At 61.5% G+C, this 46,804-nt stretch carries 44 protein-coding genes and 2 tRNA genes (1 of these 46 cut by a window edge); 39 read left to right on the top strand and 7 right to left on the bottom strand.

Annotation, left to right across the window (positions count from 1 at the left end; genetic code table 11):
• Positions 1 to 240: 240 nt before the first annotated feature.
• A complete protein-coding gene (locus FB597_RS15030; RefSeq protein WP_144769949.1) occupies positions 241 to 432 on the bottom strand; it encodes an AlpA family transcriptional regulator in 192 nt (63 codons plus the stop codon).
• Positions 433 to 667: 235 nt separating this feature from the next.
• On the opposite strand from FB597_RS15030, the gene FB597_RS15025 reads away from it, so the two are divergent.
• The 7 genes from FB597_RS15025 to FB597_RS14995 all read left to right on the top strand — a co-directional run bounded on the left by FB597_RS15025 (position 668) and on the right by FB597_RS14995 (position 6,408).
• A complete protein-coding gene (locus tag FB597_RS15025) occupies positions 668 to 1,513 on the top strand; it encodes a hypothetical protein (RefSeq protein ID WP_144769948.1) in 846 nt (281 codons plus the stop codon).
• A 340-nt stretch (positions 1,514 to 1,853) separates the two neighbouring features.
• Positions 1,854 to 2,720 carry an alpha/beta fold hydrolase gene (locus tag FB597_RS15020; protein ID WP_141915858.1) on the top strand — a complete coding sequence of 289 codons (867 nt, stop codon included), beginning with the start codon at positions 1,854 to 1,856 and terminating at the stop codon, positions 2,718 to 2,720.
• A 66-nt stretch (positions 2,721 to 2,786) separates the two neighbouring features.
• Positions 2,787 to 3,137 (top strand): RidA family protein, encoded by a 351-nt coding sequence (locus FB597_RS15015; RefSeq protein WP_141915855.1) that lies wholly within the window; start codon positions 2,787 to 2,789, stop codon positions 3,135 to 3,137.
• A gap of 6 nt (positions 3,138 to 3,143) precedes the next feature.
• The gene (locus FB597_RS15010; RefSeq protein WP_141915853.1) at positions 3,144 to 5,396 is read left to right on the top strand and encodes a bifunctional (p)ppGpp synthetase/guanosine-3',5'-bis(diphosphate) 3'-pyrophosphohydrolase; all 2,253 of its coding nucleotides are present in this window, start codon (positions 3,144 to 3,146) and stop codon (positions 5,394 to 5,396) included.
• A gap of 165 nt (positions 5,397 to 5,561) precedes the next feature.
• A tRNA-Val gene (locus FB597_RS15005) sits at positions 5,562 to 5,638 on the top strand.
• Entirely contained in the window at positions 5,629 to 5,877 is a 249-nt protein-coding gene (locus FB597_RS15000; RefSeq protein ID WP_144769947.1) for a hypothetical protein, read from the top strand. Before FB597_RS15005 ends, FB597_RS15000 begins: the two co-directional genes overlap by 10 nt.
• 123 nt (positions 5,878 to 6,000) lie before the next feature.
• Positions 6,001 to 6,408: a response regulator gene (locus FB597_RS14995; protein WP_141915847.1), complete on the top strand. Its 408-nt coding sequence runs from the start codon at positions 6,001 to 6,003 to the stop codon at positions 6,406 to 6,408.
• A gap of 93 nt (positions 6,409 to 6,501) precedes the next feature.
• Here FB597_RS14995 and FB597_RS14990 read toward each other — a convergent pair whose 3' ends face one another.
• The gene (locus tag FB597_RS14990) at positions 6,502 to 6,693 is read right to left on the bottom strand and encodes a hypothetical protein (protein WP_141915844.1); all 192 of its coding nucleotides are present in this window, start codon (positions 6,691 to 6,693) and stop codon (positions 6,502 to 6,504) included.
• 528 nt (positions 6,694 to 7,221) lie between these two features.
• Here FB597_RS14990 and thrS point away from each other — a divergent pair.
• The 9 genes from thrS (at position 7,222) to FB597_RS14945 (ending at position 15,751) form a co-directional block, all read left to right on the top strand.
• Complete coding sequence (gene thrS, locus FB597_RS14985) at positions 7,222 to 9,129, top strand: threonine--tRNA ligase (protein WP_144769946.1); 1,908 nt, start codon at positions 7,222 to 7,224, stop codon at positions 9,127 to 9,129.
• 72 nt (positions 9,130 to 9,201) lie between these two features.
• Positions 9,202 to 9,723 (top strand): translation initiation factor IF-3, encoded by a 522-nt coding sequence (gene infC, locus FB597_RS14980; RefSeq protein WP_141915840.1) that lies wholly within the window; start codon positions 9,202 to 9,204, stop codon positions 9,721 to 9,723.
• 235 nt (positions 9,724 to 9,958) lie between these two features.
• Positions 9,959 to 10,156, top strand: a complete 198-nt coding sequence (gene rpmI, locus FB597_RS14975; RefSeq protein ID WP_006712688.1) for a 50S ribosomal protein L35 — start codon at positions 9,959 to 9,961, stop codon at positions 10,154 to 10,156.
• 25 nt (positions 10,157 to 10,181) lie between these two features.
• Positions 10,182 to 10,544 (top strand): 50S ribosomal protein L20, encoded by a 363-nt coding sequence (gene rplT / locus FB597_RS14970; protein ID WP_141915837.1) that lies wholly within the window; start codon positions 10,182 to 10,184, stop codon positions 10,542 to 10,544.
• A gap of 177 nt (positions 10,545 to 10,721) precedes the next feature.
• Entirely contained in the window at positions 10,722 to 11,738 is a 1,017-nt protein-coding gene (gene pheS, locus FB597_RS14965) for a phenylalanine--tRNA ligase subunit alpha (protein ID WP_141915835.1), read from the top strand.
• A gap of 66 nt (positions 11,739 to 11,804) precedes the next feature.
• Positions 11,805 to 14,231 (top strand): phenylalanine--tRNA ligase subunit beta, encoded by a 2,427-nt coding sequence (gene pheT, locus FB597_RS14960; RefSeq protein ID WP_141915833.1) that lies wholly within the window; start codon positions 11,805 to 11,807, stop codon positions 14,229 to 14,231.
• A 63-nt stretch (positions 14,232 to 14,294) separates the two neighbouring features.
• A complete protein-coding gene (locus FB597_RS14955; protein WP_141915830.1) occupies positions 14,295 to 14,708 on the top strand; it encodes an integration host factor subunit alpha in 414 nt (137 codons plus the stop codon).
• 3 nt (positions 14,709 to 14,711) lie between these two features.
• A complete protein-coding gene (locus tag FB597_RS14950; RefSeq protein WP_141915827.1) occupies positions 14,712 to 15,113 on the top strand; it encodes a MerR family transcriptional regulator in 402 nt (133 codons plus the stop codon).
• A 107-nt stretch (positions 15,114 to 15,220) separates the two neighbouring features.
• Positions 15,221 to 15,751, top strand: a complete 531-nt coding sequence (locus tag FB597_RS14945; protein WP_141915825.1) for a GNAT family N-acetyltransferase — start codon at positions 15,221 to 15,223, stop codon at positions 15,749 to 15,751.
• Positions 15,752 to 15,824: 73 nt separating this feature from the next.
• On the opposite strand, the gene FB597_RS14940 is transcribed toward FB597_RS14945, so the two are convergent.
• Positions 15,825 to 16,508 (bottom strand): phosphatase PAP2 family protein, encoded by a 684-nt coding sequence (locus FB597_RS14940; RefSeq protein ID WP_255464024.1) that lies wholly within the window; start codon positions 16,506 to 16,508, stop codon positions 15,825 to 15,827.
• 404 nt (positions 16,509 to 16,912) lie between these two features.
• Between FB597_RS14940 and epsL the strand changes: the two genes are divergently transcribed.
• From epsL to FB597_RS14880, 13 genes are all read left to right on the top strand, one after another.
• Complete coding sequence (gene epsL, locus FB597_RS14935) at positions 16,913 to 18,103, top strand: XrtB/PEP-CTERM-associated polysaccharide biosynthesis outer membrane protein EpsL (protein ID WP_255464025.1); 1,191 nt, start codon at positions 16,913 to 16,915, stop codon at positions 18,101 to 18,103.
• An 8-nt stretch (positions 18,104 to 18,111) separates the two neighbouring features.
• Positions 18,112 to 19,524, top strand: a complete 1,413-nt coding sequence (locus tag FB597_RS14930; protein WP_141915823.1) for an undecaprenyl-phosphate glucose phosphotransferase — start codon at positions 18,112 to 18,114, stop codon at positions 19,522 to 19,524.
• Positions 19,525 to 19,778: 254 nt separating this feature from the next.
• Positions 19,779 to 20,567: a polysaccharide export protein EpsE gene (gene epsE / locus FB597_RS14925; RefSeq protein WP_141916077.1), complete on the top strand. Its 789-nt coding sequence runs from the start codon at positions 19,779 to 19,781 to the stop codon at positions 20,565 to 20,567.
• A gap of 62 nt (positions 20,568 to 20,629) precedes the next feature.
• Complete coding sequence (gene epsF / locus FB597_RS14920) at positions 20,630 to 22,036, top strand: chain length determinant protein EpsF (RefSeq protein WP_141915821.1); 1,407 nt, start codon at positions 20,630 to 20,632, stop codon at positions 22,034 to 22,036.
• Between the two features lie 89 nt (positions 22,037 to 22,125).
• Positions 22,126 to 23,010, top strand: a complete 885-nt coding sequence (epsG, locus tag FB597_RS14915) for a chain length determinant protein tyrosine kinase EpsG (protein ID WP_141915818.1) — start codon at positions 22,126 to 22,128, stop codon at positions 23,008 to 23,010.
• A gap of 116 nt (positions 23,011 to 23,126) precedes the next feature.
• Entirely contained in the window at positions 23,127 to 23,681 is a 555-nt protein-coding gene (locus tag FB597_RS14910) for an acyltransferase (protein WP_141915815.1), read from the top strand.
• Between the two features lie 76 nt (positions 23,682 to 23,757).
• The gene (locus FB597_RS20310; RefSeq protein WP_183405849.1) at positions 23,758 to 24,780 is read left to right on the top strand and encodes a hypothetical protein; all 1,023 of its coding nucleotides are present in this window, start codon (positions 23,758 to 23,760) and stop codon (positions 24,778 to 24,780) included.
• A 1-nt stretch (position 24,781) separates the two neighbouring features.
• On the top strand, positions 24,782 to 26,218 hold the full coding sequence (locus tag FB597_RS14905; protein WP_183405850.1) for an MOP flippase family protein: 1,437 nt from the start codon (positions 24,782 to 24,784) through the stop codon (positions 26,216 to 26,218).
• 68 nt (positions 26,219 to 26,286) lie between these two features.
• On the top strand, positions 26,287 to 27,186 hold the full coding sequence (locus FB597_RS14900) for a glycosyltransferase family 2 protein (protein ID WP_141915810.1): 900 nt from the start codon (positions 26,287 to 26,289) through the stop codon (positions 27,184 to 27,186).
• A gap of 49 nt (positions 27,187 to 27,235) precedes the next feature.
• Positions 27,236 to 28,675, top strand: coding sequence for an O-antigen ligase (locus FB597_RS14895; RefSeq protein ID WP_144769945.1), 1,440 nt, complete (start codon positions 27,236 to 27,238; stop codon positions 28,673 to 28,675).
• 51 nt (positions 28,676 to 28,726) lie between these two features.
• Complete coding sequence (locus FB597_RS14890) at positions 28,727 to 29,953, top strand: glycosyltransferase family 4 protein (RefSeq protein ID WP_144769944.1); 1,227 nt, start codon at positions 28,727 to 28,729, stop codon at positions 29,951 to 29,953.
• Positions 29,950 to 31,008 carry an acyltransferase gene (locus FB597_RS14885; protein WP_144769943.1) on the top strand — a complete coding sequence of 353 codons (1,059 nt, stop codon included), beginning with the start codon at positions 29,950 to 29,952 and terminating at the stop codon, positions 31,006 to 31,008. The genes FB597_RS14890 and FB597_RS14885 overlap by 4 nt, the downstream gene beginning before the upstream one ends.
• A 52-nt stretch (positions 31,009 to 31,060) precedes the next feature.
• Positions 31,061 to 33,043, top strand: a complete 1,983-nt coding sequence (locus tag FB597_RS14880; RefSeq protein WP_144769942.1) for an acyltransferase family protein — start codon at positions 31,061 to 31,063, stop codon at positions 33,041 to 33,043.
• Positions 33,044 to 33,119: 76 nt separating this feature from the next.
• Here the strand turns inward: FB597_RS14880 and FB597_RS14875 are convergent, their stop codons facing one another.
• A complete protein-coding gene (locus FB597_RS14875; protein WP_255517183.1) occupies positions 33,120 to 34,502 on the bottom strand; it encodes an Atrophin-1 multi-domain protein in 1,383 nt (460 codons plus the stop codon).
• A 364-nt stretch (positions 34,503 to 34,866) separates the two neighbouring features.
• Here FB597_RS14875 and FB597_RS14870 point away from each other — a divergent pair, with 364 nt between their 5' ends.
• From FB597_RS14870 to FB597_RS14850, 5 genes are all read left to right on the top strand, one after another.
• On the top strand, positions 34,867 to 36,060 hold the full coding sequence (locus tag FB597_RS14870) for a glycosyltransferase family 2 protein (protein WP_144769941.1): 1,194 nt from the start codon (positions 34,867 to 34,869) through the stop codon (positions 36,058 to 36,060).
• Positions 36,047 to 37,246: a WecB/TagA/CpsF family glycosyltransferase gene (locus FB597_RS14865; RefSeq protein WP_255517182.1), complete on the top strand. Its 1,200-nt coding sequence runs from the start codon at positions 36,047 to 36,049 to the stop codon at positions 37,244 to 37,246. The genes FB597_RS14870 and FB597_RS14865 overlap by 14 nt, the downstream gene beginning before the upstream one ends.
• 67 nt (positions 37,247 to 37,313) lie before the next feature.
• Positions 37,314 to 38,636, top strand: a complete 1,323-nt coding sequence (locus FB597_RS14860; protein ID WP_144769940.1) for a UDP-glucose/GDP-mannose dehydrogenase family protein — start codon at positions 37,314 to 37,316, stop codon at positions 38,634 to 38,636.
• A 68-nt stretch (positions 38,637 to 38,704) separates the two neighbouring features.
• Positions 38,705 to 39,823, top strand: coding sequence for a sugar phosphate nucleotidyltransferase (locus FB597_RS14855; RefSeq protein ID WP_144769955.1), 1,119 nt, complete (start codon positions 38,705 to 38,707; stop codon positions 39,821 to 39,823).
• 23 nt (positions 39,824 to 39,846) lie between these two features.
• On the top strand, positions 39,847 to 41,265 hold the full coding sequence (locus tag FB597_RS14850; RefSeq protein WP_144769939.1) for a mannose-1-phosphate guanylyltransferase/mannose-6-phosphate isomerase: 1,419 nt from the start codon (positions 39,847 to 39,849) through the stop codon (positions 41,263 to 41,265).
• A gap of 417 nt (positions 41,266 to 41,682) precedes the next feature.
• Here FB597_RS14850 and FB597_RS14845 read toward each other — a convergent pair whose 3' ends face one another.
• Positions 41,683 to 42,849, bottom strand: coding sequence for a glycerate kinase (locus tag FB597_RS14845; RefSeq protein ID WP_144769938.1), 1,167 nt, complete (start codon positions 42,847 to 42,849; stop codon positions 41,683 to 41,685).
• A 321-nt stretch (positions 42,850 to 43,170) separates the two neighbouring features.
• On the opposite strand from FB597_RS14845, the gene FB597_RS14840 reads away from it, so the two are divergent.
• The 5 genes from FB597_RS14840 to FB597_RS20530 all read left to right on the top strand — a co-directional run bounded on the left by FB597_RS14840 (position 43,171) and on the right by FB597_RS20530 (position 45,617).
• On the top strand, positions 43,171 to 43,386 hold the full coding sequence (locus FB597_RS14840; RefSeq protein ID WP_144769937.1) for a hypothetical protein: 216 nt from the start codon (positions 43,171 to 43,173) through the stop codon (positions 43,384 to 43,386).
• 285 nt (positions 43,387 to 43,671) lie between these two features.
• The gene (locus tag FB597_RS14835; protein WP_255517181.1) at positions 43,672 to 44,460 is read left to right on the top strand and encodes a hypothetical protein; all 789 of its coding nucleotides are present in this window, start codon (positions 43,672 to 43,674) and stop codon (positions 44,458 to 44,460) included.
• Positions 44,461 to 44,671: 211 nt separating this feature from the next.
• On the top strand, positions 44,672 to 44,938 hold the full coding sequence (locus FB597_RS14830) for a hypothetical protein (RefSeq protein WP_141915785.1): 267 nt from the start codon (positions 44,672 to 44,674) through the stop codon (positions 44,936 to 44,938).
• Positions 44,939 to 45,037: 99 nt separating this feature from the next.
• Positions 45,038 to 45,114, top strand: a tRNA-Pro gene (locus FB597_RS14825).
• Between the two features lie 278 nt (positions 45,115 to 45,392).
• Entirely contained in the window at positions 45,393 to 45,617 is a 225-nt protein-coding gene (locus tag FB597_RS20530; RefSeq protein WP_141915782.1) for a hypothetical protein, read from the top strand.
• Between the two features lie 88 nt (positions 45,618 to 45,705).
• On the opposite strand, the gene dmeF is transcribed toward FB597_RS20530, so the two are convergent.
• Positions 45,706 to 46,647 (bottom strand): CDF family Co(II)/Ni(II) efflux transporter DmeF, encoded by a 942-nt coding sequence (gene dmeF / locus FB597_RS14815; protein WP_144769936.1) that lies wholly within the window; start codon positions 46,645 to 46,647, stop codon positions 45,706 to 45,708.
• Positions 46,648 to 46,655: 8 nt separating this feature from the next.
• On the bottom strand, positions 46,656 to 46,804 hold the 3' portion of the coding sequence (locus FB597_RS14810; RefSeq protein WP_141915777.1) for a metal/formaldehyde-sensitive transcriptional repressor. It continues 127 nt past the right edge of the window; the window shows 149 of its 276 coding nt (coding positions 128–276); its start codon lies beyond the right edge, outside the window — the gene reads right to left on this strand; its stop codon occupies positions 46,656 to 46,658.

Raw genomic sequence — 46,804 nt, 5'->3', positions numbered from 1 at the left:
CACCGCAGGCTACGCTGCCGGCAACAACCCCAGCACCACTGCGGCTTGCCGCTTAGACTAACTTTAAGTCTGGACCAGTTGTTTCAGGCCGGTCAACCTTAATTCCCAAGGTTCTGGAAATGAAGGTTTACCGAGAATCGCAAACTCAAATCATCCGGCTAGCCGGGGAATTTGAAATAAAGCCAATGTACAAAGTTATGCATCCAAAATGCGACCCATAACTGCCTTTTCTTAAGGCAGTCAGGAGCGCGACTGCGCAACCTTGAGAGCGATCCATTCGGCCACTTCTTCTTCGATGAATGCCACCCGACGAGCACCAATCATCACCGGCTTAGGGAAAGTGCCATCCTTGATGGCGGCATAAATTCCCGAACGGCTCATGGATGTTTTGGCGATCACGGCGGCAATCGAAAGCAGTATTGATGCTTTCATAATCACCTTCCGTTGTTACTGCTACTGTTATTGCCATCACTACTGCTACTGCCGCCGTCATGCGACGACAGAAATGAAGTATCCGCACATGGAAGGCTCTTGCCAACCAAACCCGCTTATAACCGCATAAAACCGCTTGTAGCGACTGGACAAGCGGCCAAAACCGTAAAATCACGTTTCCTGTATGAGATATTTACGGTTTGTACTAATTTCGGCTATATCCGCCCTAGCATCCATGCGCACCATTTATTCAATTGATGAAGCAACGGAGTTGACGCAACTAAGCGAACCCGAATTGATCGCCCTGGGTTGTTCAGGTGTTCTTCGTTTTTTGATTGATGTGCCGGGAGACGTTCAAATCGGCAATGTAGGATGGGGCGATACCGAAGAAGCGGTTGATCCAGTGAGGCGTAAGCTGAATCCTAAGGCGTTTCACCTGACGCCAGCTCCGGTACCGAAGCTTGACCTGCTGGCCCTGAGCAAAGAGGATTGTCAGAAATTGCAGGCAAGAAAAACACTCCGCCAAGCCGTATTCTTCCGGGCAGCAGTTTTTGGCCCCGAATCCGAGTTAGAGATCATCCGTCCATCCAGACTGGAAGATGATTCCTACCGGCTTGGAAAACTTCATTTCCCCCTGCGTGTCTTTGCCGCGTATGATCGGAGCACCCCTTTCCAAGGGCAAGGTAATGCCGTTGTGCCGACGAAGGAATTGAAGATTACTATCTTGGATTTATACATAGCTGCCGTAGAGCTTCAACCATACTTGACTAATCAAAAGCAGGAAACAAGCCCTCAGCCTTTGCCTTCCCCCAAGCCTACGAAGAAGGGAAAAGGAATCACTGAACTTACCAGACTTATTAAGCGAACGGTTTATGATCCAGCTACGGCAGATGAAAAGAAAGATACAGATGTGCTTTGGAGCAAACTAGTTTCTCTTGCGAAGCAAGCATCGCCTGACAGTCTTTTGAGGGGATTTGATGAAGAGACTGAGCATGTCCTTTACAAAACTTCTGGCGGAAAAGGAAGATTAACCCGAACCCAATTTAATGATCGAGTGGATAGAATAAGACTACCTTCCTAATTAGTAAGTCCAAGAACATCCAATCATGTTGCAAACACCTGACAGCATGATCACTTTGAGATTTGTCGGTATTTTTGACGGCATTTTCTAATTTAAATTCAAAAAATCCCCGTTGTTATTGGGTTTTCGTGGTGTTTGCGATTCCGGTCTCAGCACCAATGCGGCACTGTTCCGCAACCCGGTCAGCGGGATTCCAGACTTCCATTTCCTCCTTTGTCAGCCGGCGCCATCGAGCGCGGAGGCGCGAGCCGTTTCCGATCCGCTTCCATCGGGCCTCGCATCCGGCAAGCCGCGGCGAGAGAGTAAAATGGAGCCTTCATTGATCATGAGGGCCGCGACGATGACAGAAGCAGTAGTGAAGACGGTGCAGTGCATTTCTCCCGGCGGGCTGCACACGATGGCCTACAAGGAATGGGGCGATCCCCGCAACCCCAACGTGCTGGTGTGCGTGCATGGCGTCACGCGCGTGTCGGACGACTTCGACCGCATGGCGCGCGAGCTGTGCGACACCTACCGGGTCGTCTGTCCCGACGTGGTGGGACGCGGCCGTTCCGGGCGCTTGCGCGATCCGCAGTATTACACGGTGCCGCAATATATCAGCGACATGGTGACCTTGCTGGCGCGCCTGGATGCGGAGATTGTCGACTGGTTCGGCACTTCCATGGGCGGCCTGATCGGCATGGGCCTGGCGTCGTTGCCGGACAATCCCATCCGCCGCCTGGTGCTCAATGACATCGGCCCCTCCATCAACGGTTCCGCGCTGGCGCGCATCGGCGAGTACATCGGCCAGGATGTGCGTTTCGACAGCTTCGGCGAAGCCGCGCAATACATCCGCACCATCTCGGCCAGCTTCGGCGCGCACAGCGAGGAGGAATGGCACAAGCTGGCCAGCGACGTGCTGCGCCAGAACGACGACGGCAAGTGGATTCGCCACTACGACCTGTCGCTGGCGGTGCCGTTCAAGCTGACCACGCCCGAAGCCGCCACCGTGGCCGAGCAGATGCTGTGGGCCGCATACGATGCCATCCGCTGCCCAACCTTGCTGGTGCGCGGCGCGCATTCCGACCTGTTGCTGCCTGATGTGGCGCAAGCCATGACGCAGCGCGGGCCAAGGGCCCGTCTGGTCGAATTGCCTGATGTGGGCCATGCGCCCACCTTCATGCATGCGGACCAGATCGAGATCGCCAAACAGTTCCTGCTGGGTTGAGTTCTCCGCTTTTCCCGGCACGATTCATCTTTACCTGTAACAGCAATAACGCATAAAGGAAGTCACATGTCTGTACAACGCCTGCATGTCGGAAAGCGCCTTTCCGAAGTCGCCATCCATAACGGCACCGTGTATCTGGCCGGCCAGATCGCCGAAGACACGGCCCAGAATATCGAAGGGCAGACCCGCGAGGTGCTGGGCCACATCGACCGCCTGCTGGCCGAAGCCGGCAGCGACAAGAGCAAGATCCTGTCGTGCCAGATTTACCTGGCCGACGTGAAGGATTTCGCCGGCATGAACGCGGTGTGGGACGAGTGGGTCGCGCAAGGCAATGCGCCCCCGCGCGCCACGGTTGAAGCCAAGCTGGCCCGTCCCGAACTGCTGGTGGAAATCATCATCGTCGCGGCCCAGAAGTAAGCAGCCATGGTTTCAGTGGCAACCATACCGGGCGAAGGCCTGGCAGCGATCACCGCCGGTCTGGGGGCCGACGATGCCGCGCGCGTGGCACAGGCGCTGGCCGAGGTCGAGCCCCTGTATGCGGACAAGCAGATCCTGTCGGGCCAGAACGCGCTGCAGTTCGTGTTCTCGGTGGCGTCGGTGCTGACCGCCTTGAATGCGGACGCGCAGACGCGCATAGCCGGGCTGCTGTTCGAAGCGCAGATGCTGCATCCCGGGCTGGAAGAAAAGTGGGAAGAGCGCTTCGGCAAGGAAACTGCCGACCTGGTCGGCAGCGTGCGCCAGCTGATGCGTTTCCATAGCCTGACCTTCCAGCCGCCGCAGCAGGAAGTCCTGCGCGGGAAGAATGCCGCGCAGCAGGCCGCCGCCCAGGTCGAAACGCTGCGCAAGATGCTGCTGGCGATGGCTTCCGACATGCGTGCCGTACTGGTGCGCCTGGCTTCCCGCGTGGCGACCTTGCGCTATTTTGCCGAGACCAAGCAGGAAAACGAGAGCAGCCGCCAATACGCGCGCCAAACCTTTGATCTCTATGCGCCGCTGGCTAACCGGCTTGGCATCTGGCAGCTCAAGTGGGAGCTGGAAGACTTGTCTTTCCGCTTCCTGGAGCCGGCCACCTACAAGCGCATCGCCAAGATGCTGGAAGAGAAGCGGCTAGAGCGCGAACAGTTCGTGGCCAGCGCGATCGCCCGTTTGCGCTCGGAGCTCGCATCGCAGGATATCAAGGCCGAAGTCAGCGGCCGGCCCAAGCACATTTACAGCATCTGGAACAAGATGCGCGGCAAGGCGATCGACTTTTCGGAGCTCTATGATGTGCGCGCGTTCCGAGTGATCGTCGACGACGTCAAGACTTGCTATACGGTGCTGGGCATCGTGCACGATATCTGGACGCCGATTCCCGAGGAGTTCGACGACTATATTTCCCGTCCCAAGCAAAACGGCTACCAGTCCCTGCACACGGTCGTGGTGGCCGAGGACGGCCGGGCGCTGGAAGTGCAGATCCGTACCCATGAGATGCACCATTTTGCGGAATACGGCGTGGCGGCGCACTGGCGTTACAAGGAAAGCGGCGGTTCAAATTTCTCCGCGCAAAAGTACGACGAGAAAATCGCGTGGCTGCGCCAGCTGCTGGCCTGGAAATCCGAGGTCACCGACGCCGTGGTGGACCAGGATGAGGTACGCCGCGACTGGGTGGAAAAACTCAAGGCGACCACGCTGGACGAACGCATCTATGTGTTGACGCCGCAGGCGCGGGTGATCGAGCTGCCCAACGGCGCCACGCCGATCGATTTCGCCTACCACTTGCACAGCGATGTCGGCCACCGTTGCCGCGGCGCGCGGGTGGATGGCGTGATGGTGCCGCTGAACACGCCGTTGAAGAACGGCCAGACGGTGGAGATCATTACCGTCAAGAGCGGCCCGGGCGTCGGGCCGTCGCGCGACTGGTTGAGTCCGGGTTATGCGGCGAGCTCGCGCACCCGTTCCAAGGTGCGCGCCTGGTTCAATGCGATCGAGCAGCAAGAGACCTTGTCGGTGGGCCGCGGCCTGCTGGAAAAGACCTTGCAGCGCGAGGGCAAGACCGCGGTCAACCTGGAAGAACTGGCCCAGAAACTGGGCTTCGCCAAGGTGGATGACTTGTGCCTGTCGCTGGGCAAGGATGAGTTCAGCCTGCGCCACGTCGAGCAGGCGCTGCACGACGCCGAAGCCAAGAAGCCGGAGATCGACGACGAGGCCGCGATTACCCGCAAGAGCCGCGCATCGAGCATCGTGCAAGGCGCCAAGTCCGGCGTGCTGGTGGTCGGCACGGATGGTTTGCTGACCCAGCTGGCGCGCTGCTGCAAGCCGGCGCCGCCGGATCCGATCGCCGGCTTCGTCACGCGCGGCAAGGGCGTGTCGATCCATCGCGCGAGCTGCAAGAACTTCGCCGAGATGAGTTCCCATGCGCCTGAGCGCGTGATCCAGACGACCTGGGGCGCGCCGGCCAAGGATACGGTCTATCCGGTCGATATCTTTGTGCTGGCCAATGACCGGCAGGGCTTGCTGCGCGATATTTCGGATATCTTCCTGCGCGACAAAATCAATGTGATCGGCGTGAGCACGCAAAGCGCGCGCGGCCATGCGCGCATGGCCTTTACCGCCGAAATCGCTTCGACCGAACAACTGCAGAAGGCCTTGGCGGTGATTCGGGAGGTAAAGGGCGTCATTGAGGTGAAGCGGCAATAGATGTGTGCAGGGAAGTGGGCCGGAACTGCCCGCGCGCATGCATGCGCGTTGGCAGTTCCGTCGCCGTGGTGCGTAAGGCATGGCCGGATGAGAAAAATATTTCAGGTTTTTTCTTTTACCCCTTTGCAAATTTTAAAAAGCCACCTATAATCTCGCTTCTTCGTTAGGCGCGTAGCTCAGCTGGTTAGAGCACTACCTTGACATGGTAGGGGTCGTTGGTTCGAGTCCAATCGTGCCTACCAATTCTTCTGATGGTTCAGTCGAGTTGGGCAGCGAAGTCAAACTGAAATGGAAGCGCGTTCGCGGCTTCCATTTTTGTTTTCCGCCCTCCGTTTTTACTTTTCCCTGGTTTTTGATTCGGCGCGTATGTTTGCTTCGCGTGGGATACGTGCGGCCGGAGGGGCGCAAGGCCGGCTTGGGTATTGGCCCGGCGCATGAGATGTGCTGCCGGATGGCCCGCTTGCAGTTCATGCTGATGTAAATATTGGTGATTATTATTTTGCTGTATTGCGGAAACTTTTTAAAAATGTTTTAAACTTGAGGCTAAGTTTTTTCTTGCTCTTTCTCTTCAGGTTTTATCTTTATTACAGGCGTTCGATTACCTATGGCTGCAGATGATCAGTATTTCCTCGTGGTTGATGACTTTTCAACAATGCGGCGCATCGTTAGCGGATTGCTGAAAGAGTTGGAGTACAGCAAGATTGTCGAGGCCGATGACGGTTCTTCTGCCATGAAGGTGCTGGAGGCGGGCGCCTTGCCGGTGACTTTTGTGCTTACCGACTGGAACATGCCGGTAATGGACGGCTTGACGCTGCTCAAGAAGATCCGTTCGACGCCGTCGCTGAGCCATCTGCCGGTGCTGATGATTACAGCGGAGGCGAAGAAGGAGAATATCGTCGAGGCCGCGCAGTCGGGCGCCGATGGTTATATCGTCAAGCCTTTTAATGCGGCGACCTTGAAGGAAAAGATCGAAAAGATTCTGGCGCGGCGCGCCAATCTGGAAAAGACATAAGCGGAAAAGGTATTTCCCCTTGAATGAAAAACGGCATCCTGATGGATGCCGTTTTTCATGTGTGCGCCGGTTCGGTGTGTCGAAAGGGCGGCGTTAATCCTGTTTGAGCCCGAAATAGGGGAGGATGTCGCCGCGCGTCCACGATTTGATTTCGTCGCCGTTGAGCAGCACCCGGTATTCCTGGTGGCGCATGCCGTCGTCCAGTTCCACGGTGCGGCTTTGCAGCGTGTATTCAACGTTGTTGATGACGGTAGGGTGTTCGATGCAATTGCGTTCGTTTGCCATGATGCGATTCTCCATAATCCATCGAAATCCTAGCATGAGGATGGGGATAAATTGATGACACGTGGCTCGTTGGCGGCATATTTGCATTTGTAAGGCGAGTCAGGCGGCCGGTTTTTTGCGTGATCCTCCTGCCGGGAGGCGGCGTGATCGATAGTTTCGTCTGCATGTGACTGCGCGTACTTGGAAACAGTGTTGTTTTTCTGTTATCCATGTTGACCGCGGCAAAAGGAAGATCCGGTGGGGCGGATAAATTAATTTGCTATAATTTCGGCTTGCGCTGGCTGTCGTCCTGGAAAGTTGAAAAGGCGGCAATGCGGCATGGCGATGGATCCACAACATTCTGTAAGAGCGAGAAAGGCAAACCGGTTATGACACCGCGAACTACCACCGAGTTTTTTGCGCGACGCTAGTCGGGTTCTTTTTCGTTTTCTGAAAAAGCGCGGCTGGTCCGCGTTTTTTTTCGTCCGTCATTTCGACATCAATACCCTAATCAGGCAAGGCAGCGCGGCTGCCGACATGGAGTGCTAAATGGTTTCAGTTCGTCTTCCCGATGGTTCGCAACGCCAATTCGACGGCCCGGTGACAGTGGCGCAGGTCGCCGCCAATATCGGCGCCGGCCTGGCCAAGGCCGCGCTGGCCGGCCGTATCGACGGCAAGCTGGTCGATACCTCGTATCTGATCGACAAGGATTCCGACCTCGCCATCGTGACCGACAAGGATGCGGACGGCCTGGAAGTGATCCGCCACTCGACCGCCCACTTGCTGGCCTACGCGGTCAAGGAGTTGTTCCCCGACGCGCAGGTGACCATCGGCCCGGTGATCGACAACGGGTTCTACTACGACTTCTCGTACAAGCGTCCTTTCACGCCGGACGACCTGGCCGCCATCGAAAAGAAGATGGCCGAGCTGGCCAAGAAGGATGAGCCGGTGACCCGCAAGGTATTGCCGCGCGACGAAGCGGTGGCTTACTTCAAGTCGATCGGCGAGGACTACAAGGCGGAAATCATCGCGTCCATTCCGCAAAACGAGGATGTGTCGCTATACACCGAAGGCAGCTTCACCGACCTGTGCCGGGGCCCGCACGTGCCCTCTACCGGCAAGCTCAAGGTATTCAAGCTGATGAAGCTGGCCGGCGCTTACTGGCGCGGCGACTCCAACAACGAGATGCTGCAGCGTGTCTACGGCACCGCCTGGGCCAAGAAGGAAGACCAGGAAGCCTACCTGCACATGCTGGAAGAGGCCGAGAAGCGCGACCACCGCAAACTCGGTCGCGCCCTGGACCTGTTCCATTTCCAGGACGAGGCGCCGGGCCTGATCTTCTGGCACCCCAAGGGCTGGTCGATCTGGCAACAGGTCGAGCAATACATGCGCCGGGTCTACCAGGATAGCGGCTACCAGGAAGTGAAGGCGCCGCAGATCCTGGATCGCTCGCTGTGGGAAAAGACCGGTCACTGGGATAACTACCGTGAAAACATGTTCACCACCGAGTCCGAGAACCGCGCCTATGCGCTGAAGCCGATGAATTGCCCGGGCCATATCCAGATCTTCAACTCCGGCCTGCACAGCTACCGCGACTTGCCGCTGCGTTACGGCGAATTCGGCCAATGCCACCGCAACGAGCCTTCCGGCGCGCTGCACGGCATGATGCGCGTGCGCGGCTTTACCCAGGATGACGGCCACATCTTCTGTACCGAAGACCAGGTGCAGGAAGAGGTCGCGGCCTTCAACAAGGTGGTGCGCGAGGTGTATGACAACTTCGGCTTCAAGGAGGTGGCGGTCAAGCTGGCCCTGCGCCCGGAAAAGCGCATCGGCGCCGAAGAGGTCTGGGACAAGGCGGAAAACGCGCTGCGTGAAGCCATCCGTGCATCCGGTTCGGAGTGGGAAGAGCTGCCGGGCGAGGGGGCTTTCTATGGCCCCAAGATCGAATACCACCTGAAGGACTCGATCGGCCGTTCCTGGCAGTGCGGCACCATGCAGGTCGATTTCTCGATGCCGGCGCGCCTGGGCGCGGAATATGTCACGGAAGACAACGGCCGCAAGGTGCCGGTCATGCTGCACCGGGCGATCGTCGGTTCGCTGGAGCGTTTCATCGCGATCCTGATCGAAAACCACGCCGGCGCCATGCCGCTGTGGCTCGCTCCGGTGCAGGTTGTTGTCCTGAATATTTCCGACGCGCAAGCCGATTACGTGAAGAACGTTGCACAAACGCTGAAAAAACAAGGGTTTAGGGTAGAGACCGATTTGCGTAACGAAAAGATTACCTATAAAATACGGCAGCATTCTATTCAGAAGCCGCCCTATATTCTGGTTGTCGGCGATAAAGAACGGGATGCAAACACAGTGGCCGTGCGTGCGCGGGGCAATGTCGATCTGGGCGTAATGTCCATCGACACCTTGGTGGAGCGCCTCAAGACTGAGGTCGACACCAAAGCCTGAACGGGGAAGCGGAAGCTTCCCTCCCAGCGCAACCGCACGGCTTAATTTATTGGATTTGAAAAGGATACTGCAATAGCTACTGACAAGTCGCATCGCCTGAATCGCGAAATCACAGCGCCGGAAGTGCGCTTATCGGGCGTCAATAACGAGCCGCTGGGCATCGTCAGTTTGGCCGAAGCCTTGCGTTTGTCGGAAGAGGCTGAAGTGGATCTGGTGGAAATCGCGCCGACTGCGCAACCCCCGGTTTGCCGCCTGATGGATTACGGCAAGTTCAAGTACCAGGAGCAGAAGAAGGCCCACGAAGCCAAGCTCAAGCAGAAGGTCATCCAGGTCAAGGAAGTCAAGTTCCGTCCGGGTACCGATGATGGCGATTACAACATCAAGCTGCGCAACCTGACCAAGTTTCTGGAAGAAGGCGACAAGACCAAGATCACGTTGCGTTTCCGCGGCCGTGAGATGGCGCACCAGGAAATCGGCATGCGCATGCTGGAGCGCTTGAAGGCAGACCTGGAGCCCTACGGCCAGGTCGAGCAGTTCCCCAAGATGGAAGGCCGCCAGATGATCATGGTGCTGGCGCCCAAGAAAAAGAAGTAAGTCGAGGTTTGCCGTATCCGGATGGCGTCTGCCGATGCCATCCGCGCTGTGAAAGCAGCGCAGTGCAGGGCCGACAAAGGATTTGCCTGTTGCAGTCAAATGCGATGGGCAAAAGCAGCGGCGGGTGGAATACCCTCCGCTGTCAAATAAGTGAGAGCAGGCATCAAAGAGCAGCGAGCATTGCTGCCACCTGCAATCATCAAAAAATGGAGCTGTCCGCAAGGACAGAGTTGCTATGCCTAAGATGAAATCGAAGAGCAGCGCGAAGAAGCGTTTTCGCGTGCGCCCGGGCGGTACCGTCAAGCGCGGTCAAGCCTTCAAGCGTCACATCCTGACCAAGAAGACCACCAAGAACAAGCGTCAACTGCGCGGTACCGAGGGCGTCCATGAGACGAACCTGAATTCCGTTCGCGCAATGCTGCCGTTCGCTTAACCTCACACTCAATTAAGGAGCTACTATGCCTAGAGTCAAACGTGGGGTAACAGCGCGTGCCCGTCACAAGAAAGTCCTCGCCCTGGCCAAGGGTTACCGCGGTCGCCGCAAAAACGTCTACCGTATCGCCAAGCAAGCAGTCATGCGCGCTGGCCAATACGCGTACCGTGACCGCCGTAACAAGAAGCGCGTGTTCCGCGCCCTGTGGATCGCCCGTATCAACGCCGCTGCCCGTCAGCATGGCGTGACCTACAGCGTGTTCATGAACGGCCTGAAGAAAGCCTCGATCGAACTGGACCGCAAGGTTCTGGCCGACATGGCTGTCACCGACAAGGCAGCATTCGCCGCCATCGTCAACCAGGTGAAGGCCAACATCGCTGCCGCCTAAATCGTCAGCGTGTTTGCGGCCGCCGGCCGCTTCTACGTCAAGTACAGCAGCCGGCGCTGCAATCCTGCGGGGCAAAGGTGAAATACCGATGCCCCGTATGTTTTTGATCCGCCGCTTGGTGGATCTTCTTCTTTTCGACTTCGTCGTCGGATTTTCGATTGGAGCGAGACTTACCGCATGAATCCCCTAGACCAACTTGTGGCACAGGCGCAGAGCGATTTTGCCGCCGCGACCGACGCTGCCGCACTGGAAAACGCCAAGGCAAAATATCTGGGCAAGACCGGCCAGATCACCGAGCAGATGAAGGGGCTGGGCAAGCTGGCCCCTGAGGAACGCAAGGCGCAGGGGGCGATCATCAATGTCGCCAAGGAACAGATCGAAAACGCGCTGACCGCACGCCGTGACGAACTGTCCAACGCGCAGATGCAGGCGCGCCTGAATGCGGAAGCCATCGACGTCACGCTGCCGGGCCGCGGCCGCGGCGTGGGCGGGATCCACCCGGTGATGCGCTCGTGGCAGCGCGTCGAGGAAATCTTCCGCTCGATCGGCTTCGACGTGGCCGACGGTCCCGAGATCGAAACCGACTGGACCAATTTCACCGCACTGAACAGCCCGGAAAACCATCCCGCGCGTTCGATGCAGGATACCTTCTACATCGAAGGCAACGACACGCAGGGCAAGCCCTTGCTGCTGCGTACCCACACCAGCCCGATGCAAGTGCGCTACGCGCGCATGAACAAGCCGCCGATCAAGGTGATCGCGCCGGGCCGGACCTACCGCGTCGACAGCGATGCCACCCACTCGCCGATGTTCCACCAGGTCGAAGGCCTGTGGATCGCCGAGGACATCAGCTTCGCCGACCTGAAGGGCGTCTACCTCAACTTCGTCAAGGCCTTCTTTGAGACCGACGACCTGCAGGTGCGTTTCCGCCCGTCCTATTTCCCGTTCACCGAACCCTCGGCCGAAATCGACATCGCCTTCGGCAGCGGTCCGTTGAAGGGCCGCTGGCTGGAAGTCTCCGGCGCCGGCCAGGTACACCCGACCGTGGTGCGCAACATGGGCCTGGATCCCGAGCAATACATCGGTTTCGCGTTCGGCTCCGGCCTTGAGCGCCTGACCATGCTGCGCTATGGGATCAACGACCTGCGCCTGTTCTACGAAGGCGACCTGCGTTTCCTCAAGCAATTCAATTAAACCGATAACGAGCGGCGCCGCCTGCGTGGGCGGCGCGCGTCCGGCTGATAGCTGAAAGTCTGAATCATGCAATTCTCCGAAAACTGGTTGCGCACGATGGTCAATCCGAACATGACGTCGGATGAACTCTCGCATTTGCTGACGATGTCCGGCCTGGAAGTGGAAGAGGTGGAGCCGGTCGCGCCGCCGTTCACCAACGTGGTGGTGGGCGAAGTGCTGGAAGTGACCAAGCATCCCGATGCCGACCGCTTGAACGTGTGCCGCGTCAACGTGCATACCGGCACCATCCTCAACATCGTGTGCGGCGCGCCCAACGTGCGCCCCGGATTGAAGGTGCCATGCGCCATGGTCGGCGCCGTGCTGCCGCCGGGCGCCGATGGCAAGCCCTTCGAGATCAAGGTCGGCAAGCTGCGCGGCGTGGAGTCGCAGGGCATGCTGTGCTCGGCGCGCGAACTGAAGCTGTCGGAAGACCATGGCGGCCTGATGGAGCTGCCCGACGACGCGCCGGTCGGCCAGAACTTCCGTGACTACCTGCAACTGAACGACCTCAAGTTCACCATCAAGCTCACCCCCAACAAGGCCGACTGCCTGTCGGTGCTGGGCGTGGCGCGCGAAGTGTCGGCCCTGACCGGCACGCCGCTGAAGGCGCCGGCATTCCAGCCGGTGGCCGCCAACCTGGATGAGAAGCTGCCGGTACGCATTTCCGCGCCCGACCTGTGCGGCCGCTTCGCCGGCCGCGTGATCCGCGGCCTCAACGCCAAGGCGCCGACCCCGCAATGGATGAAGCAGCGCCTGGAGCGCAGCGGCCAGCGCCCGATCTCGGCGCTGGTGGATATCTCCAACTACGTGATGCTGGAACTGGGCCGTCCGTCGCACGTGTTCGACCTGGACAAGATCCACGGCAGCCTGGATGTGCGCTGGGGCAAGCAGGGCGAATCGCTCAAGCTCCTCAACGGCAATACCGTGGAAGTCGACGAATGGGTCGGCGTGATCTCCGACGACCGCGAGCTCGAATCGCTGGCCGGCATCATGGGTGGCGACGCCACCGCCGTGTCGCTGGACACCGCCAATATCTACCTGGAAGCCGCCTTCTGGTTCCCGCAGTCGATCCAGGGTCGCGCCCGTCGCTACAATTTCTCGACCGATGCCGCGCACCGTTTCGAACGGGGCGTCGACTTCGCCACCGTGGTCGAACATATCGAGCGCATCACCGCGCTGCTGGTCGAGATCTGCGGCACGCCCGATACCAAGATCGGTCCGGTCGACGACCAGGTCGTCAACCTGCCCAAGCGCAATCCGGTGCAATTGCGCACCGCGCGCGCGGCCAAGGTGATCGGGGTTGACATCACCGACGCGATGGTGGCCGACATCTTCACGCGCCTGGGCTTGCAATTCACGCAAGAGCCCGGCCTGTTCTCGGTGACGCCGCCGTCCTACCGTTTCGACCTCGAGATCGAGGAAGACCTGATCGAAGAGGTCGCGCGCGTCTACGGCTTCGAGAACATTCCGGCGTTGCCGCCGGTAGCGGCCAACGCCATGCGCATCGCGCCGGAAGCGTCGCGTTCCCTGTTTGCGATCCGCCGCCTGCTGGCCGACCAGGATTATCAGGAAGTGGTCAATTTCAGTTTCGTCGAAACGGCATGGGAAGCGGATTTCGCCGGCAATGCCGATCCGATCAGGCTGCTCAATCCTATCGCCAGCCAGATGGGCGTCATGCGCTCATCGCTCATCGCCGGCCTGGTGGCCAATGCGCGCTACAACATCAATCGCAAGGCCGGGCGCATTCGCGTGTTTGAAGTCGGTGCGGTATTTGCCAGGAACCCGGCCATCGCCGACGGCCCGCTGTCGGTGGCCGGCTTCGAGCAGCCCAAGCGCGTCGGCGCGCTGGCCTATGGGCCGGTGGCTGAAGAGCAGTGGGGCCAGCCCAGCCGCAATGTGGATTTCTTCGACGTCAAGGCCGATCTGGAAGCCTTGTTTGCGCCGCGCACGCTGCGTTTTTCCAAGGTTGAGCATCCGGCCCTGCATCCGGGCCGTTCGGCCAGCGTGATGCTGGGCGAAGAAGTGATCGGCGTGATCGGCGAATTGCACCCCAAGTGGCAGCAGAAGTACGACCTGCCATTGCCGCCGGTGGTGTTCGAAGTGAGTGCTGATGCACTGCAGCAGCGCGACTTGCCGTCCTATGCCGACATCTCCAAATTCCCGGCCGTCAGCCGCGACCTCGCGCTGGTCGTCAAGCAGCCGGTGGCAGCCCAGCAACTGCTGGATATTTTCGCCGCGGAGAAGCAGGCCAATCCGGCATGCGCTATCATCCAAGCCATTGTTTTATTTGATGAATATCAAGGCAAGGGACTGGAAAATGACGAAAAAAGCCTTGCGTTCCGATTCACCATGCAAGATACTCAAAACACCCTTCAGGATGACAAAGTCGACGTTGCGATGAGTGCACTGGTGACAGCTGCAAGCGCAAAGCTTGGCGCCAGATTGCGTGCCTGATGTGAGTCCCCGAAAAATAATTACGGACCGGAACCGGTAACACGGACCAAGCCATTCATCGCCATGAACAACGTGAATTCAAACGAATTTCAATCCGTGCTGGATGCCGACCTGCAACGCGCCGTGCTGGAATCCCAGGCGCGCTCGCAGGCCGAGAAAAACCTGCCGACCCTGACCAAGGCCGAACTGGCCGAACTTTTATTTGAACAGGTCGGTCTGAACAAGCGCGAAGCGAAAGACATGGTGGAAACCTTTTTCGATGAGATTCGCAACGCGCTTGAGCGCGGCGAGGCGGTCAAGCTGTCCGGATTCGGCAACTTCCAGTTGCGCGACAAGCCCCAGCGCCCGGGCCGCAACCCCAAGACCGGCGAAGAAATTCCCATTACGGCAAGGCGCGTGGTCACGTTCCACGCCAGCCAGAAATTGAAGGAAATGGTGGAGCTCTCCAGCGGCAACTCCGTTGAACTGTCCGTCTAATCTATGAACGATCGTGTCAACAAACCTGCGGCAATCGTCTTGCCGCCGATTCCCGCCAAGCGCTATTTCACGATCGGCGAAGTCAGCGAATTGTGCGGCGTCAAGCCGCACGTGCTGCGCTACTGGGAGCAGGAATTCACCCAGTTGAAGCCGGTCAAGCGCCGCGGCAACCGCCGCTATTACCAGCATCATGAAGTGCTGCTGATCCGCCGCATCCGCGAGCTGCTGTACGAGCAGGGCTTTACCATCAGCGGCGCGCGCAACAAACTGGACGGAAGCAATGAAGCTGAGCAGGCCGACCTTTCCGGCAAGCCGACCGTCAGCCTGGATGAGGCGGGCATCGAGAAGATGCGCGAAGAACTGCGCGCGGTGCTGCATATCCTGAAACCCGGGATGCTTGCCTGATTTTCGCCGATCTGGTGGCGAACAAGAAGACGCTGCATGATGCAGCGTTTTTTTATGGAGACGCCGCTTGCGAGGGCGCGATGCCGACGTCGCGAAAGGATAAACATATGAAATATCAATGGCGGCCCATGGCGGCCGCGGACCTGCCGGCGGTCATGGCCATGGCTGCTGTCGTGCATGCAGGCTATTTCGAAGAGCAACGGGTGTTTGCCGAACGCCTGGCATTGTTCGCGCCAGGATGCTGGATCGCCCAATGCGTGGATGGCGTGCTGCCGGCGCAAGCGGTCGGCTATGCGGTGATGCACCCGGCGCGCTTGGGGCAGCCGCCGGCGCTCAATTCCCTCCTGCAAGCGCTGGACGATCGTGCCGATTGCCTCTACCTGCATGATGTGGCCCTGCTTGCCGATGCGCGCGGAGCGGGGCTTGGCCGTGCCTTGTTGCAGATCCTGCGCGAGCAGATGCGGCGCGCCGGCCTCAAGCAGGCGGCGCTGGTCGCCGTGCACAATTCCAGGCCGTATTGGGAAGCGGCGGGCTTCGCCGTCCTGCCGCAGGCGCCGGCAGCATTGCTGGAAAAACTGGCGAGCTACGATGCGCAGGCCGCCTACATGGTCATGGCGCCGGACGACCTCATCGGGTAAGCGCGCAGGGTAACGGTGTACAACGCCAGGCCATCTGCAATGCCGGAGCCGACATTGCCGGTTGCCTGCCGCTTTAAAGCGGCTCGGTGCGGATAAACGCCTGCTCGCGGCCCGACAACTTCATCGCCACCTCCTCAAGCAGGTCATGGGTCGGAGCAGGTTTGCCGAGCACGCCCAGCAACAGTGCAGCAACGAGCACGGCGGGTGTCCATTTCGCCGAGAGCGGGCCTGGCGCAAAATCGTAACCCCGGCAAAAAAACCATGCGGCCGCCGCACCGGTCAGCAGGCCGGCAATGACTTCCGATTCCGAGTGCATGTGCAGCAGCAGGCGCGATACGCCGACGGTCAGCGCCAGCGCGGTGGCAATGCCCAGCAGCGCCAGGTGCAGGTGCGATGCGCGATCCCGGCCGAGCAGGAATGCCGATGCCAGGTAGACTGCCGTCGCCGAGGCGGTATGGCCGCTGATGCCGGTGAAATTGAAGAGGGGCGGGCGGATATTCCAGCCCATGAACAGGAGCTTGCTGACGACCACCAGCAGCATCGCGCAAAAGAAATAAAAAAGCCATCGGGCAGCCTGTTTCCAGGCGCCGTTCAATGCGAGCCAGGCTGAAAGAACCAGGGCGCCGGGGACAGTGACGGCACTGTCGCCAAAGAAAGTGACTGCATTCCAGATCATCATCGATAAGTCAAAAGAGAAGCGAAGTTGTTCAAGCGCGGCCAGCGTTATCGTCGCCGGCGCCGCAGGTTGGCGCGCCATGCATTGGCCCCGTGGCAAGTGTGCCAGTTACGGCAGACCTGGGGGCGTGCGGGATGGAGTGTTTTGGCGCGCAAGAATTCACCGCAATCTCATCGGGCGTGCTCATGCAGGAGTAATTTTCGGCATCTCGTCGCATTGTCCTACAGCGCATGTGGGTATCTGCTGATTGACTTTTTTTCGCCAATTTTCCTACCACATTAATTTTCATATTGCAATAATTTTTCAACATTTTTTTGCTTAAATGTAGAAAATGATGCATGATGACATCTGACTTTTTTCTGTTGCGATGCAGCAATGAGGCTGTTTGAAAAATCTCATTTATTGCGATACTCACAACAAAAAGGAATATTAGCAGAATGATTTTGCGGTTTTCATCCGTTTTTCCCGGCCGTTCAGGCAGCCCCTTGATCGCTCTCGCAGCCTTGGGGATGCTGCATCCGGCCTGCGCGGCCGATGCCGACGGCAAGGTTGTCACGCCTTATGTGCAGTACTCGATTCTCTATGACGATAATTTGCTGCGTCTGCGCAATGAAAGTGCCGCGCTGTCCGCAGTCGGCACTACGCAGATGTCCGATTATGCGCGCACTGCCGTCGGCGGGATCAAGATCGACAAGTCGATCAGCCGCCAGCGCATCATGCTCGATGCGAGCTTGAATCGGACCGATTTCGATTATTTCAGGCAGTTCGATAACAGCGGCAAGGACTTGAAGGCGGATTGGGGTTGGACGGCCGGCAACTATCTGTCCGGCGATGTCGGCTATGTCTATTCCGAGGCGCTGACCCCATTCCAGAATTTCCGGGTGTTCGAGAAGAACATGCGGACCCAGAAAACAAGCTATGCGACGGCTGCATGGCGCATGCATCCGGACTGGACCCTGCGCACGCAATTTACGCGCTTCAGCCTGGATTACGACTTGGCGTCGCAACTGTCCAATACGCTGGAGCAGAACTCGGCCGAGCTGGGCCTGGACTACACCGCGCGCAGCGGCAGTGTGGCGGGCATCCAATTGCGCCATTCGCGCGGTACTTTCCCGTACTCCACCGTCATCAGCGGCACCGAAATCAACAACTCGTTCAAGCAGGATGAGATCAAGGCGAAGGTCCTGTGGCTGTTCAGCGGCAAGACGCGCTTGCAGTTCCTGGGCGGCTGGGTTGACCGCAAGCGCGACATGTCCGGCGCGGCCGATTATTCGGGCTTCAATGCGCGCGCGATTGCAGACTGGGCAGTCACCGGCCAGACCCTGTTGACCGTCAACCTGTGGCGTGAAATCGGCGGCTTGAGCGATGTCGATGCGAACTATGCGCTGACCAACGGCGTCAGCCTCGGCGCGAAACTGCAATCTTCCGACAAGCTGCGTTTCGACGGTTTCCTGGATGTTGAAAAGCGCAATTACAACGGTGCGGCAGTCATTACCGGCGTGACGCCATCGTCCCGCCGCGACAAGTATGAAAGGGCCAGCCTGAGCGTGACTTACTCGCCGACAACATCGTTGTCACTGATCGGCTCGATCTTTCGAGAACATCTGCAGTCGAACATCGATAGTCTGGGTTACGTCTCCAATGGTGTGGCGGTCACAACACGCTATGAGTTCTGAGGTCCGAAATGAATGAGATCCATGACCACTTGCCCTTGCCGAACATCAAGCCGAATTCGGTGGCGTTGCTTTTCAAGCGTTTCCTGGAACCCTCGCTTGTCGTTTCCTGCCTGTGGCTGATCGCCAAGATCGAACGGCAACCTTTCAGCGGCGATTATTGGGTGCTGGCCATCATGGCGTTTTTCGCCAGTTCCTACATCTTCGGGGAAATGCACGGGCGGCGCTTGCGGCACAACCCCAAAAGCGTGCGATGGATTGCGCCGATTTTCATCGACTGGCTGCTGGTCGTGGCGGTGCTCGCGGTGCTGGGTTATGTCTGCGAACTGTACAGCTTGTTCACTCTCAAGATCCTGGCGCCGTGGGTGATCGGCACGCCGTTCGGACTGGTAGTGAGCCAGCATGTGCAGTCGCGCGTCATGAAGGACATGCGCACCAAGGGCGATATCGAAAAGGCCATCATTATCGGCGTCAACCCCGCATCGCTGAAACTGGCCGAGCGCCTGGCCGACTACCCGGCGCTGATGCTCAACCTGATGGGCTACTTCGACGACCGGGCAGTGGGCCGCCAGCCCGAAGGCACCTACACGCCCCTGCTGGGGAAGATGTCCGACGTGGCGGCCTATGTACGCGAGCACGGCATCAACCGGGTCTACATCAGCATGCCGATCTCGGCGCAGCCGCGGGTGCTGCAGGTCATCGACGAATTGCAGGACACGACTGCGTCGGTCTACTTCATCCCCGACATCTACATCTTCAACCTGATCCAGGCCCGCTTCGACTATGTCGGCGGCATGGCGGTGATGGCCATCTGCGAGACGCCCTTTACCGGCATCAACAAATTCGTCAAGCGCGCCAGCGATGTCGTGCTGGCGTCGATCATCCAGCTGATGCTGCTGCCGGTGATGCTGGTGATCGCGGTCTGCGTCAAGGCGACCTCGCCCGGGCCGGTGATCTTCAAGCAACGTCGTTACGGCCTGGACGGCGAGGAAATCGTGGTCTACAAGTTCCGCTCGATGACGGTGATGGAGGATGGCGGCAGCGTGCAGCAGGCCACCAAGGGCGACATGCGCCTGACCAGGATCGGCGGTTTCCTGCGCAAGACGTCGCTGGACGAACTGCCCCAGTTCTTCAACGTCCTCCAGGGGCGCATGAGCATCGTCGGCCCGCGCCCGCATGCGGTGGCCCACAACGAGCTCTACCGCAAGCAGATCAAGGGTTACATGCTGCGCCACAAGGTCAAGCCCGGCATCACCGGCTGGGCGCAGGTCAACGGCCTGCGCGGCGAGACCGAGACGCTGGACAAGATGCGGGCGCGTATCGAATTCGACCTCGAATACCTGCGCCGCTGGTCGCTGGCATTCGACCTGTGGATCATCATGCAGACCGTGCGCATGGTGCTCAAGAAAGAGAACGCGTACTAAGAAGAAAAATAGCGCGCGGCTCACGTTCGTTCGAATGGCCATGAGATCGCCATCTGCCAATTCGAGGCGAGTTGGCCAAGACTGGCGCGCAGAACCCGCTGGAGTCAGCGCCATCGCCGTCATTCCCAGAGGCGGCCGGCAGCGCTGCTGTTGTCCACGATGCCGCAGGGCTGGGGCCGGCGCAACGAATGCCGTGGCAAGCCAGAGCCAGAATGAAAAAGATGCACAAACCGGAAAATTGGAGTCGAAAAATGATGAAAAGAGTTTTGCTGTTGTTGCTCGGATTGATGATTGCAGGCTGGGGCCCGGCCTCGACTGCAGCCGACATCCCGCTGGGACCGGGCGATGTGATCAAGGTCAGTGTCTTCGGCAGCGACGACCTCACGTTGGAAACCCGCGTCAGCGAAGCCGGCAGCATCAGCTATCCGATGATCGGCGACGTCCAGGTGGCCGGCCTGTCGCCCGCGCAGGCATCGCGCAAGATGGCCGACCTGCTGCAGAAGGGCGGTTTTCTGGTCAACCCGCAAGTCAATATCCTGGTGACGGTTCCGCAAAGCCAGATGATTTCAGTACTGGGGCAGGTGATCAAGCCTGGCCGCTATCCGCTGGACGGGCAGCGCAACGTGGCCGATGTGATCGCGCTGGCAGGCGGTGTCTCGCCCGATGGCGGCGACAGCGTGACCATCGTGCATACCGAGAATGGCCAGGTGACCAAGAAGCAGGTCGATATCTACGACCTGACCCACAACGGCGACGGCACGGCCTTGCCTTTCGTCGGGTCTAACGACGTGGTCTATGTCGAGCGTTCGCAGAAGTTCTATATCTACGGCGAAGTGCAGCGCCCCGGCATGTACCGCCTGGAGCGCGGCACTACCTTGCTGCAGGCCTTGTCGATCGGCGGCGGCCTGACCCTGCGCGGCACCGAGCGCGGCCTGCTGGTCAAGCGCAAGACCGAAAGCGGCGAGACGCAAGAGCTCTCGCTGAAGAAGGACGACCTGTTGAAGCCGGACGATGTCGTCTACGTCAAGGAAAGCTGGTTCTGACAGCGCGGTTTCCCACCATTACCAAGTAACCCTGGCCGAACCGGCCGCGAAGAGGTAGCAATATGAATCTGTCACAATTTCTGCTGATACTGCGGGCCCACCTGAAGATCATCCTGGCGATCTTCGGCGTCACCGTGCTCACCACCATCGTCGTCAGCCTGCTGCTGCCCAAGCAATACAAAGCGACTTCATCGGTAGTGCTCAACTACAAGGCCAACGATCCGGTCACCGGCCTGGTGGTGACGGCGCAGGCGCTGCCGGGCTATATGCCGACCCAGGTCGACATCATCAACAGCCGCAGCGTCGCCCTGCGCGTCATCGACGACCTGAAGCTGGCCGAGCAGCCGGCGATCAAGCAGAGCTTCGCCAACGACAACGGCGGCAATAGCGACATCCGCAACTGGCTGACCGATGTCTTGCTGAAGAACCTGGATGCCGTCGCCTCCAAGGACAGCAGCGTGATCGACATCACCTACAAGGGCGCCGATCCGCAATTGGCCGCGACCCTGGCCAACGCCTTCGCCGAAGCCTACCAGCAGGTGAGCGTGCAACTGAAGCTGGAGCCGACCCGCAAGGCGTCCCAATACTTCAACGACCAGATCAAGGTGCTGCGCGACAACTTCGAAAAGGCGCAAGCCAAGCTGTCGGCGTACCAGCAGGAGCATGGCATCACCAACATGGACAACCGCCTGGATGTGGAGAACAACCGCCTCAATGACCTCTCGACCCAACTGGTGCTGACCCAGGCCGCAGTGTCGGAAGCCACTTCGCGCCGCAACCAGGCCAACGGTTCCGCGGCCGACTCGCCGGACGTCAACTCCAATCCGCTGATCCAGACCCTCAAGGCCAACCTGGCCGGCGCCCAAGCGCGCTTTGAACAGGCGGCGCGCCGCCTGGGCGTCAACCACCCCGGCTACCAGACCGCCAAGGCGGAAGTGGATGGCTTGCGGGCCCAGCTCAACTCGGCGATCGCCTCCACCTCGGCCAGCGTGGGCACCAATGCCACCATCCTGCAAAAGCGCGAATCCGAAATCCGCGCCGAATTCAACGCGCAAAAGATCAAGGTGCTGGAACTGAACCGCACCCGCGATGAAATGTCGGTGCTGCAACGCGACCTCGACAGCGCCCAGCGCGCCTTCGAGCTGACCTCCCAGCGCTTTACGCAAACCAACCTGGAAGGGCAGTCCAACCAGTCCGACGTCGCCATCCTGGCCAGCGCCGTGCCGCCGACCAAGCCATCCAGCCCGCGCATCCTGATCAACACGCTGCTGTCGATCTTCGTCGGCGCCATCCTGGGCGTGGCCGCTGCGCTGGGCCTGGAGCTGCTCAACCGCCGCGTGCGCTCCGAGGAAGACCTGATCGAAGGCCTGGGCATCCAGGTGCTCGGCCAGCTGGCGCGGCCGGCGCAAGGCAAGACGCGCGTGCAGCGCCTGGGGTTGAGGAACGGCCCCAGGGCCTTGGGCGCATAGCCGCCTTTTTAGCCGATTTTTTCCGGCGAGTTTCGTCACGCTTGGCTGCGCCACCGTGCACCACCAACCCCCAACAGGACTTGACGAATATGGACACTGTAACTTTGATCAATGACAAGAATGTCGGCGGCGTGCTGCCGAACCAATCGATTGGCGCAATCCTGGTCGACAGCGGCAAGCTCACTGCCGACAAGGCCGAGCGCATCATGCGGCTGCAGCGCGAACGCGGCATGCGGTTTGGCGATGCCGCCATCGAACTGGGGTTCCTGGCGCCGGCCGATATCGAGCAGGCGCTGTCGCGCCAGTTCGACTATCCCTATCTGCTCAAGGGCGAAAGCCATGTCAGCGAAGAAGTCGTCGCCGCCTACAACCCTTTCAGCCCGCAAGTCGAAGAGCTGCGGGCGCTGCGCAGCCAGCTGATGCTGCGCTGGTTCGACGCCAGCGCCGGCCGCAAGGCGTTGACCATCATTAGCGCCGACAAGGGCGAAGGGCGCAGCTTCATCGCCGCCAACCTGGCGGTGGTGTTCTCGCAGTTGGGCGAACGCACCCTGCTGATCGACGCCGACATGCGGCAACCGCGCCAGCACAAGCTGTTTGGCCTGGATAACCGCAACGGCCTGTCGGCCATCCTGGCCGGCCGCGGCGCGCGCGAGGCGGCGATCCATCGCGTGCCTTCGCTGATCGACCTGTCGGTGCTGACCGCCGGCCCCACGCCGCCCAACCCGCAAGAGCTGCTGGGCCGCACCGCGTTCCAGCAATTGCTGCAACAGGTGGCGCCGCTGTTCGACGTGATCCTGATCGACACGCCGGCCCATTCCGAATGCGCCGACAGCCAGATGGTGGCCGGCCGCAGCGGCGCCTCGCTGATCGTGGTGCGCAAGAACGTCAGCCATATTTCCTCGGTGCGCGAGCTGGTCGACAGTTCGGCCAACGCCAGCGTGGCAGTGGTCGGCAGCGTGCTCAACGAGTTCTGAACGGACTGCGGCAGGAGCTGCCCTGGATCGCGATCGCGCCGGGCGTGCAACGGGAAGGCTGTTGAGGAAAACGGATGATGGAAAAAAATAATGGAAGCAAATAATGGAAGCAAATGATGGCTGACGGCTTTTTCAGCGCCAACCAGCGCAGCAAGATCGCCGCGGCATTGTTCAACCTGGCGTTCAACTGCCTGCCGGGTTTCGGCCTCAGGCGCGGGTTCCTCAGGATGCTGGGTTTTCGCATCGGGGAAAAGGTATCGATCCATTCCTGGGTGACGTTTTTCGAGGCCAGGCGGAATGTGCGGATCGGCTCCAACGTCACTATCAACGGCGGCTGCTATCTCGACAACCGCCTGGGCATCGACATCGGCAACAACGTGAACATTTCGCACGACGTGAAGATCTATACGCTGGGTCACGACATCGACGATCCGCAATGCGCGGCTGTCGGCGGCAAGGTCACCATCCATGACGACGCATGGATCTTTCCCAACGTGCTGATCATGCCCAAGGTGGTGATCGGACGCGGCGCCGTGGTGTACCCGGGCAGCGTCGTGACCCGCGACGTCGGCGAGCTGGAAGTGGTCGGCGGCAACCCGGCGCGCAAGATCCGCATGCGCCGCGACGACATCCAATACCGGATCGATTATCCGGTCTGGTTCGCCAAGTGAATTGCAGCCCAAGGGCGGCGCCGGTCCGGGCGCGCCCTGTCAACCGCCAACGCCAAGAACCCCGATGCACAAGACCATGAACCCGCCAGACCCACATGCCGGCCGCGCCAAGATTGCCTATATCCCGATGGAGGATGTGGGCAATGAATACACGACGCGCATGCGCGAGCTGCTGGCCGGCTATGGCGATGTGGTGCGCTACGAAGGCACCAGGGCCTGGGCCCTGCGCTTGCTCAAGGGGCGTTTCTGGCGCTATGACTACGCGGTGCTGAACTGGATGGAGAACGAGTTCGTCGACCTGCGCAGCGGCCGCATCTCATGGAAGGGATTCGCCAAGGTGCTGGCCAAGACCATGGTCATCAAGGCCGGCGTGCGGCGCCTGGTCTACGTGCGCCACAACAATTATCCGCATGCTGCGCAAGGGCCGGCGATGGAGCGTTCGCGCAAGCTGGTGGACTGGTACTGCCGCCTGTTCGCCAATGTGGTGTCGCATTCCGGCGCGCTGACCGCAGCGGGCGCCGTCTATTGCCCGCATCCACTGTACCGCCTCGCCGAACAGCGCGACGCCGACTTGCCGCGCGCCTTGCCGGAGGAGTACTTCGTGGTGTTCGGGCGCATTTCGCGCTACAAGAAGATCGAACAGCTGATCGCCGCTTTTCCCGCCAACCGCAACCTGGTGGTGGCCGGCGCCGTCGCCGACGAAGCCTATGCGCAGAGCCTGCTGGCGCTGCGGCGGGACAATGTCATCGTCATGCCCGGCAAACTGAGCGAGGCGCAGGCGCAAAAGCTGGTGTCCGGGGCGCGCGGCGTGGTGATTTCGCATGCCGATGCCGATGTGGTGGTCAGCGGCACCTTTTTTTACGCAATGTCGGTGCGCCGCCCGGTGTTCGCCATCGAAACGCCGTTCCTGCGCTGGGTGGCGCCGCGCGTGGGCGATGAGCTGGTGCGCCTGGGCCGCGACATGCGCGAGCTGTGCGCGGCCATTGCCGCGGCCGCGCCGGTTGAGCTCGCGCAGGAGCTGTCGGCGCGTATCGAGGAACAGTTCGGCGACGAAGCCGTGCGCCGCGCGCTCGGCCTGGCGCTGGGAAGGGGAGCCTGACATGTCGGCCATTTCCAACGCGCGCTGGGTCTCGCTTTCGCAGGGCACCCGCATCCTGACCCAGGTGATCGGCATGACGGTGCTGGCGCGGCTGCTGCAACCGCATGCCTATGGCCTCATGGCCATGGCCGCCATCGTCACCAACCTGGCCTATCTGTTCAAGGACATGGGCACCTCGGCGGCCGTGATCCAGGCCAAGGAGATTTCACGCGAGACCGCCAGCACCATCCACTGGGCCAACCTCGGCCTGGGCGTGCTGATCTGCATCCTGATCCTGTTGGCGGCGCCGGTGATGGCGACCGTGTTTCGCGAGCCGGGCCTGGCCGATGTGCTGTATATGCTGGCCTGGGTGTTTCCCATCGTCAGTTTCAGCGTGGTGCACCAGGCCTTGCTGGAGCGCGAATCGAAGTTCGCCGTAGTGGCCAAGGCCGAAGCGCTGGCCGCCTTGATCGGCCTGGCCGTCGCGCTGGGGCTGGCGTGGCAGGGCGCCGGCGTGTTCAGCCTGGTGCTGCAGATGATCGTGTCCACCGTGGTTTCCACCGCCATCATCCTGTGGAACTCGGAATTCAAGGCCTTGCGCCACTGGCGCCGCGAGGAATTCAAATCCATCGCCGGTTTCAGCGGCAACCTGTCGTTGTTCAACGTGGTGCTGTACCTCTCGCGCAATGCCGACAGCATGATCGTCGGCCGCCTGCTGGGCGCGCAGGTGCTGGGCGCCTACTCGATCGCCTATCGGGTGATGCTGTTCCCCGTGCAGAACATGAGCTACGTGGTTTCGCGCGCGCTATATCCGGTGATGAGCCGCCAGCAGGACAACCAGGGCGAGCTGGCCAGGCTGTACCTGAAGTCGGTCAGCTTCATCGCCTTCCTCACGGCGCCGCTGATGGGGGGGCTGTTCGCGTTGCGCGAACCGTTCGTGGACGTGGTGCTGGGGCCGAAATGGTCGGCCGCGGCGGTGGTGATCGCCTGGCTGGCGCCGGTCGGGTTCATCCAGTCGGTGATCAGCACTACCGGCGCCATCTTCATGACCAGCAACCGCACCGATCTGTTGCTGCGTATCGGCGTGCTTTCTACCGTGGTACAGATCGCGGCCTTCTTCGTCGGCGCGCACTGGGGCGTGGAAGGCGTCGCCATCGCCTACCTGGCTGCCAGCGTCGTCAATGCCTGGCCTGCGTTGCATTACAGCGGACGTCTCATCGGCGTGGGTTTCGGCGACTTGCTGCGGGTGCTGTACCGCTCGCTGCTGCTGACGCTGGCAATGTGCGCGGCGGTGCGTTACGTGCACATGGGCCTGATGGCGGCCGGCTGGTCCGAACTGGACAGCCTGGCCATCAACGTGATCCTCGGCGCCGGCGTCTACCTGGTCGGCAGCCTGCTGGCCAACCGGCCGCAGGTCGGGCATTTCATCTCGTTCTTCCGCCGGAGGCCGGCGGCATGAGCCATTCCCGGACAACCCGCCGCCGTGCCGCCAGGCAAGGCATGGCCCAGCACAAGACAGGAGCATGAATGGCTATCGTCAGCGTGGTGATTCCATCCTATAACCGCGGACATTGCATCCGCGAGTCGATCGACAGCGTCCTGCAACAAACCGTGCAGGACATTGAAATCATCGTGGTCGATGACGCCTCCAAGGACGACACGCGCGCCCAGGTCGAGTCCATCGCCGATCCGCGCGTGCGCTACCTTGCACACGCCACCAACCGCGGCGGCGGCGCCGCGCGCAATACCGGCATCCAGGCCGCCAGCGCCGACTTCATCGCCTTTCTCGACAGCGACGATACCTGGGCCGTCGACAAGCTCGAACTGCAACTGGCCGAACTGGAACGCAGGGGCCCCGACTATGGCTTCGTCTACACCTGGCTGATCGGCGTCGATCCGCAAGGCAAGGAGCTGTGGCGATTCAACGATGTGCTCGACGGCGCCAGGGTCGCCGCGCTGTTCATGCGCAATGCGGTAGGCACCTTCTCCAGCGTGATGGTCCGCCGCAGCGCCCTGGTCGCCGCCGGCGGTATGGATGAACAGATGCGCAGCTGCCAGGACTGGGACCTGTTCGTGCGCATCAACCAGGTCACCAAGATCTGCTGCGTGCAGCAATACCTGGTGCGCTACCTGCAGAACTCGGGCGACCGGCATCGCATCTCGGCCAATCCGGCCAAGATCATCGCCGGCCACCAGCGCATGCTGTCCAAGCTGCGCCCGCAACTGGAAGAAATGGGCGCGGCGGTCAAGGTCGCGACCTTCAAGGAGTTTGCCAAGGTATTCGTGTCGGCGGCCTCGCTGGGCAACGTCGCCCGCATGATCGCCGAAGTGCTCAGGCTGATGCCCACTCCGTCCAACCTGGTGTGGGCGTTGTTGACGCTGGCGCGCGTGTGCAAGCGCAAGATCACCCGCAATGTCGGATATTGAAAATGAACAACGCAACGGGCCGGCGGCCAGGGCGGGAGGAAAGCCAACCATGAACAGAAAAGATTTCCAGACATCGCAGTGGGCCCTCCTGGGAGGCATGCTGTTGCTGGCGCTGCTGATCGGGATGGTCGTGCCGATCTTCGCCGGCATGGTGGGCGACAGCTACGCCCGCCTGGCGGCGCTGCCGGCGTTGTTCATCCTGGGCGGGCTGATGATCTTCAACCGCACGCTGCTGCTGCTGATCATCGTGCTGCTGCGCTCGGCCGGGGACATTGTCCTGGAAGCCACGCGCGCGACCAATGCTTCCGGCTTCTCGCCCGGCCTGGGCGGCGCCATCAATGCGTTGATCATCCTCATCGCCTTCCTGTTCGTGGTGGAAAAACCGCAGCGCCTGCCGCGCGCGGTCATGGTGCCGTGGATCATCCTGCTGGGCGTGTCGTTCTACGGCCTGGCGGTGTCGCCGGAACTGGGCGCGGCCCTCAAGATCGTGCTGTCGCTGCTGTCGTACTGCGCCATGTTCATCTGCGCGTTCTACATCGTGCGCACGCCCGAGGACTTCCGTTCGCTGGTGAAGCTGGTGATCTGGTCGTCGGTGCTGCCGGCCCTGTATGGCGTGGTTACCGTGGCGCTCAATGCGCGCGGCGGCCTGAGCGGTTTCCGCCTGCAAAGCACTTTCGGCCATGCCAACATCCTGGCCTTCTACCTCACGCTGGTGCTGTCGATGGGCCTGTATGTGCTGAAGAGCCCGGATTTCCGCCTGACGCAATTGAAGCGGATCGGCCTGATGTCGTGGATGTTCTTCCTGATGGGCCTGCTGCTGCTGACGCAGACCCGCAGCGCGTGGATCGCCTGCTTCCTGATGTTCTTCCTGTACGGCACATTGTTCGAACGGCGCTATCTGCTGTACCTGATGGTGCTGCCGCTTATCGCGCTGATGATCCCCAGCGTGCATGAGCGCATCGCGCAGCTCGACAGCGGCAACACGGTCGAGACATATGCCAAGCTCAATTCCTTCGCCTGGCGCGTGCTGCTGTGGAAGTCGGGGCTGAACTGGATGTCGCCGTCGCATTACCTGCAGGGCTACGGCGTCGAATCCTTCCTGCATTATTCGGTGGTGTTCTTCCCGCTGGCCGGCGGCATGCCGTGGGGGGCGCACAGCGTCTACGTCCAGTGGTTCTTCGATACCGGACTGGTCGGCATCGCGGCATATTTTTTCGTGTTCTATGCCGTCATCCGCATGCTGGCCAAACTCTATCCGACCGACAAGCTGGCGGCATGCATGCTGATCTTCATTGCGGTCGAGCATCTGGTGGTGTCGGCTTCCGACAACGTGCTGGCCTACCTCGCCTTCAACTGGTACTTCTGGCTGCTGTGCGGCGCCGGTTGTGCGCTGTACTACAACAGCGACGCCTACCGGGCGGAGCAGGAGCGGCGGCGCCAGAAAAAGCGTCCAGGCCGCCGCCTGTCCACTGCCGCGCGCGTGCGCTGAGCGACAACCTGCGCTACGTCCCACTTTCACATTCAGATAACGACGGTGCCCATGAAAATCGCCTACCTGGTGAACCAGTATCCCAAAGTCAGTCACAGCTTCATCCGGCGCGAGATCGCCGCGATGGAACGGCAAGGTTTCGAGGTGCAGCGCATCGCGCTGCGCGGCTGGGACGCCGAGGTGGTCGACCGGGAAGACAAGGCCGAGCGCGAGCGCACCGAGTATGTGCTGCGCGATGGCATGGGCGCCTTGCTCAAGGATGTCGTGGGCGCGGCGCTCGAGCGGCCGCAGGCTTTTCTCAAGTCGCTGGTGCTGGCCATGCGCATGGCGCGCAATGGCGAACGCGCGTTGCCTTACCACCTGGCCTATCTGGCCGAGGCGGCGAGGGTGGTGCGGATGATGCGGCGCAGCGGCGCCTTGCATCTGCATGCGCACTTCGGCACCAATTCGGCCGAGATCGCGATGCTGGCGCAATGCCTGGGCGGCGCCCAGTACAGTTTCACCGTGCACGGCCCGGAGGAGTTCGACAAGCCGGTGCAGCTTGGCCTGGGCGAGAAGATCCATCGTTCCGCCTTTACCGTGGCCATCAGTTCCTACGGCCGCAGCCAGTTGTTCCGCTGGGCCGGTCACCGCGACTGGCGCAAGGTCGGCATCGTGCATTGCGGGCTGGAGCCGGCTTTCTATGCCGGCGAGCAAAGCGCGCCGTCCATCGCGCCGCGCCTGGTGTGCGTGGGCCGCCTGTGCGAGCAGAAGGGGCAGTTGCTGCTGGTGGAAGCCGCGCATCTGCTGGAGCAGGCCGGTGTCGGTTTCGAGCTGGTCCTGGCCGGCGACGGCGAAATGCGCCGGGAAATCGAGGGCGTCATCGCGCAGTACGGCCTGCAGGAGAAAATCCGCATCACCGGCTGGATCGGCAGCGAGCAGGTGCGCGCCGAGCTGCTGGCTGCGCGCGCGCTGGTACTGCCCAGTTTCGCCGAGGGCTTGCCGGTGGTGCTGATGGAGGCGATGTCCTTGCATCGCCCGGTGCTGACCACCTATGTGGCCGGCATCCCCGAGTTGGTGAAAGACGATGAGAACGGCTGGCTGTTCCCCGCCGGCGATATCGAGGAACTGGCGCGCGCCATGCGCGCTTGCCTGGAAAGTTCGCCCGCCCGGCTGGAACAGATGGGGCGCGCGGCCTATGCGCGCGTGGTGGAACGGCACTCGGTCGATACCGAGGCCGGCAAGCTGGCCGCCATGATTCGCGGTTCTCTGCCTGCGCCAGCGGGGGCGGCGCTTTGAACCTGGCGCATACACATCACAAGGAAATTCCATCCCTGGATGGGTGGCGGGCGGTAGCCATCGCCATCGTCTTCCTGAGCCATGCGGGGCTGGGCGAACTGGTGCCGGGCGGGCTCGGCGTCACCATCTTCTTCTTTCTCAGCGGCTACCTGATTACCACGCTGCTGCTGCGGGAGTACGGCGCGACCCGCACCATTCACATCCGCAATTTCTATATCCGCCGCGCCCTGCGCCTGACGCCGCCCCTGGTGCTGGTGCTGGTGGGCGCCTACCTGCTGACGGCCGCCGGGCTGCTGCAGGGGACTGCCACCTGGCGCGGCTTCTTCGCCCAGTTGTTCTACTTCGCGAATTACTACGTGCTGTTCTTCGATCCCGGGCACACGGTTCCGGCGGGTACCGGCATCTTCTGGTCGCTGGCGGTGGAAGAACATTTCTACTTTGTCTTTCCGGCCTTGTTGCTGCTGCTGTTGGGGCGTATCCGCCACGCGCTCATTCCGCTGTTCCTGGCGCTGCTGTGCGTGCTGGTGCTGGCGTGGCGCCTGCATCTGGTGGCGCTGCCGGATGTCTCGATGTCGCGCACTTACTATGCGACCGATACCCGCATCGACTCGATCCTGTACGGCTGCATCCTGGCCACGGTCAGTTTGCCGCAGCGCTGGCAGGCAGCATTGCGCAGCAAGACCGCCAGCCGCCTGGGCATAGCCGGCGGCGCCCTGGTGATCCTGCTGACCTTGCTGGTGCGCGAGGAATCGTTCCGCGAGGGACTGCGCTATTCGCTGCAGGGGCTGGCGCTCATTCCATTGTTTTATTACTCGATCGGCGACCGCACGAGCTTGCTCCACCGGCTGTTGAACTTGCCGCTGGTGCGCAAGATCGGCGTCTATTCGTATTCGATCTATCTGATCCACCACATCCTGCTGGAGAACCTGGATGCAATGAGTTCATCGCCGCTGCTCAACGGCCTGGCGGCAGCCGCAGTGGCGCTGTTGTTCGCGTTCCTGATCGACCGTTACCTCGACACGTATCTGCGGCAACTGCGCGTGCGCTTCCGCTAGGGCGTCCACCACCCGTTACCGTTACCCGGAAAACATTTTCAACAAGACCGACATGGCAATCGCAAAAGCTCACGAACACGGCACCTCGCTGCATCCGCAATATCGTCCTGATATCGACGGCCTGCGCGCGATCGCCGTTCTGTCGGTGCTGGTATTCCACGCCTTTCCGGAGGTCTTGCCGGGCGGCTTCATCGGCGTCGACATCTTTTTTGTCATCTCGGGTTTCCTGATTTCGCTGATCATCTTCAAGAACCTGGAGCAGGGGCGTTTTGGCATCGTCGAGTTCTACATCCGCCGCATCCGCCGCATCTTCCCGGCGCTGATGACGGTGATGCTGCTATGCATCGCCGGCGGCTGGATGCTGTTGTACGCCGACGAGTACAAGCAACTGGGCAAGCATTTGTTCGGCGGCTCCAGTTTCATCTCCAACTTCCTGTTCTGGAAAGAGAGCAACTACTTCGACAACGCGGCCGAGACCAAGCCGCTGCTGCACCTGTGGAGCCTAGCCATCGAGGAGCAGTTCTACCTGTTCTGGCCGCTGCTGCTGGCGTTCGTGTGGCGGCGCAAGTGGGGTTTCCTGCGCATCATGGGCGCGATCGGGCTGGTGTCGTTCGCGGTCAACCTCTACCTGGTCGGACATGACCAGACCGCGGCCTTCTATTCGCCGCTGTCGCGCTTCTGGGAACTGATGGTCGGCGGCGCGCTGGCCTACATCAACCTGCACCGGCCGCAACTGAACCGCATCCATCGCGACCTGCAGTCGGTGCTGGGCCTGGTGCTGCTGGCGGTCGGTTTCGCGCTGGTCAACAACACCCGGGCATTTCCCGGCGGATGGGCCTTGCTGCCGACCGTGGGCGCCTTCCTGATCCTGTCGGCGGGGCCGGGGGCATGGTGCAACCGCAAGTTGCTGGCCAGCCGCGTGCCGGTATGGTTCGGCCTGATCAGCTATCCCCTGTACCTGTGGCATTGGCCGCTGCTGGCCTTCGCCACCATCATCGAAGGCGCCACGCCGAACCCTGCCATCCGCCTGGGCGCGGCGCTGGCGGCCATCGTGCTGGCCTGGTTCACTTACCGTTTCATCGAACGTCCGCTGCGCAGCGCCAACAGCCTGCGTCCGGTGTGGGCGCTGGCGGCGGCCAATGTGGCGGTCGGCGTGGTCGGGCTGGGGATCTACTTCAACGGCGGCTTCGTGCAGCGGCCGTTGAATGAGCGGCTCGACTTCATCGCCGCCGGCGATGTCTTCCTGGGATCGCGCAATTCCGACGCCAGCTGCCCCAAATTCAACCAGAGCAAGATCCTGCCGGAAGAGGTCTGCCTGTCCAACTCCGCCACGCCCAGGGTCATGTTCGTCGGCGACAGCCACATGATGGCTTTGCATTCGGCGGTCTATTCGCATGCGGTCAAGGCCAGTTCCATCATGGTGGCCGGACATTCCTGTTACCTCTACCCGAACCTGCCCTACAAGGCTGGCGGCGCGCACGACTGGGGCAACAACTGCACCGCGATTGCGCAGGAGGCGCTGGCCGTGGCCGCACGCACGCCCTCCATCGATACGGTGGTGATCAGCAATACCTATCCGCGCGGCGACCTGGCCAAGGCTTCGCGCTATGAACTGGCCGGCAAGCCGCTGTCGCAGCGCGAAGCTTTCCTGGCCGGCAACGCCAGCCTGATCGGACAGTTCCAGAAGATGGGCAAGAAGGTGGTGTACGTGATGGACGTGCCGCACCTCAAGCGCGATCCGCATGCCTGCGTGAGCCGCTTCGATGCCGCGGCCGAGCGTGACTGCGCCTACACGCCGCAAGAGAACGCGGCCTTGCGCGCGCAATACAACGATGCCGTGAAGGCATTGCAGGCCAGCTTGCCGGGGCTGGCGGTGTACGACCCGACGCCGGTGTTCTGCGGCGACGGCAAGTGCCTGGCCAAGGTCCAGGGCAAGTATTTGTACAACGATAACCAGCATATCAGCGTGACCGCGTCGCAGATGGTGCTGGAGCGGATGGCGCAGCAGGGCCTGCTGCAGTTACAGCAGCCATGACCAGGCGGCCGGCGCGAGCCGGCGGAAAAAAGCTCGCGGCCGGGATGGCCGCGGGCAATGCCGGGAAGCGGGTGCTTCAGTTGGCGCGCAGCAGTTGGCCGCCGACCTTGGAGCCGGCGCCGATGCCGCTCTGGGCGTAGACGATCGCCAGCGGGTTGACGCCGCCCCATTGGAAGGTGGCGCTCTGGCCGTTGTCCAGGAAGCCGGTATCGACCAGGGTCTTGTTGCCGTTGCCCTTGTCGACCACGGTCAGGCGCAGCTTGCCGCCGCCGGTGGTCCTGGCAGTGAGCTTGTAGCTCACGCCGGCGGTGGGCAAGGCCCATGACACCGGGTGCAGGTTGTTGCTGTTGTAGTTCACCACCTGCGATGGCGTGGTAGTAGCCGGAAACACCACGGCCTGCTCCCACGACTGGTAGGCGCCGGCCACGGTGCCCGACTGCAGCGTCCAGTTGCCGCGCATGGAGAGCAGGTTGAGGTTCTTCTCCGGCGTGAAGGCGTTGCCGTTGCCGTCGATCCAGCCCTTGGCGCCGGTCACCCGGCGCAGGTTGGCGCGGATCAGCTGCAGCTGGTTGGCGTTATCGGTGTTCCAGCCGTTGCGGTGCAGGTTGATGTCCGAACCGATCTCGGCATAGATGGAAAACGGCGTGCCGACGTTGGTGTCGACCACATAGGCGCCGAAGCGCTTGAGCGTTTCGGCCACCTTGCGCAAGTCGGCATCGGTGATCTGGGCGGTATCGAAGGACGGCGGCAGCATCAGCAGCGAGCCTTCCGGGAAGGCGCCGGTGTTGACGGTGGCGGCGTTCCAGTCGGCGGTAGTGGCCGGGAACACATAGGTCGGATTGGCCGACAGGCCGTTGGTGGTGAGCGACAGGCACAACGCATGCGGATAGTAAGGCGCGCTGCGGTCGGCCACTTCGTGGATGCGCATGAGCCCGCCCGCGGCCGGCACGCCGGTGGCGCGGGCGCCCTGGTAGTAATGGCCGGGCTCGGGCCAGCCGCTGCCGTCGAGCCTGGTCCAGGCGTATTGGGTGGCGACCCATTGCGTGCCTTCCTTCTTCAGTTGCCAGAAGGAATGGATGATCCCGGTGACCGGGTCGACGATGTCGGCGTGGCCATCGCTGCCGGAGGCCGGCGCGGCCGAGGCGGGCCAGCGCGGAATGGTGACGTCGTGGTAGGTCTCGTCGTCGGCGTTGAGCAGGCCTTTCTTGCCGCTGGGGCCCTTGACGGTAACCGGGCCGTCATTGGCCGCGGCGAGGAAGATGCCGGTGGAATAGGCGCCGGTGCTGATGGAAGGGTAGTAGGACGAAGTGGGAATGACGTCGCCGGCGAAGGTCGGTTCGACCGGGCGGCTGTTCCACAAAGAGTTGGCGGCAAAGGGTTGTTGGTAAGTGCCGAATTCGGTCGCCTTTGCCTGCATCGGAAGCGTCATGGAAAAGCTCAGCAGTAGTGAGGTAGCCATGGCGCTTCGTAAGCGGATTCGTTTTTTCATGCGGACTCCTTGTGATGGGATGGGACGAGGGGTTACTGCAGAGCTGGACAGGGAAGGATGGTGCTTGGATTTTTGTTTTTCAGCATAGGGATGAGGGAGTGAATTCATACCGGGACAAGTAAAGAATGGGTGTGGGCGACTGGTATGCGAGTGCACTTGTCGGAGATCGTTCAGTTGCACTGTGCAGTAATGAAGATTCGCATGCTGTGATGCCGCATTTTTTATTCAAATTTTTCTTCCGGGTGAATTTATTTTCCCATCATGCTGGTCAAAGAAGTGGTTTTCCTGAGGGGGATAACGATTTTTGAATGACAACCTCAACAAGGGAAGACATATGGAAATGAATTTTGCGGTGCAGCTAATTTTGCTCCTTGGCCTGAGCTTGCTGGCGATTCCCGTTTGCGTGCTGCTGGTGCAGGCGATGGCGGCGATCATTGCGCAGCATCATGCGACCCGCTTGAGGGTGCAGCGACCGCGCATCGCGGTCTTGATGCCGGCCCACAATGAGGCGGGCGGCATCGTCAAGGTGATCGCCAGCGTGCGCGCACAACTGCAAGCCGGCGACCGCTTGCTGGTGGTGGCCGACAACTGTTCCGACAATACTGCCGAGCTTGCGCGCAGCGCGGGCGCCCAGGTGACCGAGCGCTTTCATGACCAGAAACGCGGCAAGGGTTACGCGCTTGACCATGGCATCGCCCACCTGGCCGCGGATGTGCCGGAGGTGGTGATCATCGTCGACGCCGATTGCATTCCCGAACCCGGTGCGCTGGACATGGTGGCGCGCGCCGCCGCCCACAGCGGCCGTCCGGTGCAGGCGCTTTACCTGATGTATTCGCCGGCCGGCGCCGGGCCGATGCGCAAGATCGCGGAGTTTGCGTGGCTGGTGAAGAACCTGGTGCGCCCGCTCGGCTTCCAGCACCTCGGCTTGCCATGCCAGTTGATGGGTACCGGCATGGCCTTTCCCTGGAAGCTCATCAGCAAGGCCGAGCTGGCGACCGGACATATCGTCGAAGACATGAAGCTGGGCGTGGACCTTGCGCGCGCGGGGCGGGCGCCGCTGTTCTGCCCGGAAGCGCTGGTGTACAGCTATTTTCCCAGCAGCGAGGCCGGTACCCGTACACAGCGCACCCGCTGGGAGCACGGCCATATGAGCGTGATCCTGACGCAGGTGCCGCGTTTGCTGGCCGCCGGCGTCGGCTCCGGCAACGGGGCGTTGCTGGGGCTGGCGCTGGACCTGTGCGTGCCGCCGCTGGCATTGCTGGTGTTGCTATGCGCGGGAGCGCTGACGGTGTCGCTGCTGGCGGGGGCGGTGTTCTCGCTGTGGGCGCCGGCATTCGTGGCGGCCTTGCTGGTGCTGGCCATCGGCGTGTCCATTGTGGCGGCCTGGATGCAGTACGGCAGGAAGGTGATCTCTTTCGGCGAACTGATGATGGCGGCGCTCTACGTGCTGGGCAAGCTGCCGCTCTATCTGAAATTCCTGGTCAAGCGCCAGGTGGAATGGGTGAGGTCGAAACGTGATACAGAATAATCAGGCACAGGCCGCGCCGGAAGAACAGACTCTGGCGGCGGCCCCGGCGGTGTCGGCAGATTTCGACCGTGACGTCCACTGCATCCTCGGGCTGCCGTTTGACCGCGTGAGCGTTGAGCAGGCGGCCGACCGGCTGCGTATTGCCGCCCGTGACGGGCGCCGCTGCTTCTTCTCCACTCCCAACCTGAATTTCGCGATCGCTTGCATGCACGATCCGGCGTTCCGCCATTCGGTCATCCAGAGCGATCTCTCCATTGCCGACGGCATGCCGTTGATATGGATCGCCAAGGCGCTGGGCATTCCATTGCATGAGCGCGTGGCAGGTTCCAGCCTGTTCCAGGCCTTGCGCCTGGCGGATGCGCAGCGGCCTGCGGCGCGCCTGGAGCGCCCGCTCAAGGTGTACTTCTTTGGCGGGCCGCCGGGGGTGGCCGAAGCCGCCAGCATCAGGCTCAACGCAGAGCAGTCGCAGATGCGGTGCGTGGGTTTCAATTCGCCGGGCTTCGGTAGTGTGGCGCAGATGAGCGACGCCAAATCCATCGAACAGATCAACCGCAGCGGCGCCGATTTCCTGGTGGTGGCGCTGGGCGCCAAGAAGGGGCAGGAGTGGATCAGGTACAACCTGCCGGCGCTTCAAGTGCCGCTGGTGAGCCACCTCGGCGCGGTGATCAATTTCGTGGCGGGCACGGTCTCGCGTGCCCCCGGGTGGCTGCAGAAATGCGGCCTCGAATGGGTCTGGCGCATCAAGGAAGAGCCCAAACTGTGGCGCCGTTATTGGGACGATGGCGCGGCGCTGCTGCAGTTGTTGGCCACGCGCGTGGTGCCGGCCATGCTGGCCAGGCGCAAGCGGCCAGCCAAGCCTGAATTCGACCGTGCCGCCCTGACGGTGCGCGATGAGGGGGACCGCATTGTCCTGGTGTTGTCCGGCGCCTGGGGCGAAGAAAACATCGACCGTTTGCGTCCCGCCCTCAAGCAACTGGCCGCGTCGCCGGCCATTCTGGCCTATATCGATCTGGCCGCAACGGATTTCGTCGACAGCGCGGTACTGGCGCTGCTGATGCTGCTGCAAGGAGACTGCATGGACAAGGCCCGCTCGCTGCAACTGGCCAACCTGTCGCCGGCCTTGCGCCGCCTGTTGCGCTGGCATTGCGCCGAGTACCTGGTCGAACCGGCCGGCCGTGCGGATTGAGGTTGCGGCCACACGATCGACCAGTATCAGTTTCTTTTTTTTGCATACTTCCCGAGGAAAGCGCGCTATGAAAATTACAGTTATCGGCACCGGCTACGTCGGCCTGGTCACAGGCACCTGCCTGGCGGAAATGGGCAACGATGTCTTGTGCCTGGACCTGGACGCGAACAAGATCAAGGTGCTCAACGAGGGCGGCATCCCGATCCATGAGCCCGGCCTGCAGGACATGGTGCAGCGAAACAAGGCCGCCAACCGCCTGAACTTCACCACCAGCATCGAGGAGAGCGTGGCGTTCGGCGAGCTGCAGTTCATCGCGGTCGGCACGCCGCCCGACGAGGACGGTTCGGCCGACTTGCAATACGTGCTGGCGGCGGCGCGCAACATCGGCAAGTACATGACCGGCTACAAAGTGGTCATCGACAAGTCGACCGTGCCGGTGGGCACCGCCGATAAGGTGCGCGAGGCGATCGGCGCCGAGCTGGCAGCGCGCGGCGTGCAGCAGGAGTTCGCGGTGGTCTCCAATCCCGAGTTCCTCAAGGAGGGCGCGGCGGTGGAAGATTTCATGCGGCCGGACCGCATCGTCATCGGCGCCGACGACCAGCGCGCCGTCACCGCCATGCGCGACCTGTACGCGCCGTTCATCCGCAACCATGACCGCGTGATCGTCATGGATGTGCGTTCGGCCGAACTGACCAAGTACGCCGCCAACGCCATGCTGGCGACCCGCATCTCGTTCATGAACGAACTGGCCAACCTGGCCGACAAGCTGGGGGCCGACATCGAACAGATCCGGGTGGGCATCGGTTCGGATCCGCGCATCGGCTTCCATTTCCTTTACCCCGGCTGCGGCTATGGCGGCTCCTGCTTTCCCAAGGATGTGCAGGCGCTGATCAGTACCGCCGATGAAAACGGCATCGGTCTGAAGGTGCTGCGCGCGGTGGAAGACGCCAACGACGACCAGAAGCATGTGCTGCTCAACAAGATCCGCAGCCGTTTCGGTTCGGACCTGCGCGGCATGACCTTTGCGCTGTGGGGCCTGGCGTTCAAGCCCAATACCGACGACATGCGCGCGGCATCGAGTCGCGTGGTGATCGAAGGCCTGTGGGAAATGGGCGCCGTCGTGCGCGCCTACGACCCGGTGGCGATGAACGAGGCGCGCCGCATCTACGGCAACGACGACCGCCTGGCCTATGCCGATTCGCCGTCGGGCGCCGTGGCCGGCGCCGATGCCCTGGTCATCGTGACCGAGTGGAAGGAATTCCGTGCGCCCAACTTCGACGCCATCAGGCAGGCGCTGAAGCATCCGGTGATCTTCGACGGCCGCAATCTCTATTCGCCGGAGCAACTGCGCAGGAAGGATTTCGAATACTTCGCCATTGGCCGCCGCTGATCTCCCTTGCCGCTTCCGGCATGGCGTTAAAGACCGAATTCAACCAGCATGAGGACACTATGAAAGCGATGATTCTGGCGGCAGGCAAGGGAACGCGGGTAAGGCCGCTGACCTACGAGTTGCCCAAACCGATGATTCCCATCCTGGGCAAGCCGGTGATGGAATACCTGGTCGAGCACCTGGTGAAGTATGGCATCCATGACATCATGGTCAATGTCAGCTACCTGCACGAAAAGATCGAAGATTACTTCGGCGATGGCCAGCGCTTCGGCGCGCGCATCGGTTATTCCTTTGAGGGCTACGTGGACGATGCCGGCACGGTGCATCCCCATCCCATCGGTTCCGCCGGCGGCATGAAGAAGATCCAGGAATTCGGCGGTTTCTTCGACGAGACCACCCTGGTCATCTGCGGCGATGCGCTGATCGACCTGGATATTCAGTCCGCGCTGTTCGAACACCGCAGCAAGGGCGCAATGGTCAGCGTGATCACCAGGGAGGTGCCGCTGGAACAGGTTTCCAGCTACGGCGTGGTGGTGGCCGACCAGGATGGCCGCGTGCAGTCCTTCCAGGAAAAGCCTAAACGCGAAGAGGCCTTGTCCAACCTGGCCAGCACCGGCATCTACATCATGGAACCGGAAGTGCTGGCGCTGATCCCGCGCGATACCGTGTTCGACATCGGCTCGGACCTGTTCCCGTTGCTGGTGGAGAAGAAACTGCCGTTTTTCGCGCAGAAGCGCTTTTTCAACTGGATCGACATCGGCAACGTCACCGATTTCTGGGCCGTGCTGCAAGGCGTGCTCAGCGGCAAGGTGGCGCAGATGTATGTGCCTGGAACGCAGGTGCGGCAAGGCTTGTGGGTCGGCCTGAATACCCGCATCGATTGGGAGGGCACGACCATCGAAGGGCCGGTGTATATTGGCGCCGGCACCCATGTCGAAGCCGGCTGCAAGATCGTCGGCCCTTCCTGGATCGGCCATGGCAGCCACATTTGCGCGGGATCCGGGATCGTCAGGAGCGTGTTGTTCGAGTACACTCGCACCGCGCCTGGCACCAAGGTGGAAGAATCGGTCGTTTGCGGCCAATACAGCGTGACGCGCGAGGGCGACATGAAGCATATTTCCGAATACGCCGACAACCATTGGAATGACGCCCGGGACCGGCGCGTCAAGCCACGAAAACAAGCCTGAAACACCTGATTTGCGAGGAAACCATGAAAATTTATCCCGTCATCCTTTCCGGCGGTTCCGGCACCCGTTTGTGGCCTCTGTCGCGCGCGGCGTTGCCCAAGCAGCTGATCTCGGTCGTGGGCCAGCGCACCATGTTGCAAGACACGGTGGCCCGCGTGAACAGCTGGCCGCAGATCATGCCGCCCTTGTTCGTGTGCGGCAACGACCATCGCTTCATGGTGGCCGAGCAGATGCGCGAGATCGGCGTCAAGCCGCTGGCGATCATGCTCGAGCCGGTGGGGCGAAACACCGCTCCGGCGGTGGCGGCCGCGGCCCATCTGCTGGCCAGGCGCGACCCGGAGGCGGTCATGCTGGTGCTGCCGGCCGATCATGTGATCGATGATGTGGACGCCTTCAGGGATGCCGTGTCGCGCGCGTCCGAAGCGGTCGCCGGCGGCGCGCTGGCGACGTTCGGCATCTTGCCCTCGGCGCCCGAGACCGGTTACGGCTATATCCGCCGCGGCAAGCCGGTTGCCGGCGTCGGCAATGCCTTTGTGGTGGACAAGTTCGTCGAAAAGCCGGATCTCGCCACCGCCAAGGTATTCCTTGAAGAAGGCAACTATTCCTGGAACAGCGGCATGTTCCTCTTCAAGGCCGCCGATTATCTGGAAGAGCTGAACACGCACCGCCCGGACATTGCTGCGCCGGTCGGGCAAGCGGTCGCCAACGGTTATGATGATCTCGATTTCTGCCGCCTGGAGCAGGCCAGCTTCGAGGCCACGCCTGCCGAATCGATCGATTACGCGGTCATGGAAAAGACCCGCAAGGCGGTGGTGGTGCTGGCCGATATCGGCTGGAGCGATGTCGGCTCATGGAGCGCCTTGTGGGCGGTGCAGGAAAGCGATGCCAATGGCAACGTGGCGCGCGGCGACGTGCTGCTGCAGGATGTCTCGGATACCTTGGTGCGCGCCGAGAGCCGCATGGTGGCGGCCTTGGGCGTCGAGAACCTGATCATCGTCGAAACCGACGACGCGGTGCTGGTCGCGCACAAGGACAAGGTGCAGGACGTCAAGAAGATCGTCGATGCCCTGAAATCATCGGGGCGCAGCGAACACCTCCATCACAAGCGCGTATTCCGTCCGTGGGGCAGCTATGAGAGCGTCGCCGAGGGCGAGCGTTTCCAGGTCAAGCGCATCATCGTCAAGCCGGGCGAAAAGCTCTCGCTGCAGATGCACCACCACCGCGCCGAACACTGGGTGGTGGTCAGCGGCACCGCCCTGGTGACGCGCGGGGAGGAGGTCAAGCTGCTGAGCGAGAACGAATCGATCTATCTGCCCATCGGCGTGACGCACCGCCTGGAGAACCCGGGCAAGCTGCCGCTGCACTTGATTGAGGTGCAGTCGGGAAGTTATCTCGGCGAAGACGACATCGTGCGCTTTGAGGACATCTACAAGCGCGTCTAGCAATCGTTACCGGGACGACTGCGGCAGTGAATGCATGCCATGCATTCACTGCGTGCAGAATAAGAAAAATTATTTATATCAATGGCTTAAGCCGCTCTTCCCAGGGTTTTCCACAGGCTTGCCCCCATTTTCCGGGGATAAGTGGGAGCGCGCGGCGACCAACGAAGATGAAACGCGGGAAATGCTGCAATGCGTTGGCCGGAAGGTCTTTTTCTACGGTGCAAGATGAAAAAGCAGGCGCGTTGCACGCCTTTGCACCGTTTTTGGAAAACGGTTTTCAATCAATGGCTTGGATGAGTTTTCCTCAGCTTTTCCACAGGCCTGTCCCCGAATTGTGTGAACAACTTTGGTAGAAGCGGCAGGGGATGCCGCCTGTGGAAAAGTTTGCGTGCCGGGCCGGCTGGCGCTTGCTAGTGCTTATTTCTTGGCGCCGGCGGCGGTGTGCCATAGCCGCGCCATTTGTTCCGCGCTGCTGCGCAGCAAATCAGGCGCGTCGGCGATGGCATCTTGCAAGCTGCCGGGGCCGAATACGATGGAGAAGCAACCCGAGAAGCTGCCTTGCAGTTCGCCCAGCGATTTGCGGTCGATGCCGCCGGAGAGCAGCGTGGTTGGCACGCCGGCGCGGCGCGCCCGTTGGCTGGCGATGAAGGGGGCCTTGCCATGCAAGGTTTGCGCGTCGCTGCGCCCTTCGCCGGTGATGAGCCAGTCGGCGCCGGCCAGCGCCCCGTCCAGGTCGATATGGTCGGCCACCGTTTCGGCGCCGGAGCGGAACTCCGCCCCCAGCATCAGCAATGCGTAACCCAGCCCGCCCGCCGCGCCGGCGCCGGGTTTGCCGCAAGCGGAATGTCCCAGTTCCTTTTCCAGCACTGCGGCGAAGTGGGCCAGCGAACGGTCCAGCAATCCGACTTGTTCGGGCGTGACGCCTTTTTGCGGGCCGAATACCGCGGTGGCGCCCTCATCGCCGCACAGGGGATTGTTGACGTCGGACATGGCCACGATCCTGGCGTCCCTGATGCGGGCGTCGATGCCGGAGGCGTCGATGCGCGTCACCTTGTGCAATTGCGCGGGCAGCGGCGGTACGGCTTCGCCGGCCGCATCGTAGAGCTTCAGGCCGAGCGCGCACAGCAGGCCGGCGCCGCCGTCATTGGTGCTGCTGCCGCCCAGTCCGACCAGGAAATGGCGTGCGCCGCGATCCAGCAGCTTGAGCATGGCGTCGCCCACGCCCAGGGTACTGCGCTGTTCCACCGGCACGGCGATGCCGGCGGCATCGGTCAGGCCGACGATGGCGGCCGATTCGATCACCGCGCTGCCGTCCTTGAGGATGCCGACCGGACAGTCGGCGAGTTGCCCGGCAGCGTTGCGGCAGGCCAGGGCAAGGCGCTCGCCGCCGGCATGCATCAGCGCATCCAGCGTGCCTTCGCCGCCGTCGGCGATCGGCCGCAGGCGTATCTGCGCGCCGGGAATGGCGGCTTGTATGCCGGTGCCGATGGCGGCGGCGACTTCTTCAGCGCTCAGCGAGCCTTTGAAGGAGTCGGGGGCGATGACGACGATGGGCGGGCGTGGCGATGTGCTGGTGTTGGTCATGGATATGGTTTGGAAAAGGCGCCGTGGCGGCATTGCCGTGCGGTTGCCAGGGATTGCGGGAGTCTCTCTGCTTGTTCTGGGTGCGAGTCGCAACGGGATCCTTGATGGGAGCACGCTGCAACCCGGCAATTATATAAGCAGAGCTTTATCCGGTTATTGAAGCGAAAGTATAGGGACTAGAGAAGGTTGACGCAGGTTTCCCGCGGGCAAGGCTGGACGGCGCACGCGGCGCGTAACAAAAGGTAAGGGCGGTGGATGCGCGCGCGCGGCTGCGGCATATTCAATCCATTACCGGCCTTGCGCGCCGGAGGAGCAACAACCATGAAGCGTTTTCTGTATCTGCTTGCGGCGCCCGCAGTGTTGCTGCTGAGCGGCTGCGTGGCGGTGCCATACGATCCTTATTACGGAGGGCCGGTGGCCTATCCGGCGCAGCCGGTATATGCGGCCCCTTATCCCTATTATTCCTATCCGTCGACCTCGATTTACTTCGGCTACGGTGGCGGATGGGGCGGCGGCCGGGGGCATTGGCGCCACTAAAGGGCGGTTCAAGGTATGGCAGGATCGCCGCGATGGCGGCATCCTGCGGTTTCGGCGTTGAAAAAAGCATGGAACCCGGGCGCGTCGAGGCGTACAAAACCGTTAAAATATCGCGTCCTCGACATGGCACATGGCTGACGGCGCGTGGGGCGCTGCGGTAGCTGTCGGTGCTGTTGCCTCTTTTTCCTCCATTGCGCTGAATATCAGGAACCGCTGCCGTACGGTATGAGTTTTTTCAGTTCGTTCACCCGATCAGACATTGTTTCCCGAGCACGACGCCGAACCGTGCTGGGCCTCGTGCTGTCGGTACTGATCCACGCCGGCATGTTCATGGTGTTGCGGGCCAAGCTGAGCGAGCCGCCCCGCGTCGAAACTTCCGGCAAGCCGGATGCGCCGCTGCAAGTGACCTTTATCAAGCCGCCGCCGCCCCGGCCCGAACCGGCGGCTCCTCCTCCTCCCCCGAAAACCCCGGCGCCGCCGAAGAAACAGGCGGCCAAGGCGCCGCCCGAACGCAGCGCCGCCGCTCCCCGCAAGACCGAAACGGCGCGGGCCGCGCCGGCGCCGGTCGCTCCCGAGGGAACCGTGCCGCCGGTGACGCAAGCATCGCCGGAGATGGACTTCAGTTCCATGATCAATCGTAACCGCGAGCGCCGGCAAGCGCTGGAAGATGCCGCGGCGCGGGAGAACGCGGCTGCGCGTGCGGCGGAAAATCCCTCCGCCAATGACATCGCAAAGGCCAATATCGCGTTCCAGGAGCAGCGCGGACGCGGCACCAACGGCGTATTCGAGATCGTCAGCAAGGGGCCCCGCGTGGCCCAGTATTCTTTCCGCGGCTGGACCAGCGACCAGCGGCGCAGCCAGAGGCAATTGATCGAGGTCGATGCCGGCCCGGGCGGCAATGTCGAACTGGCGGTGGTGGACAGCATGATTGCGCTGATCCGGAAATACTATTCCGGCGATTTCAACTGGGATTCGCAACGTTTGGGACGGATAGTGGTGCTGTCGGCCCGCCAGAGCGACACCAAGGGGTTGCAGGCCTTCCTGTTGAAGGAATTCTTCGGTACCGGCGGCTGATGCCGTTGCGGCGGCATCGGGTTGGATTGCCTTCCTGACATGCCTTCATGGAAAATTCCCGCGGAATTCCAACGTTCCATTGATCTATTGATCTATTGATGCCCAGTCAGGCGTTGCCGGGGATTTGGCATGGAATAAGATTTCCGTGCGGAAAATCAAAATATTTCGTGCTAGGATGCATATTGTTTCTGCATGGCAAATGGGCATTCCAATGGACATCGAATTGACCGGTGAAGAATTGCGCTGGATGTACAGCGTATTCAAGGGCGAATTTCGCATCGTCCCGCCGCGCATCGTCAAGAGCGTCATCTCCAAGGGACTGGGCATTCCCAACCTCGGCGGCGCGTTCAACCTGACGCGCGCCGGCAGGGATGTGTTCCGCCGGACGCCACAAGGCCAGGGTGATGAGCCGGCGGATGAGGAAATGCATATCATCCGCTCCAAGGCCCGTTCGCGCAGTAACTGGCGCCTGGGATGAGTGTTGCTCCGGATTTCCAGCGGCGCCGGCGAGAATATTGATGGCGCCGAGAAATAGTTGAGCAAAAAACACATGTCCTGTTATAATTGCGAGCTCAGTCGGGGCGTAGCGCAGCCTGGTAGCGTACTTGCATGGGGTGCAAGGGGTCGAGTGTTCGAATCACTCCGTCCCGACCAAAAAACAAGCGTTCGCAGTTGATGCGGACAAAGAAAACCGCCGTCAGAACTTGTTCTGGCGGCGGTTTTTTTTCATGTGACCGCCGCTGCTTCCGCTCCCGGCGTCCGGGATTTTAGGCGGGCGAGGCCGGCCCGGGCGTTACACAAATACACAATTTCAGGTCTACATCGCGCTTGCTTCGGGCGTTATCTGATCACCACGAACGGCATGTGGAGATCCGGGGGCGACTTTCGATCCTCCGGGGAACAATTCGCCAAACAAGATCAGGAGCGCAAGAATGAAAATCCATTTATTGATTCCGGCTGTTGCCGCAACACTCGTCCTGGGTGGCTGCGTGGTGACGCCACCTACGGTGCGGCCGGCTTATGTCGCGCCTCCCGGAGTGGTCTACGTTGAACCCACCTATGTATCGCCAGGGCCCGGTTATGTCTGGGAATACCATGCCCATTATGGCTGGGGCTGGCATCACCCGCAGTATGGCTGGCATCGGGGGTGGCGTTGAGGCTGCAAGCCCGGCCAGTGGCAGTGACGTAAAAAAAACAGCGGTCGATCCGCTGTTTTTTTATGGTCTTGCCGTCATGACGTCGGTTTCATGCAATCCGGTGTTCCAGCGTGAGGTGTTTCAGTTCGGCGATCGCCGCCAGTTTTTCGCGCAAGGCGGTTTGGCTGACGCGCGCCGGAGCTGAGACGCTGACGATGGCCGCGTGCGCGGCCGGGCCGATGCGCCATACATGCAAATCGTCGATGCGGGTTCCGTCGCCGTCGAGCGCATGGCGGATCCGGCGCGCAAGGCGGTCGTCGGTGACGTCGAGCAATACGGCGGAAGTTTCGCGCAGCAGCGAATAAGACCAGCGCGCGATCACCGCCGCACCCACCACCCCCATCAGCGGGTCGAGCCAGGTCCAGCCCAGGTAAAGGCCGGCCAGCAAGGCGCCGATGGCCAGCACCGAGGTCAGCGCATCGGCCAGGACATGGATATAGGCCGAGCGCAGATTGTTGTCATGGCCATCATCGGCATGGCGATGGTCGCCGCCGTGGGAGTGCTGGTGCGCATGCTCATCGCCATGATGCGCGTGCCCGTGTCCGTGCCTGGCCAGCAGCAGCGCGCTGGCGATGTTGACTGCCAGGCCGATGGCAGCGATGGCGATGGCTTCGCCGAACTGCACCGCGGTCGGCCGCGCAAGCCGCCAGAGGGATTCGGCGCCGATGCCGATGGATACCCCGGCCAGCGCCAGGGCCGAGGCAAAGCCGGCCAGGTCGCCGACCTTGCCGGTGCCGAAGCTAAAGCGCGTATCGCGCGCATGGCGTCGCGCGAACACATAGGCGCCAACCGAGATCGCCAGCGCCCCGGCATGGGTGGCCATGTGAAAGCCATCGGCCAGCAGCGCCATCGATCCGGTGAGGTAGCCGGCGATGATTTCCGCCGCCATCATCGCGGCAGTCAGCAGGACGACCCACAGCGTGCGTCTGGTATTGCGGTCATGGTCGGCGCCGAGGTAGATGTGTTCATGCGCGGAGGAGGTCGGTTGCATAGGCGTTCCTATTTTGAATAGCGGCGAATTGCCTGCAGTACTTCTTCCAATCCCTGGCTGCGTTCATGGTCGGACAGGCCGGGGCGGGCGACATGTTCGCGCGCATGGGCCTGGATCAATTCATCCATCAGGCCGTTGAGCGCGCCCCGGATGGCGG

Source organism: Herbaspirillum sp. SJZ099 (assembly GCF_007828355.1).
In the GTDB taxonomy this organism is placed as follows: domain Bacteria; phylum Pseudomonadota; class Gammaproteobacteria; order Burkholderiales; family Burkholderiaceae_D; genus Herbaspirillum.
This window is presented reverse-complemented; position numbering and strand designations above follow the sequence as displayed.

Bases quoted from the DNA above. Each gene is read 5' to 3' on its own strand.
- FB597_RS20530 (WP_141915782.1), top strand. From the start codon at position 45,393: ATGAAAATCCATTTATTGATTCCGGCTGTTGCCGCAACACTCGTCCTG.
- FB597_RS14950 (WP_141915827.1), top strand. From the start codon at position 14,712: ATGAACGATCGTGTCAACAAACCTGCGGCAATCGTCTTGCCGCCGATT.
- FB597_RS14870 (WP_144769941.1), top strand. From the start codon at position 34,867: ATGGAAATGAATTTTGCGGTGCAGCTAATTTTGCTCCTTGGCCTGAGC.
- FB597_RS15030 (WP_144769949.1), bottom strand. From the start codon at position 432: ATGAAAGCATCAATACTGCTTTCGATTGCCGCCGTGATCGCCAAAACA.
- FB597_RS20310 (WP_183405849.1), top strand. From the start codon at position 23,758: ATGAACCCGCCAGACCCACATGCCGGCCGCGCCAAGATTGCCTATATC.
- FB597_RS14905 (WP_183405850.1), top strand. From the start codon at position 24,782: ATGTCGGCCATTTCCAACGCGCGCTGGGTCTCGCTTTCGCAGGGCACC.
- epsF (WP_141915821.1), top strand. From the start codon at position 20,630: ATGAATCTGTCACAATTTCTGCTGATACTGCGGGCCCACCTGAAGATC.
- pheS (WP_141915835.1), top strand. From the start codon at position 10,722: ATGAATCCCCTAGACCAACTTGTGGCACAGGCGCAGAGCGATTTTGCC.
- FB597_RS14860 (WP_144769940.1), top strand. From the start codon at position 37,314: ATGAAAATTACAGTTATCGGCACCGGCTACGTCGGCCTGGTCACAGGC.
- FB597_RS14895 (WP_144769945.1), top strand. From the start codon at position 27,236: ATGAACAGAAAAGATTTCCAGACATCGCAGTGGGCCCTCCTGGGAGGC.
- pheT (WP_141915833.1), top strand. From the start codon at position 11,805: ATGCAATTCTCCGAAAACTGGTTGCGCACGATGGTCAATCCGAACATG.
- dmeF (WP_144769936.1), bottom strand. From the start codon at position 46,647: ATGCAACCGACCTCCTCCGCGCATGAACACATCTACCTCGGCGCCGAC.
- FB597_RS14945 (WP_141915825.1), top strand. From the start codon at position 15,221: ATGAAATATCAATGGCGGCCCATGGCGGCCGCGGACCTGCCGGCGGTC.
- FB597_RS15025 (WP_144769948.1), top strand. From the start codon at position 668: ATGCGCACCATTTATTCAATTGATGAAGCAACGGAGTTGACGCAACTA.
- FB597_RS15010 (WP_141915853.1), top strand. From the start codon at position 3,144: ATGGTTTCAGTGGCAACCATACCGGGCGAAGGCCTGGCAGCGATCACC.
- rplT (WP_141915837.1), top strand. From the start codon at position 10,182: ATGCCTAGAGTCAAACGTGGGGTAACAGCGCGTGCCCGTCACAAGAAA.
- FB597_RS14845 (WP_144769938.1), bottom strand. From the start codon at position 42,849: ATGACCAACACCAGCACATCGCCACGCCCGCCCATCGTCGTCATCGCC.
- FB597_RS14940 (WP_255464024.1), bottom strand. From the start codon at position 16,508: ATGGCGCGCCAACCTGCGGCGCCGGCGACGATAACGCTGGCCGCGCTT.
- FB597_RS14855 (WP_144769955.1), top strand. From the start codon at position 38,705: ATGATTCTGGCGGCAGGCAAGGGAACGCGGGTAAGGCCGCTGACCTAC.
- FB597_RS14900 (WP_141915810.1), top strand. From the start codon at position 26,287: ATGGCTATCGTCAGCGTGGTGATTCCATCCTATAACCGCGGACATTGC.
- FB597_RS14955 (WP_141915830.1), top strand. From the start codon at position 14,295: ATGAACAACGTGAATTCAAACGAATTTCAATCCGTGCTGGATGCCGAC.
- rpmI (WP_006712688.1), top strand. From the start codon at position 9,959: ATGCCTAAGATGAAATCGAAGAGCAGCGCGAAGAAGCGTTTTCGCGTG.
- FB597_RS14830 (WP_141915785.1), top strand. From the start codon at position 44,672: ATGGACATCGAATTGACCGGTGAAGAATTGCGCTGGATGTACAGCGTA.
- FB597_RS14850 (WP_144769939.1), top strand. From the start codon at position 39,847: ATGAAAATTTATCCCGTCATCCTTTCCGGCGGTTCCGGCACCCGTTTG.
- FB597_RS14995 (WP_141915847.1), top strand. From the start codon at position 6,001: ATGGCTGCAGATGATCAGTATTTCCTCGTGGTTGATGACTTTTCAACA.
- epsG (WP_141915818.1), top strand. From the start codon at position 22,126: ATGGACACTGTAACTTTGATCAATGACAAGAATGTCGGCGGCGTGCTG.
- FB597_RS15020 (WP_141915858.1), top strand. From the start codon at position 1,854: ATGACAGAAGCAGTAGTGAAGACGGTGCAGTGCATTTCTCCCGGCGGG.
- thrS (WP_144769946.1), top strand. From the start codon at position 7,222: ATGGTTTCAGTTCGTCTTCCCGATGGTTCGCAACGCCAATTCGACGGC.
- FB597_RS14990 (WP_141915844.1), bottom strand. From the start codon at position 6,693: ATGGCAAACGAACGCAATTGCATCGAACACCCTACCGTCATCAACAAC.
- FB597_RS14930 (WP_141915823.1), top strand. From the start codon at position 18,112: ATGAATGAGATCCATGACCACTTGCCCTTGCCGAACATCAAGCCGAAT.
- FB597_RS14890 (WP_144769944.1), top strand. From the start codon at position 28,727: ATGAAAATCGCCTACCTGGTGAACCAGTATCCCAAAGTCAGTCACAGC.
- FB597_RS14840 (WP_144769937.1), top strand. From the start codon at position 43,171: ATGAAGCGTTTTCTGTATCTGCTTGCGGCGCCCGCAGTGTTGCTGCTG.
- FB597_RS14910 (WP_141915815.1), top strand. From the start codon at position 23,127: ATGGCTGACGGCTTTTTCAGCGCCAACCAGCGCAGCAAGATCGCCGCG.
- FB597_RS14875 (WP_255517183.1), bottom strand. From the start codon at position 34,502: ATGGCTACCTCACTACTGCTGAGCTTTTCCATGACGCTTCCGATGCAG.
- FB597_RS14880 (WP_144769942.1), top strand. From the start codon at position 31,061: ATGGCAATCGCAAAAGCTCACGAACACGGCACCTCGCTGCATCCGCAA.
- epsE (WP_141916077.1), top strand. From the start codon at position 19,779: ATGAAAAGAGTTTTGCTGTTGTTGCTCGGATTGATGATTGCAGGCTGG.
- FB597_RS15015 (WP_141915855.1), top strand. From the start codon at position 2,787: ATGTCTGTACAACGCCTGCATGTCGGAAAGCGCCTTTCCGAAGTCGCC.